At 71.3% G+C, this 56,658-nt stretch carries 55 protein-coding genes and 1 riboswitch (2 of these 56 running past the window's edge); of the genes, 37 read left to right on the forward strand and 18 right to left on the reverse strand.

The features are described 5' to 3' along the window. The 5 genes in view from ACN28F_RS25240 to era are tightly spaced (at most 15 nt apart) and all read left to right on the forward strand, a layout consistent with a single transcriptional unit that may run on beyond the window. Nucleotides 1-910: the 3' portion of a PhoH family protein gene (locus ACN28F_RS25240; protein ID WP_289210342.1), read on the forward strand. Its footprint begins 149 nt before the window's first position; only the last 910 of its 1,059 coding nucleotides appear in the window; its start codon lies off the left edge, out of view; it ends in the stop codon at nucleotides 908-910. Between the two features lie 15 nt (nucleotides 911-925). Beyond that, entirely contained in the window at nucleotides 926-1,393 is a 468-nt protein-coding gene (gene ybeY / locus ACN28F_RS25245; protein WP_289210343.1) for an rRNA maturation RNase YbeY, read from the forward strand. Next, entirely contained in the window at nucleotides 1,390-2,823 is a 1,434-nt protein-coding gene (locus ACN28F_RS25250) for a hemolysin family protein (RefSeq protein WP_421359992.1), read from the forward strand. Before ybeY ends, ACN28F_RS25250 begins: the two co-directional genes overlap by 4 nt. Further along, nucleotides 2,816-3,193 carry a cytidine deaminase gene (locus tag ACN28F_RS25255; RefSeq protein WP_289210884.1) on the forward strand — a complete coding sequence of 126 codons (378 nt, stop codon included), beginning with the start codon at nucleotides 2,816-2,818 and terminating at the stop codon, nucleotides 3,191-3,193. Before ACN28F_RS25250 ends, ACN28F_RS25255 begins: the two co-directional genes overlap by 8 nt. After that, entirely contained in the window at nucleotides 3,190-4,104 is a 915-nt protein-coding gene (gene era / locus ACN28F_RS25260) for a GTPase Era (protein WP_289210344.1), read from the forward strand. Before ACN28F_RS25255 ends, era begins: the two co-directional genes overlap by 4 nt. Before the next feature lie 5 nt (nucleotides 4,105-4,109). On the opposite strand, the gene ACN28F_RS25265 is transcribed toward era, so the two are convergent. After that, on the reverse strand, nucleotides 4,110-4,904 hold the full coding sequence (locus ACN28F_RS25265; RefSeq protein WP_289210345.1) for a DUF4097 family beta strand repeat-containing protein: 795 nt from the start codon (nucleotides 4,902-4,904) through the stop codon (nucleotides 4,110-4,112). A 113-nt stretch (nucleotides 4,905-5,017) separates the two neighbouring features. Between ACN28F_RS25265 and recO the strand changes: the two genes are divergently transcribed. From recO to ACN28F_RS25300, 7 genes are all read left to right on the forward strand, one after another. Beyond that, nucleotides 5,018-5,788: a DNA repair protein RecO gene (recO, locus tag ACN28F_RS25270; protein WP_289210346.1), complete on the forward strand. Its 771-nt coding sequence runs from the start codon at nucleotides 5,018-5,020 to the stop codon at nucleotides 5,786-5,788. Nucleotides 5,789-5,790: 2 nt separating this feature from the next. Continuing rightward, on the forward strand, nucleotides 5,791-6,597 hold the full coding sequence (locus ACN28F_RS25275; protein ID WP_421359995.1) for an isoprenyl transferase: 807 nt from the start codon (nucleotides 5,791-5,793) through the stop codon (nucleotides 6,595-6,597). Nucleotides 6,598-6,889: 292 nt separating this feature from the next. Beyond that, entirely contained in the window at nucleotides 6,890-7,141 is a 252-nt protein-coding gene (locus ACN28F_RS25280) for a hypothetical protein (RefSeq protein WP_421359997.1), read from the forward strand. A gap of 223 nt (nucleotides 7,142-7,364) precedes the next feature. Continuing rightward, nucleotides 7,365-8,450, forward strand: coding sequence for a FecCD family ABC transporter permease (locus ACN28F_RS25285; RefSeq protein ID WP_289210349.1), 1,086 nt, complete (start codon nucleotides 7,365-7,367; stop codon nucleotides 8,448-8,450). Between the two features lie 30 nt (nucleotides 8,451-8,480). Beyond that, on the forward strand, nucleotides 8,481-9,479 hold the full coding sequence (locus tag ACN28F_RS25290) for an ABC transporter substrate-binding protein (RefSeq protein WP_289210350.1): 999 nt from the start codon (nucleotides 8,481-8,483) through the stop codon (nucleotides 9,477-9,479). Next, complete coding sequence (locus ACN28F_RS25295) at nucleotides 9,476-10,315, forward strand: ABC transporter ATP-binding protein (protein ID WP_289210351.1); 840 nt, start codon at nucleotides 9,476-9,478, stop codon at nucleotides 10,313-10,315. Before ACN28F_RS25290 ends, ACN28F_RS25295 begins: the two co-directional genes overlap by 4 nt. After that, nucleotides 10,312-11,010: a class I SAM-dependent methyltransferase gene (locus tag ACN28F_RS25300; RefSeq protein ID WP_289210352.1), complete on the forward strand. Its 699-nt coding sequence runs from the start codon at nucleotides 10,312-10,314 to the stop codon at nucleotides 11,008-11,010. The genes ACN28F_RS25295 and ACN28F_RS25300 overlap by 4 nt, the downstream gene beginning before the upstream one ends. Nucleotides 11,011-11,093: 83 nt before the next feature. Here ACN28F_RS25300 and ACN28F_RS25305 read toward each other — a convergent pair whose 3' ends face one another. The 5 genes from ACN28F_RS25305 to ACN28F_RS25325 all read right to left on the reverse strand — a co-directional run bounded on the left by ACN28F_RS25305 (nucleotide 11,094) and on the right by ACN28F_RS25325 (nucleotide 16,401). Next, nucleotides 11,094-11,606, reverse strand: coding sequence for a hypothetical protein (locus ACN28F_RS25305; protein WP_289210353.1), 513 nt, complete (start codon nucleotides 11,604-11,606; stop codon nucleotides 11,094-11,096). Nucleotides 11,607-11,623: 17 nt separating this feature from the next. Next, nucleotides 11,624-13,333, reverse strand: coding sequence for a PHP domain-containing protein (locus ACN28F_RS25310; protein ID WP_289210354.1), 1,710 nt, complete (start codon nucleotides 13,331-13,333; stop codon nucleotides 11,624-11,626). A 206-nt stretch (nucleotides 13,334-13,539) separates the two neighbouring features. Continuing rightward, nucleotides 13,540-14,313: an energy-coupling factor transporter transmembrane component T family protein gene (locus ACN28F_RS25315; RefSeq protein WP_421361501.1), complete on the reverse strand. Its 774-nt coding sequence runs from the start codon at nucleotides 14,311-14,313 to the stop codon at nucleotides 13,540-13,542. A gap of 29 nt (nucleotides 14,314-14,342) precedes the next feature. Further along, nucleotides 14,343-15,761, reverse strand: coding sequence for an ABC transporter ATP-binding protein (locus ACN28F_RS25320; RefSeq protein ID WP_421360001.1), 1,419 nt, complete (start codon nucleotides 15,759-15,761; stop codon nucleotides 14,343-14,345). A 40-nt stretch (nucleotides 15,762-15,801) separates the two neighbouring features. Beyond that, complete coding sequence (locus tag ACN28F_RS25325; RefSeq protein WP_289210356.1) at nucleotides 15,802-16,401, reverse strand: ECF transporter S component; 600 nt, start codon at nucleotides 16,399-16,401, stop codon at nucleotides 15,802-15,804. Next, nucleotides 16,397-16,501, reverse strand: a riboswitch (TPP riboswitch). (Overlaps the previous gene by 5 nt.) Before the next feature lie 215 nt (nucleotides 16,502-16,716). Between ACN28F_RS25325 and ACN28F_RS25330 the strand changes: the two genes are divergently transcribed. The 3 genes from ACN28F_RS25330 to ACN28F_RS25340 all read left to right on the forward strand — a co-directional run bounded on the left by ACN28F_RS25330 (nucleotide 16,717) and on the right by ACN28F_RS25340 (nucleotide 19,083). Further along, nucleotides 16,717-17,733: a permease gene (locus tag ACN28F_RS25330; RefSeq protein ID WP_421361503.1), complete on the forward strand. Its 1,017-nt coding sequence runs from the start codon at nucleotides 16,717-16,719 to the stop codon at nucleotides 17,731-17,733. Beyond that, nucleotides 17,730-18,473 (forward strand): TIGR03943 family putative permease subunit, encoded by a 744-nt coding sequence (locus ACN28F_RS25335; protein WP_289210357.1) that lies wholly within the window; start codon nucleotides 17,730-17,732, stop codon nucleotides 18,471-18,473. The genes ACN28F_RS25330 and ACN28F_RS25335 overlap by 4 nt, the downstream gene beginning before the upstream one ends. A gap of 79 nt (nucleotides 18,474-18,552) precedes the next feature. Then, a complete protein-coding gene (locus ACN28F_RS25340; RefSeq protein WP_421360004.1) occupies nucleotides 18,553-19,083 on the forward strand; it encodes a DUF6328 family protein in 531 nt (176 codons plus the stop codon). On the opposite strand, the gene ACN28F_RS25345 is transcribed toward ACN28F_RS25340, so the two are convergent. From ACN28F_RS25345 to ACN28F_RS25375, 7 genes are all read right to left on the reverse strand, one after another. Next, nucleotides 19,066-19,671, reverse strand: coding sequence for a hypothetical protein (locus tag ACN28F_RS25345; protein WP_289210359.1), 606 nt, complete (start codon nucleotides 19,669-19,671; stop codon nucleotides 19,066-19,068). The genes ACN28F_RS25340 and ACN28F_RS25345 overlap by 18 nt on opposite strands. Before the next feature lie 85 nt (nucleotides 19,672-19,756). Further along, entirely contained in the window at nucleotides 19,757-20,191 is a 435-nt protein-coding gene (locus ACN28F_RS25350; protein WP_421360006.1) for a Fur family transcriptional regulator, read from the reverse strand. 49 nt (nucleotides 20,192-20,240) lie between these two features. Further along, nucleotides 20,241-20,534: an ArsR/SmtB family transcription factor gene (locus ACN28F_RS25355; protein WP_421361505.1), complete on the reverse strand. Its 294-nt coding sequence runs from the start codon at nucleotides 20,532-20,534 to the stop codon at nucleotides 20,241-20,243. A 121-nt stretch (nucleotides 20,535-20,655) separates the two neighbouring features. Then, nucleotides 20,656-21,543 (reverse strand): metal ABC transporter permease, encoded by an 888-nt coding sequence (locus tag ACN28F_RS25360; RefSeq protein ID WP_289210361.1) that lies wholly within the window; start codon nucleotides 21,541-21,543, stop codon nucleotides 20,656-20,658. Next, a complete protein-coding gene (locus ACN28F_RS25365; protein ID WP_289210362.1) occupies nucleotides 21,540-22,301 on the reverse strand; it encodes a metal ABC transporter ATP-binding protein in 762 nt (253 codons plus the stop codon). The genes ACN28F_RS25360 and ACN28F_RS25365 overlap by 4 nt, the downstream gene beginning before the upstream one ends. Then, nucleotides 22,298-23,356 (reverse strand): metal ABC transporter substrate-binding protein, encoded by a 1,059-nt coding sequence (locus ACN28F_RS25370; protein WP_421360008.1) that lies wholly within the window; start codon nucleotides 23,354-23,356, stop codon nucleotides 22,298-22,300. The genes ACN28F_RS25365 and ACN28F_RS25370 overlap by 4 nt, the downstream gene beginning before the upstream one ends. Before the next feature lie 98 nt (nucleotides 23,357-23,454). Next, nucleotides 23,455-23,712, reverse strand: a complete 258-nt coding sequence (locus ACN28F_RS25375) for a DUF6703 family protein (protein WP_289210364.1) — start codon at nucleotides 23,710-23,712, stop codon at nucleotides 23,455-23,457. Nucleotides 23,713-23,764: 52 nt separating this feature from the next. Between ACN28F_RS25375 and ACN28F_RS25380 the strand changes: the two genes are divergently transcribed. From ACN28F_RS25380 to ppdK, 5 genes are all read left to right on the forward strand, one after another. Then, nucleotides 23,765-24,106, forward strand: coding sequence for an antibiotic biosynthesis monooxygenase family protein (locus tag ACN28F_RS25380; RefSeq protein WP_289210365.1), 342 nt, complete (start codon nucleotides 23,765-23,767; stop codon nucleotides 24,104-24,106). Nucleotides 24,107-24,131: 25 nt separating this feature from the next. Beyond that, nucleotides 24,132-24,839: a hypothetical protein gene (locus tag ACN28F_RS25385; protein ID WP_289210366.1), complete on the forward strand. Its 708-nt coding sequence runs from the start codon at nucleotides 24,132-24,134 to the stop codon at nucleotides 24,837-24,839. A gap of 71 nt (nucleotides 24,840-24,910) precedes the next feature. Then, on the forward strand, nucleotides 24,911-26,290 hold the full coding sequence (locus ACN28F_RS25390; protein ID WP_289210367.1) for a glycine--tRNA ligase: 1,380 nt from the start codon (nucleotides 24,911-24,913) through the stop codon (nucleotides 26,288-26,290). A 94-nt stretch (nucleotides 26,291-26,384) separates the two neighbouring features. Continuing rightward, nucleotides 26,385-27,557, forward strand: a complete 1,173-nt coding sequence (gene dusB / locus ACN28F_RS25395) for a tRNA dihydrouridine synthase DusB (RefSeq protein WP_289210887.1) — start codon at nucleotides 26,385-26,387, stop codon at nucleotides 27,555-27,557. A gap of 284 nt (nucleotides 27,558-27,841) precedes the next feature. Next, the gene (gene ppdK, locus ACN28F_RS25400; protein ID WP_289210368.1) at nucleotides 27,842-30,574 is read left to right on the forward strand and encodes a pyruvate, phosphate dikinase; all 2,733 of its coding nucleotides are present in this window, start codon (nucleotides 27,842-27,844) and stop codon (nucleotides 30,572-30,574) included. A gap of 110 nt (nucleotides 30,575-30,684) precedes the next feature. Here ppdK and ACN28F_RS25405 read toward each other — a convergent pair whose 3' ends face one another. Further along, entirely contained in the window at nucleotides 30,685-31,173 is a 489-nt protein-coding gene (locus ACN28F_RS25405) for a roadblock/LC7 domain-containing protein (RefSeq protein WP_421360011.1), read from the reverse strand. Nucleotides 31,174-31,628: 455 nt separating this feature from the next. On the opposite strand from ACN28F_RS25405, the gene ACN28F_RS25410 reads away from it, so the two are divergent. Further along, nucleotides 31,629-31,979 (forward strand): VOC family protein, encoded by a 351-nt coding sequence (locus ACN28F_RS25410; protein WP_289210370.1) that lies wholly within the window; start codon nucleotides 31,629-31,631, stop codon nucleotides 31,977-31,979. On the opposite strand, the gene ACN28F_RS25415 is transcribed toward ACN28F_RS25410, so the two are convergent. Continuing rightward, nucleotides 31,963-32,457, reverse strand: coding sequence for a hypothetical protein (locus tag ACN28F_RS25415; protein WP_421360013.1), 495 nt, complete (start codon nucleotides 32,455-32,457; stop codon nucleotides 31,963-31,965). The genes ACN28F_RS25410 and ACN28F_RS25415 overlap by 17 nt on opposite strands. 127 nt (nucleotides 32,458-32,584) lie before the next feature. On the opposite strand from ACN28F_RS25415, the gene ACN28F_RS25420 reads away from it, so the two are divergent. After that, entirely contained in the window at nucleotides 32,585-33,865 is a 1,281-nt protein-coding gene (locus tag ACN28F_RS25420) for a deoxyguanosinetriphosphate triphosphohydrolase (protein ID WP_421360015.1), read from the forward strand. Here the strand turns inward: ACN28F_RS25420 and ACN28F_RS25425 are convergent. Next, entirely contained in the window at nucleotides 33,840-34,607 is a 768-nt protein-coding gene (locus ACN28F_RS25425; RefSeq protein ID WP_421360017.1) for a hypothetical protein, read from the reverse strand. The two genes, ACN28F_RS25420 and ACN28F_RS25425, sit on opposite strands and share 26 nt — an antisense overlap. A gap of 96 nt (nucleotides 34,608-34,703) precedes the next feature. After that, nucleotides 34,704-35,000, reverse strand: coding sequence for a hypothetical protein (locus ACN28F_RS25430; protein ID WP_289210373.1), 297 nt, complete (start codon nucleotides 34,998-35,000; stop codon nucleotides 34,704-34,706). 314 nt (nucleotides 35,001-35,314) lie between these two features. On the opposite strand from ACN28F_RS25430, the gene dnaG reads away from it, so the two are divergent. Both dnaG and ACN28F_RS25440 read left to right on the forward strand, forming a co-directional pair. Continuing rightward, nucleotides 35,315-37,192, forward strand: a complete 1,878-nt coding sequence (gene dnaG / locus ACN28F_RS25435) for a DNA primase (protein ID WP_289210374.1) — start codon at nucleotides 35,315-35,317, stop codon at nucleotides 37,190-37,192. A gap of 11 nt (nucleotides 37,193-37,203) precedes the next feature. Beyond that, nucleotides 37,204-37,716, forward strand: a complete 513-nt coding sequence (locus tag ACN28F_RS25440; protein WP_289210375.1) for a hypothetical protein — start codon at nucleotides 37,204-37,206, stop codon at nucleotides 37,714-37,716. Between the two features lie 56 nt (nucleotides 37,717-37,772). Here ACN28F_RS25440 and ACN28F_RS25445 read toward each other — a convergent pair whose 3' ends face one another. Next, nucleotides 37,773-38,963, reverse strand: coding sequence for an ROK family transcriptional regulator (locus ACN28F_RS25445; protein WP_289210376.1), 1,191 nt, complete (start codon nucleotides 38,961-38,963; stop codon nucleotides 37,773-37,775). A gap of 268 nt (nucleotides 38,964-39,231) precedes the next feature. On the opposite strand from ACN28F_RS25445, the gene ACN28F_RS25450 reads away from it, so the two are divergent. The 13 genes from ACN28F_RS25450 to ACN28F_RS25510 all read left to right on the forward strand — a co-directional run. Next, a complete protein-coding gene (locus ACN28F_RS25450; protein WP_289210377.1) occupies nucleotides 39,232-40,170 on the forward strand; it encodes an ABC transporter ATP-binding protein in 939 nt (312 codons plus the stop codon). Nucleotides 40,171-40,182: 12 nt separating this feature from the next. Then, on the forward strand, nucleotides 40,183-40,824 hold the full coding sequence (locus ACN28F_RS25455) for a GNAT family N-acetyltransferase (protein ID WP_289210378.1): 642 nt from the start codon (nucleotides 40,183-40,185) through the stop codon (nucleotides 40,822-40,824). 341 nt (nucleotides 40,825-41,165) lie between these two features. Continuing rightward, complete coding sequence (locus ACN28F_RS25460; RefSeq protein ID WP_421360021.1) at nucleotides 41,166-41,975, forward strand: ABC transporter permease; 810 nt, start codon at nucleotides 41,166-41,168, stop codon at nucleotides 41,973-41,975. Between the two features lie 11 nt (nucleotides 41,976-41,986). Then, nucleotides 41,987-42,799, forward strand: a complete 813-nt coding sequence (locus ACN28F_RS25465; protein ID WP_289210380.1) for an ABC transporter permease — start codon at nucleotides 41,987-41,989, stop codon at nucleotides 42,797-42,799. Between the two features lie 413 nt (nucleotides 42,800-43,212). After that, nucleotides 43,213-44,328, forward strand: a complete 1,116-nt coding sequence (locus tag ACN28F_RS25470; RefSeq protein WP_421360024.1) for a sugar phosphate isomerase/epimerase family protein — start codon at nucleotides 43,213-43,215, stop codon at nucleotides 44,326-44,328. Between the two features lie 345 nt (nucleotides 44,329-44,673). Further along, entirely contained in the window at nucleotides 44,674-45,852 is a 1,179-nt protein-coding gene (locus tag ACN28F_RS25475) for an ROK family protein (RefSeq protein ID WP_289210382.1), read from the forward strand. Nucleotides 45,853-45,947: 95 nt separating this feature from the next. Continuing rightward, the gene (locus ACN28F_RS25480) at nucleotides 45,948-47,456 is read left to right on the forward strand and encodes a sugar ABC transporter ATP-binding protein (protein WP_421361507.1); all 1,509 of its coding nucleotides are present in this window, start codon (nucleotides 45,948-45,950) and stop codon (nucleotides 47,454-47,456) included. Nucleotides 47,457-47,511: 55 nt separating this feature from the next. Continuing rightward, nucleotides 47,512-48,591, forward strand: coding sequence for an ABC transporter permease (locus tag ACN28F_RS25485; protein ID WP_289210383.1), 1,080 nt, complete (start codon nucleotides 47,512-47,514; stop codon nucleotides 48,589-48,591). A 118-nt stretch (nucleotides 48,592-48,709) separates the two neighbouring features. After that, complete coding sequence (locus ACN28F_RS25490; RefSeq protein ID WP_289210384.1) at nucleotides 48,710-49,795, forward strand: substrate-binding domain-containing protein; 1,086 nt, start codon at nucleotides 48,710-48,712, stop codon at nucleotides 49,793-49,795. Between the two features lie 53 nt (nucleotides 49,796-49,848). After that, nucleotides 49,849-51,036: a Gfo/Idh/MocA family protein gene (locus ACN28F_RS25495; RefSeq protein WP_421361509.1), complete on the forward strand. Its 1,188-nt coding sequence runs from the start codon at nucleotides 49,849-49,851 to the stop codon at nucleotides 51,034-51,036. A 295-nt stretch (nucleotides 51,037-51,331) separates the two neighbouring features. Next, entirely contained in the window at nucleotides 51,332-54,586 is a 3,255-nt protein-coding gene (locus ACN28F_RS25500; protein ID WP_421360027.1) for a ThuA domain-containing protein, read from the forward strand. A gap of 370 nt (nucleotides 54,587-54,956) precedes the next feature. Beyond that, a complete protein-coding gene (locus ACN28F_RS25505; RefSeq protein WP_289210387.1) occupies nucleotides 54,957-56,120 on the forward strand; it encodes an inositol-3-phosphate synthase in 1,164 nt (387 codons plus the stop codon). Beyond that, nucleotides 56,120-56,658, forward strand: partial view of an SCO3242 family prenyltransferase gene (locus ACN28F_RS25510; RefSeq protein WP_421360029.1) — the 5' portion only. The gene runs 415 nt beyond the window's last position; 539 of the gene's 954 nt are visible here — the first part of the coding sequence; it begins with the start codon at nucleotides 56,120-56,122; the stop codon falls past the right edge of the window. Before ACN28F_RS25505 ends, ACN28F_RS25510 begins: the two co-directional genes overlap by 1 nt.

A 56,658-nucleotide genomic window follows, 5' to 3' on the forward strand; every position in this document is an offset into this window, starting at 1 on the left:
CAACGAGATCACCATCACGGGCGTACCGGCGGACAACGCCGTGGCCGAGCGGCTCTTCAGCGAACTGCTCGAGCTCATCGCCAAGGGCGAGACGTTGAGCACCGACGCGGTCCGCCGTACCGTCGGCATGCTCGCCCAGGGCGGCACCGAGCGCCCGGCGGACGTCCTCACCCTCAACATCCTGTCCCGTCGCGGCCGGACCATCCGGCCGAAGACGCTCGGCCAGAAACGGTACGTCGACGCGATCGACGCGCACACCATCGTCTTCGGCATCGGCCCCGCCGGCACCGGCAAGACCTACCTGGCGATGGCCAAGGCGGTGCAGGCACTGCAGGCCAAGCAGGTCAACCGGATCATCCTGACCCGGCCGGCGGTCGAAGCGGGGGAGCGGCTCGGGTTCCTGCCGGGCACGCTGTTCGAGAAAATCGACCCGTACCTGCGTCCGCTCTACGACGCGCTGCACGACATGCTCGACCCCGACTCCATCCCGAAGCTGATGGCGGCCGGCACCATCGAGGTCGCGCCGCTGGCGTACATGCGGGGGCGCACGCTCAACGACGCCTTCATCATTCTCGACGAGGCGCAGAACACCACCGCCGAGCAGATGAAGATGTTCCTGACCCGGCTCGGCTTCGGCTCCCGGATCGTGGTCACCGGTGACATCACCCAGGTCGACCTGCCCGGCGGCACGACCAGCGGGCTGCGGACGGTACGGGAGATCCTCACCGGCCTCGACGACGTGCACTTTGCCCAGCTGTCCAGCACCGACGTGGTACGCCACCGCCTGGTCAGCGACATCGTGGACGCCTACGCCCGCTGGGACGCCGACCGCGAGGCACAGCAGAATCAGGGCGTCCACGCGGTCCAGGGCCGGACCGCCCACGGCGGCCGGGCGAACCGGCGCCGATAGAGCTTCGGGAGAGACATGTCCATCGAGATCGCCAACGAGTCCGGGGTCGAGGTCGACACCGACGCGGTGCTCGCCGTGGCCCGCCACGCGCTGGACGAAATGGGCGTCAACCCGCTCGCGGAGCTGTCGTTGCTGCTCGTCGACCACGACTACATGGCCGAGCTCAACCACCGCTGGATGGGTGGCGACGGGCCGACCGACGTGTTGGCGTTCCCGATGGACGAGGGCAGCGTCGACCATGGGCCGGGCGAGTCCAGCCCGGGTGAGCCCGGCCTGCTCGGCGACATCGTGCTCTGCCCCGAGGTGGCCGCCAAGCAGGCTGCCGCCGCCGGCCACGCCGCCGCCGCCGAGCTGCACCTGCTCACCGTGCACGGCGTACTGCACCTGCTCGGCTACGACCATGCCGAGCCGGACGAGGAACGCGAGATGTTCGACCTGCAGGCCCGCCTGCTCTACAGCTGGAAGGAAGCCCGGGCCAAGTGAACCCAGGCCATCTGTCCGGCACCCCGCTGGCCGCCACGGCCGGCGCCGCGGGGCTGCCGGACCTGCAACTGCTGATCTTCGCTGCCGGCCTGGTGGTACTGGCCGGGATCATCGCGATGACCGAGGCGGCGCTGGTCGTCGTCTCGCCGGCCCGGGCGGCCGAGATGGCCCGGGACGGCAGCCGCAGCGCCCGCGCCCTGCAACTGGTCGCGGCCGACGCCGTCCGTCACGTCAACCTGCTGTTGCTGCTGCGGCTGCTCTGTGAGCTGACCGCCACCACCCTGGTCGCCCTCGTCGCCGTCGACACCTTCGGCGCCGGCTGGACGGCCGCACTGGTGACCGCGGGCGCGATGACCGTGGTCAGTTTCGTCGTCGTCGGGGTCGGCCCGCGTACGATCGGCCGCCAGCACGCGTTCGCGGTGGCCCGGGCCACCGCCCCGCTGGTGCGCGGGCTGGGGCGGGCGTTGAACCCGCTGGCGTCGCTGCTGATCCTGATCGGCAACGCGGTGACCCCGGGCAAGGGCTTCCGGGAGGGACCGTTCGCCACCCAGATCGAGCTGCGGGAGCTGGTCGACCTGGCCGAGCAGCGCGGCGTCGTCGAGCACGGCGAGCGGCAGATGATCCACTCCGTCTTCGCGCTCGGCGACACCATCGCCCGCGAGGTGATGGTGCCGCGGACCGAGATGGTGTGGATCGAGCGGCACAAGACGCTGCGGCAGGCGCTGGCGCTGTTCCTTCGCTCCGGCTTCTCCCGGATCCCGGTCATCGGTGACAACGTCGACGACGTACTCGGCATCATCTATCTCAAGGACGTCGTGCGTCGGGCCCAGTCCGGCGGCCCCGACGGCGACGAACTGCCGGTGGTCGAGCTGATGCGACCGGCGACCTTCGTCCCCGAGTCGAAACCCGTCGACGACCTGCTCTCCGAGATGCAGGCCGCGCGGACCCACATGGTCGTGGTGGTCGACGAGTACGGCGGCACCGGCGGGCTGGTGACCATCGAGGACATCCTGGAGGAGATCGTCGGTGAGATCACCGACGAGTACGACGACGAGCGGCCGCCGGTCGAGCGGCTCGACGACGGCCGGGTCCGGGTGACCGCCCGGCTGCCGGTCGAGGATCTCGGTGAGCTGTTCGACGCCGACGTCACCGACGACGAGGTGGAGACGGTCGGCGGGTTGATGGCCCACGTGCTCGGCCGGGTGCCGATCCCCGGTGCGCAGATCACCGTCGCCGGACTGCAGCTGATCGCCGAGGGCACCACCGGCCGCCGCAACCGGGTCGACACGGTCCTGGTGACCCGGGTCGCCAGCGCCGACGACGATCCGCCGGCCGGCCGGCGGGCCGGCGGCGAGCCGGCGGCCGGGCGCGACGACCACCGTACCGACGAATCGATCCGTACCGAGGAGAGGCAGCATGCCGATGCCTGAGTCGCCGAGCGCCCCGAACGGGTCGCAGGCCGCGCCGCCGATCAGCGACGAGGACGCCAAGCTCGTCGTCCTGGCCCGCAGTGCGCGGGCCCGGATCGGCGCCGCCGAAGGCGCGGCGGTACGCGACCAGGACGGTCGGACGTACGCCGGGGCGAACGTCGCGCTGCCGTCGTTGACCCTCACCGCGTTGCAGCTGGCGGTCGCCTCGGCGGTGGCGTCCGGCGCGACCCGGTTGGAGGCCGCCGCCGTGGTCACCGAGGCGTCGACGTTGGACGGTGCCGGGCACGCGGTCGTGCGTGACCTGGCCACCGACGCCCCTGTGCATGTCGCCGCACCGGACGGGTCGCTGCTCGGTACGGTGCTGCAGTGACCTCCCGTCGGTCGGCGTCCGCTGATCCGGCAGCGGCGTTCCGGGCCGGCTTCGCCTGTTTCGTCGGCCGGCCCAACGCCGGCAAATCGACACTGACCAACGCGATCGTCGGCCAGAAGATCGCGATCACGTCCAACAAGCCGCAGACCACCCGGCACGTGATCCGGGGTGTGCTGCACCAGCCGCAGTCCCAACTGGTCCTGGTGGACACGCCCGGCCTGCACCGGCCCCGCACGCTGCTCGGCGAGCGGCTCAACGACCTGGTCCGGCAGACCTGGAGCGAGGTCGACGTGATCGGCCTGTGCATTCCCGCCGACGAGGTGCCCGGTCGGGGCGACCGGTTCATCACCGCCGAGATCGCCGAGCTCAAGGCGACCGTGCTGGCCGTGGTGACCAAGACCGACCTGGTCGACCGGGGCCGGCTCGCCGAGCAACTGCTGGCCGTCAGCGAGCTGGGCGACTTCGCCGAGGTGGTGCCGGTCAGCGCCGCCACCGGCCACCAGGTGCAGACGTTGGTCGACGTGATGACCCGCTACCTGCCGCCGTCGCCCCGGCTCTACCCGGACGACATGCTCACCGACGAGCCCGAGCAGGTGCTGATCGGTGAGCTGATCCGGGAGGCGGCCCTGGAAGGGGTCCGCGACGAGCTGCCGCACTCGATCGCCGTCATCGTCGAGGAGATGATCCCCGAGGAGTCACTGATCCGGATCTTCGCCGACATCTACGTCGAACGACCGAGTCAGAAGGCCATCGTGATCGGTGCCGGAGGTAGCCGGCTACGTGACGTCGGCACCCGGTCACGGCGGGAGATCGAGCAGCTGCTCGACAGCCGGGTCTACCTCGACCTGCACGTACGGGTCGCCAAAGACTGGCAGCGCGACCCCCGGCAGCTGCGCAAGCTGGGATTCTGACCAGGTCACCGTTGGTCGATGGTGATGCTTCCGCTGCCGGTGCGGGCGTCGATCAGATGTTCGCCGTCGGCGGTGTCCGGGATCTCCACGTTGGCGGTGCCGGAGCCGGTCTCGGTGCGCACCCGGTAGCTGCCGGGCGGGACGGTGACGTGCACCGACCCACTGGCGGCCTCGGCCCGGACCGGTCCCGGGTCGGTCAGCGACAGGGTCACACTGCCTGATCCGGCTGTCGCCATCACCCCGCCGCCGCCGAGGTCACGGCCCTCGACGGAGCCGGAACCCGTGGTCACCGTCACCGGACCGGCGGCCCGGCTCACCGTGATGCCACCGGAGCCGCTCTGCGCGGTCACGTCACCGGTGGCTCCGTCGACCGTGACCGCACCGGAGCCCACCGACACCGACACCGACGCCACGTCGAAGAGCATCACCTGGCCGGAGCCGTTCTCGCCGCGCACCGACACGCCGGGTGGGGCGTCGATGTCGTACGAGACCCCGCACCGCCAGCCGCAGCCGGTGTCGAGCTCCAACACGGTGCCGTTGATCCGGTAGGTCGTCTCCGGCTCGGTGCGCTGGTAGCGCACCGTCCGACGAATCTCCACGGTGTCCCCGGGCCGGGTCCGCACGACCACGTCGCCGGCGCCGGCGGAGACGATGGCGATCTCGGCGATCTCGGCGGTTTCCGTGTGGCGGAAGTCCAGCCGCCGCTCGCCGACCGGGGCGCAGCCGGCCACGGCGACGATCAGCGTCGCCGCGAACACGGCGGCGGCGGTACGACTGCGGGCGTTACGAGGGCGAACCATGCGCCAGACGGTACGGCCGCCGTCGCGCCGAACACATCCGGCATGGTCACCGACCGGCCCCGGATCCCGACCCTGAGATCGGGTCAGGGTCGCCGGTCCGGGAGAATCGTCCGGTGCCCGGATACCGCCGCCAGCTCTACCGCGACGACGCGGTGGTGCTGCGAGTGCAGAAACTGGGCGAGTCCGACCGGATCATCACCCTGCTGACCCGCCGGCACGGCCGACTGCGGGCAGTGGCCCGGGGGGTACGCCGGACCACCTCCCGGTTCGGCGCCCGGCTGGAGCCGTTCGGTCACGTCGACCTGCAGATCGCCGGCAACCCGGACGGCGGCGGCAGTTCGCTGCACACGGTCAGCCAGGTCGAGGGACTGCACCTGTACGGCAAGCGGTTCCTCGGCGACTATCCGCGCTACACGGCGGCCAGCGCGATCGCCGAGACCGCCGAGCGGCTCACCCCGGTGGAACGCGAACCGTCCCTGCAACTGTTCCAGCTGACCCTCGGCGCGCTGCGGGCCCTCGCCGACGGCAGCCACGCCGGCACCCTGGTGCTCGACGCGTACCTGCTGCGCGGGATGGCGTTCGCCGGTTGGGCGCCGGCGCTGGTCGAGTGCGCCGTGTGCGGCAACCGGGGGCGGCACCGGGCGTTCTCCGTACCGGCCGGGGGGTGTGTCTGTCCGGACTGCCGGCCCCCCGGCGCGGCCCATCCGGCGCCGGCCACCATCGACCTGATGGCGGCCCTGGCCACCGGCGACTGGCAGGTGGCCGACGCCTCGGAGCCGGCCGCCCGCCGGGAGTGCAGCGGGCTGGTGGCGGCGCACCTGCAGTGGCATCTGGAGCGCGGGTTACGCTCGCTGCCGCTGGTCGACCGTTCCCCAGGAGACTGATCATGACCAAGGGCAGGGGCCTGCGCCCGCCGGTGGCACCCACTCCGCACCCGTCCGGTGCCCGGCCGCCGACGCTGCCGAAGCAGGCGCTGCCCGACCACGTGGCGATCGTCATGGACGGCAACGGCCGGTGGGCCAAGGACCGGGGTCTGCCCCGGACCAAGGGTCACGAGCAGGGCGAGTTCTCGCTGTTCGACACCGTCGAGGGCGCGATCGAGCTGGGGATCCCGTACCTGTCGGCGTACGCCTTCTCGACGGAGAACTGGCGGCGCTCGCCGGACGAGGTCCGTTTCCTGATGGGCTTCAACCGTGACGTCATCCGCCGTCGCCGCGACCAGTTGGTCGACCTGGGGGTACGGGTGGTGTGGTCGGGCCGGGCCGGCCGGTTGTGGAAGAGCGTGATCTCCGAGCTGCAGACCGCCGAGGAGATGTCCCGCCACAACAGCACGCTCACGCTGCAGTTCTGCGTGAACTACGGCGGGCAGGCCGAGATCGCCGACGCGGCGGCGGCGATCGCCCGGGACGTGGCGGCCGGCAAGGTCGACCCGGACCGGGTCAACGAGAAGATGCTGTCCCGCTACCTCTACCACCCTGAGGTGCCGGAGGTGGATCTGTTCCTGCGGCCGTCGGGGGAGCAGCGGACGTCGAACTTCATGCTCTGGCAGTCGGCCTACGCCGAGCTGGTCTTCCTGGACACGCTCTGGCCGGACTTCGACCGCCGGCACCTGTGGTACGCCTGCGAGCTGTACGCACAGCGGGACCGCCGGTTCGGCGGAGCGCTGCCCAACCCGGTCGCGCCCCAGGGCTGAGCGACCCTGCCGTCGGGGAAAACCGGGTGCGCCGGGGGAACACACCCGTTAGCGTGACGGTCATGCGCTTCTGACGCCCATTTTTCGCAGTGCCGCGACCGCTCGGCGGTCGCCGTCGATCCGTGCCGTGCGGGCTCCCGCCGCCGATCGGCACTGCGGGCGTCACGGTGTTCTCCGGCTGTCTGGTCCCGCCGTCGTGGACCTCGTCGGTGGCTGCGGCGCCCGTCCACCGCATCTCACCCGTCCCCGCCGCGGGTTCGCGTGGCGGTTCGCAGCCAGGAGGTCTTCTCATATGGCGCAACGACCAGAACGAGACACGACGACGCCCGGGTTCACCGTGCCCGAGGCCTCGGCGGGCGAACTCGCCCTGCCCGAGGTCGCCCTGCCTGAGGTCCCGCTGCCTGAGGTCGGCCTGCCCGTCGATGTTCGGCGGCCCGCCGCGCCGGGCTCCGGCCCGCAGGCCAGGGGTGCCCGCCCGGACCGGCTCTCCGGTCGGGGTCAGCGCTCCGGCAAGGGACGCAACTACCAGTTCCGGCGCAGCTGACCAGCTGGATCGGACCCTTCTGCCGACCAGCGGCGGAGGTGCTTCCCCGGCGGGTACGCCGCCCGCCGGGGAGTCCGCCGGGGAGGAGCCCCGGTGAACGGGTGTCGGCACCGGCCGACGTCGAGGTGAACAGTGGCTCACCGCCTTCCGATCGCTTGATCTTGCTGCTAGCTTTTTGCCAGATGTTTGCAACAGCAAGCTTGAGGCGCTTGGGGGTCCGACGGTGGCAGCCACCCTGCTGGCGACCCGGGCGGATCTGCTCGGCGTCGCCGCCCAGCGACGCCGGACCGGGCTCTGGCTGGCCGTCCTGACCGTCGGGCTGGTGGCCACCGCGCTGGTCGCGGTCGGCTCCGGTGCCATCGGGATCGCCCCGACGACCGTCGCCAGGATCATCGGACACCAGCTCGTCGGGCTGCCCGCCGAGGTGACCTGGAGCCTCCCGGAGCAGTCCATCGTCTGGCAGGTACGGCTGCCCCGGGTGCTGCTCGGCATGCTCGTCGGTGCCGGACTGGCGGTGTGCGGCGTGGCGTTGCAGGCGATGGTCCGCAACGTACTGGCCGACCCGTACCTGCTCGGCATCAACTCCGGCGCCTCCAGCGGCGCCGCCGCGGCGATCCTGTTCGGCGTGGGCGCCGGCTTCGGCCAGTACGCCCTCTCCGGCAGCGCTTTCCTGGGCGCGCTCGCCGCGTCGTTGCTGGTGTTCCTGATCGCCCGCAGCGGCGGCCGGGTGACCTCGCTGCGGCTGCTGCTGTCCGGCGTCGCCGTCGGCTACGCGCTCTACGCCACCACCAGCTTCCTGATCTTCGCCTCCGGCTCGGCCGAAGGCGCCCGGTCGGTGATGTTCTGGCTGCTCGGCTCGCTGGGCCTGGCCCGCTGGGACGCCCTGCTGGCGGTGGCCGCGGTGGTGCTGATCGGCACGACCGGCTACCTGACGATCGTCGGGCGGCGGCTCGACGTACTGGCCATCGGCGACGAGACCGCGCAGACCCTCGGGGTATCGCCGGACCGGTTCCGGCTGCGCCTGCTGGTCCTCGTCTCGCTCAGTGTCGGCGTGCTGGTCTCCGCCGCCGGCAGCATCGGCTTCGTCGGGCTCGTCGTACCGCACCTGGCCCGCCGGATCGTCGGCGCACCGCATGTCCGCGTCGTCCCGGTCGCCGCGCTGCTCGGCGCGATCCTGCTGGTCTGGGCCGACGTCCTCGCCCGGGTCCTGCTCGCCCCGCAGGAGATCCCGATCGGGATCATCACCGCCCTGCTCGGTGCGCCGTTCCTGCTCGTACTCATCCGCCGTCTGCACGCCACCGCCGCCTGACCACCTGCACGAACGTTCGAGGAGAAGCCCGTGAAGACGACCCGTACCGCCGCCCTCGCGGTGGTGTCCGCGACAGCGCTGCTCGTCGCCGGCTGCGGCGGTGCTGGCGCAGCCGGCGACAACGCCACCACGGCCGCCGGCGAGGGCTACCCGGTGACCGTCACCAACTGCGGCGTCGACGTCACCTTCGACGCCGCGCCGACCCGGGTCGTGCTGCTCAAGAGCGCGGCCGTGCCGTACCTGCACGCGCTCGGGGTGCTCGACCGGGTGACCGCCCGCGCCGGCCAGTACCCGGCCGAGTACTACGACGCGGCGACCCTGGCCGAGCTCGACGCCATCCCGTTGCTGACCGACAAGACCGACACCAGCGGCCACCTGCAGATCTCCAAGGAGGTGGTGATCAGCCAGCAGCCGGACCTGGTGCTCGGTGAGGTCGACAACCTCTCCCGCGACACCTTGTCGGCGGTGGACATCCCACTGTTGGAGGAGCCGGCGATGTGCCCCGACAGCACGGCGGTGCCGAGCTTCGACGACATCTACGCCCAGATGCGGACGTACGGCGAGGTGTTCGACCGCCAGCCGCAGGCGCAGGAGGCGGTCACCGCGTTGCAGGAGCGGATGGCCCAGGTCCAGCAGCAGGCCGGCGTGGCGTCCGGGCGGACGGCGGCGGTGCTCTATCCGACCGTCGGCGGTGGGGTGACCTACGCCTACGGCACGGCCAGCATGGCGCACCCGCAGCTGGAGGCGGCCGGCTTCCGTAACGTCTTCGACGACGTACCGGAGCGGGTCTTCGAGGTCACCGTGGAGGAGCTGCTCGGACGCGACCCCGACGTACTGATCCTGCTCTACTCCGACGGTGACCCGGCGGCGGTGGAGCAGGGCCTGACCGGGCTGCCCGGCGCCGAGAACCTGACGGCGGTCCGCACCGGCGAGGTGATGACCCAGCTGTTCAACTTCACCGAGCCGCCGAGCCCGCTGTCGATCGACGGGTTGGAGCGCATCGTGCAGCGCTTCGGGGACGGCACATGATCACCGCGACCGGGGTCTCCTGGCGTTACGGAGCCCATCCGGTCATCGACGGGGTGAGCGTGACCGCCGGGCCGGGCCGGGTGCTGGGCCTGATCGGCCCGAACGGCAGCGGCAAGACCACGCTGCTGCGGTTGCTCTACGGTGCGCTGCGCAGCGGTGGCGGCTTACGTACCGTCGGTGGCGGGCGCGGCGCCAGCGGCGACTCGGGGCAGGTCCTGGTCGACGGCGACGAACTGTCCGCCCTGCCGGCCCGGGAGGTCGCCCGTCGGCTGGCGGTGGTGGTGCAGGAGGCCGGTGGCAGCGAGATCGCCCTGACCGTCGCCGAACTGGTGCTGCTGGGCCGGGGGCCGCACCTGTCGACGTTCCAGCGCACGAGTCGCGCCGACCACGAGATCGCGGCGGCGTGTCTGGCCCGGGTCGGTGCCGCGCACCTGGCGGCCCGCGCCGTCGCCGGCCTGTCCGGCGGTGAACGCCAGCGGGTGCTGATCGCCCGCGCGTTGGCCCAACAGGCCACCCACCTGCTGCTCGACGAGCCGACCAACCATCTGGACATCCGCTACCAGCACGAGATCCTGCAACTGGTCCGCAATCTCGGCACCTGTTCGATCGTCGTGCTGCACGACCTCAACCTGGCCGCCCGCTACTGCGACGACCTGGTGCTGCTCGGCCAGGGCGGGGTGGCGGCCGCCGGCACCACCGACGAGGTGCTCGACCCGGCCGTGCTCGAACCGGTCTACGGCATCGGCATCCAGCGTCTGGACATCGACGGTGCCATCCACCTGCTGTTCCAGCCGTTCGACCAGACCACCGCCACCGAGGAGAGGATCGCGGCATGACGGCCGTACAGGATCGCATCAATGAGTACTGGACCGGCCGGGCACCCGGCTACGACGCGTACGTGCAGCGCCCGGAGCGGTTCGCCGCCGACCAGCAGGCCTGGTCGCAGGTCTGGGCGGCGGCGCTGCCGCCGGCCCCGCTGGACGTGCTCGACGTCGGCACCGGCACCGGGCAGGCGGCCATCGTGCTGGCCGGGCTCGGCCACCGGGTCACCGGCATCGACCTGTCCGAGGGGATGTTGGAGCAGGCCCGCCGGCACGCGGCCGCGATGACCGACGGACCCGTCATCGCGTACGGCGACGCCGTCGCCCCGGACTTCCCGGCCGCCAGCTTCGACGCGGTGACCAGCCGCTACCTGATGTGGACCCTGCGCGAGCCGCAGGTCGCCGTGGCCAACTGGGTGCGCCTGCTGCGCCCCGGCGGCACGGTCGCCGTGGTCGACAGCACCTGGTTCCCCGACGGACTCGACAACGCCTCGGAGAACTTCGCCGACCACTACGACGACGCGGTGCGCGCCGCGCTGCCGCTGGCCACCGCGAAAACCATTGACCAGACCGTGGCGGTGCTGGAACAGGCCGGCCTACGCGATGTCACGGCCGCACCGCTGAACTCGGTCTACGAACTGGACCGACAGTTCGGCGTGGCACCCGACCACGAGCTCAAACTGCAGTACATCGTCACCGGCCGTCGCTGACCGGGAACTGCCCGCCAACGGGTGCCTCCGGTGCCGGCCACTGGATGTGACCAGCACCGGAGGCTGGACAGGCAGGTGCGCGGTCAGTGCTTGTCGGCGCAGCACGGGGTCGGATCGGGCAACTCGAACGGGGCGATCCGACCGGCCCCGACCGGCGCGGCGATCAACGTCAGTACGCCGTTGATCCACACCGGTCGGACGAAGTCCCGGGTCACCAGCCGGGTGTCGCCGTCCGGTTGCGCGCCGCCGAGCAGGGTGACCTGCTCGATCGCGCTGCGCTCCAGCACCTCGGCGACACTCAGCTCGCCGACCAGCGACTCGACGCCGGGGTAGAGGACCGCCCGGCCCGAACGACGCTCCCGGTGCTCGGCCGCCGCCACCTCCGCCGCCGAGTCGAACCCGGCGACGGAAGCGGGCAGACCGTCCGGCAGTCCGTCCGGGGCGGCCAGGCTGACCGCCACGTGCGGGCGCGGCGTACGGACCAGATGGGTGCAGGCGACGAGCCCGGGTACGCCGGCCGGGCCGACCACCTCGTGCAGCCAGTGTTCGGCGGCGCGGTCGTCGGCGTGCCCGAGGCTCACTCCAGTGACGATCATGGCGGTGGCGGTGGCGGTCAGGACGGCAGGACCCAGATCGGGTTGCCGTAGAACCACAGGTCCAGCCACGGGTCGGCGTCTCCCATCACGTCCATCGCCGGGCCGTGCGGGTCGACCGCCGCCCCCATCAGACCGGGCGCGCCGCGGTTGCCGTCGGTACCCCGTACCCGGATGTACATCGGCCGGTCCACCCGTCCCAGCGGGTAGCTGAACGACACCCGCTTACGGCCGGGCTGCACCTCGAACGAGGCGGCCACCCGGGCGGTCGGCGCGGTGAAGGTGTCCGCGTCGGTCACCGGGCCGGTCACGTCGCCGACGATCAGGTCCACCCGGGCCAGTTGCGGCAGGAACTGCGCCCAGTTCGGTGTGGTGGCCAGGTCGATGTCGAGCGTCACCGTGACCGAGGTACCGCTCTTGACCTTCAACGTTCCGCCCAGCGTGGCACCGGCGCCCGGCCGCTGGTCGTTGGTGCGGCGGACCCGCATGTCCAGGCCCCGGATCAGACCACCGTGGTCGACCCAGACCCGGCCGGCCCGGATGGCGTCCATCACCGCCCGGTAGCCGAACGCCTTGGCGCCGACGTGGGTACGGCTGTACTGGCCCGGCCAGAAGTCGCCGGCGGTGGTGATCAGCGGTCCGTACACCGGGTCGTCGTACCTGCCGTTGGCGTTGAAGTCGCTGTTCGGCCCGCGCATCGACGTACCCAGGTAGTTGACGTGCGAGTCGGAGTTGGCGCTGATCCACCACGGCTTGCCCTCGGCGAGCAGGCTGTCCCAGAGCCCGCCCACGGTGGCGGTCATCCAGTCGAACCCGCCCCAGGTGCGGTAGCTCTCCAGCGGGTAACCGGGGAACGACGCCGCCGACGGGCTGCCCTCGTAGTAGCCGCGACCGCGACCCGGTCCGGCGGGCGCGGGCAGGCTGGACGCCTGGTGTCCGGGCGCGCCCTCCATGCCGACGGCCACCGTCGGGTCGGCGTCGCGCCAGGCGCGGATCTCGTGCGGCGAGTCCACGCCGCGCCGCGACGGGTGGTTGGCCAGGAACAGGGCGCCACCGATCCGGCGGTTACGGACCTCGTCGCCGAGGAACTTGATGCCGGCGATGGCGAGCGCCTCGTTGGCCGGGCTCGGGCCGCTGGTGCCGGTCACCGAGCCGTCGTAGTCGGTCTCGAACTGCTTGAGTACGGCGACCTCGTTCGGCCCGGGCTGGACGAACACCGTGCCGTGCTCGGCGGACGGGATGTTCCACTCCAGGCCCTGGTAGACCAGCAGGTCCTTGATCTCCTGCCGGGTGGCGACGATGTCCGGGTTCACCTTCTCCACCCCGATGCGGGCGTGGGTCGCGCCGCCGTGGTCGGTGATGACGATCCAGTCCAGACCGTACGCGCGGGCGTGCTTGGCCTGGTCGACCACCCGGTACATGGCGTCGGAGCTGTACTGGGTGTGGATGTGGTGGTCGCCGGCCAGCCAGACGAACTCGCCGTCGCCGGTCGACGCGCCGCCGGCCGAGGTCTCGTCGTCGGCGGCCGGGGCGGCGTGCGCGGCGTGCCCACCGGCGAGCACCGACGCGGCGGCACCGGCGCCGAGCAGGCCGGCGTTGCGCAGGAAACTGCGCCGGGACGCCTCGGGTCCGGAGAGCTCGGCGTCCGGCACCGACAGGTCGAGAGCGGCCGGTACGTCGGCACCGGTCGCGGCGTGATCGTGGCTGTGATCGTGGTGGTGGTGTCCCATTCCTGCTCCGCCTCGTCGATCAACGTTGTCGCGGTCAATCTCATGCAGGTGGGGAAACAGCAGGCGACACGTTGTCGACCCGGCGGCACACGGGGCGTGAAAGCGTTGCCATGTGTGCATCAGTTCGACCGGTAGTGACCTGCGGATCCACCGAACGGACCCGGCCGTGCGGTCCGGCCGTCACGGACATCGGCCGGGCAGCCCGGTCAGCCGGCCGCTGCGGCCAACCCGGTCGCCAACGACAACGCGGCCACAGCGGCCGCGCCGACGACCAGGCCGACGTCGGCCACGCCGAACCGCTGCCGACGGGCGCTCGTGCGCGCGACCTCGGAGTCGAAACCCCGCGCGTCCATCGCGGTGGCCAGCCGCGTTCCCCGGCGGATCGCCAGCACCAGCAGGCCGAAGCCGGTGGCGGCGAACAGCCGCAACCGGCGCAGCGGGTTGCGGCCCGGGTCCACCCCACGTGCCCGCCGGGCCATCGTCAGCAGCTGCCACTCGGCGCTGAGCATCGGCACCATCCGGAAGGCGGCGAGCGCACCGATGGCGAACCGGGGCGGTGCCTTGGCATTCTGGATCAGCGCGTCGGCCAGATCGGTGGGGTCGGTGGTGGCGAAGACCAGCACCCCGGGCAGCGCGACGGCGAGCAGCCGCAATGCCAGGCCGAGCGCGGTGATCAGGACTCCGGTGGTCAGCAGTAGCGGCCCGGCGGCCAGCAGTACGGTCCCGGACCGCTCGGCGGCGAACAGCAGCAGGGTCACCAGCAGACCGGCCGCGCTGATCAGCACCGGCAGCATCCGCCGAGCCACGGTGCGGTAGCGCAGGCCGAACAGCGGGATCACCGCGACCTCGACGGCGAGCGCGATCGCCGGGGTGAGCGGGTCCAGGGTGGCCAGCAGCGCCACCGAGAAGATCAACGCCGCGACGAGCTTCGCCATCGGGTTGCGCCGGGCCAGCACCGCCGGCCGCGCCGCGCCGGTCACCGCGCCCGCCGCCACGTCCACGGTGCCGGTCACAGGGCCAGCCGCCGGTCGGCCAGCGCGTCGACGAAGTCCGCGTCATGGGTGACCGCGACGACGGCGTGTCCCTCGTCGCGCAACCCGGCCAGCAGCTCCACCAGCTCGATCCAGGTCCGGCGGTCCTGGCCGAAGGTCGGTTCGTCGAGCACCAGCAGCTGCGGCGCGGTGGCCAGAGCGGTCGCCACACTCAGCCGCCGCGCCTCACCACCGGACAACGTGTACGGGTTCGCCCGCGCCAGCCGGTCCAGCCGCAACCGGGTGAGCAGCTCGTCGACGACCCGACCGACCGCCGGCTCCGGCAGACCGCAGCGGCGCGGGCCGAGCGCCAACTCGTCGGCCACGGTCGTGGTGACGAACTGGTGCTCCGGGTTCTGGAACACCGAACCGATCCGGCGGACCAGCTCCGGCGCCCGCCAGCGGTGCGGCACCGCCCCGACCTGCCCACCGGTCAGCGCTGCGGTCGCCCGTACCGCGCCGGCACCGGGGGCGACCAGCCCGCCGAGCAGCAACGCCAGGGTGGTCTTGCCGGCCCCGTTGGGCCCGAGTACGGCCAGCGCCTCCCCGGCGTGCACCGGCACCTCGTCGGCGCGCACGGCCAGCCGGGGCGGCAACCCGACCCGGTCGGCGTGCAGCAGCGGCGCACCGGCGGGTCGACCGGACCGCCGTACCGGAAGTGGCTGGTCGGGCACCCACACACCGTCGGCGGCCAGTTGTCCGCCGTACCGGTCGAAGACCTCCGTCGGCGGGCCGTCGGCCCGCACCCCGCCACCGGGTTCCAGCACCACCACCCGGTCGACCAGCGGCAGCGCCTGCGCCACCCGGTGCTCGACGATCACCAGGGTGGTGTCGTCATCGTCGGCCAGCGCGCCGGCGATCGCGTCGCGGACCAGGTCGGCGCCGGCCGGATCCAGGTTCGCGGTCGGCTCGTCGAGCAGCAGCAGGTCCGGGCGCAGCGCGAGCGCCCCGGCCAGGGCGAGTCGCTGCTGCTCGCCACCGGACAACGCGGCGGTCGGCCGGTCCCGGCCGTACCGGAAACCGACCCGGGCCAGCGCGGCGTCGACCCGTGGCCAGATCTCCGCAGCCGGTACGCCCCGGTTCTCCAGCCCGAACGCCACGTCGTCACCACTGCGCGCCATCACCAGCTGGGTCTGCGGATCCTGGAAGACGATGCCGACCCGGTCGCGGGCCTTGCGCGGGTCGAGCCCGTCGACGCCCACCGTGCCGGCCTGTTCGCCCGAGTCGGCCGGCAGCAGCCCGGCCATCGCCGCCAGCAGGGTGCTCTTGCCCGCGCCGGACGGCCCGAGCAGCAGGACCCGTTCGCCGGCGCCGATCCGCAGGTCGACGTCGCGCACCGCCCAGGCCCGGCGGCCGGCGTGCCGCCAGCCGAAGCCCCGCAGCTCCAGCCGGCTCACCGCGCGGCCCGGCTCAGCCGACGGCCCGGCTCGGCCCGGCTCACACCATGGTGCGGTCGCGGCCGGCCGGGAACCGGTCGAGCACCCCGGTCCGGGCCAGTGCCCGGGTCAGCGCGACGCTGCCGGCACCGGCCAGCACGATCGCGCTGACCACGGTCACGACGAAGATCGGGATCCGGAAGGTGACCAGATCGTACGGCGCGTAGTACCGGACCTGGTCGAAGATCGCCGCGCCGAGCCCGGCGGCCGCCCCGGCGGCCAGCACCACCGGGAGCCGGAACGAGCGGTACGCCACCGCGAGGAACACCAGCTCGGCGCCGACGCCCTGGGCCAGGCCCTGGAGCACCACCACGGCGCCCCACTGGCTGCCCAGCGCCGCCGACACCAACGCGGCGACCAGTTCGCAGAAGAGCGCGGCCCCCGGCTTGCGGATCACCAGGGCACCGAGCACAGCCGGCACCAGCCACACCCCGTACAGCACCGCCTGGGCGGGCGGGAAGAAGGTGAACGCGGCCTCGGTGGCTGCCCAGACCAGCCCCCACGCCCAGAAGATCACCCCGAAGGCGACCGCGATCACCGAGGCGACCACGATGTCGACGGTCCGCCAACGGCGGTCGACGGAGGTACTGCGTAGCGTCATCGTCGCTCCAACTCCCTGCGCTGGCATTACCCAGATCAGGTTCGAGGGTCTGCGGGCTCCCCGCACTCTCAGCGCTGTCTGCGCTCCCCTGTCGGACATGAGGTTGTTCCGTCGACGCTAGCACCGGGCGACCGGTGCGAACAGAGGCGACGTCCGGGTGTGGCGGCGGGCACCCCCGGACGCGTTATCGTGGGGTGCCCGCATCGACCCGTCCAGCGAGGGGACCGACCTTCCGTGACCGCTGCCGATCGCACCGCGACGCGTCGGGCGCGCCCCGGTGACGAGGTCGACTGGGGTACGTCGGACGCCGACGACCTGTCGGCCTCGGGCGCTTCCGGCGGGTCGCCCGGTGCCCCGCGGCCGCCCCGGCGGCGACTGTTCGGCGACCGGGTCGGCTCGGTCGAGGTGCTCGCCTTCCTGCTGATCGGGTTGGTGATCTTCCGCGAGCCGTTGGCCGGCCTGATCTCCGACCCCCGGCTGCAGACCTGGACCACGGTCTTCGTCTCGGTGATGGTCCAGGCCATGCCGTTCCTCGTCTTCGGCGTGGTGCTCTCCGCGGTCATCGCGGTCTTCGTGCCCCGGTCGTTCTGGGCGAAGGCGTTGCCGAAGCATCCGGCGCTGGCGGTGCCGGTGGCCAGCGCGGCCGGCGTGGTGCTGCCCGGCTGCGAGTGCGGCTCGGTGCCGATCGCCGGGTCGTTGATCCGTCGGGGCGTGGCACCGGCCGCCGCCCTGGCGTTCCTGCTGGCCGCGCCGGCGATCAACCCGATCGTGCTGGTCGCGACGGCCGTCGCCTTCCCGAACAACCCGGAGATGGTGCTCGGTCGAGGTGTCGCCAGCCTGATCGTCGCGATGGTGATGGGCTGGCTGTGGCTGCGGCTGGGCCGCACCGACTGGATCCGGTTGCCGCACCGGCCGGATCTGGACGACCTGTCCCGCGCGCGGGCATTCTGGGCGGCCGTCCGGCACGACATCATGCACGCCGGCGGCTTCCTGGTGATCGGTGCGATGGCCGCCGCCAGCATCAACGTGCTGGTGCCGGAGCGCTGGCTGCAGACCCTCGCCGACAACCCGGTGCTGTCCATCCTGGCCCTGGCGGTGCTCGCCGTACTGCTGTCGATCTGCTCCGAGGCCGACGCGTTCGTCGCCGCGTCGCTGTCGCAGTTCTCGCTCACCTCGCGACTGGTGTTCCTGGTCGTCGGCCCGATGGTCGACCTGAAGCTGATCTCGATGCAAGCCGGTACGTTCGGGCGCCGGTTCGCGTACCGGTTCGCTCCGGCGACCTTTCTGATCGCCATCGTGGTGGCGGTCGCGGTGGGGACGGTGCTGTTGTGAACAAACAGGCTCAAGGTGTGGTGCTGCTGCTGCTCGGCGGCGCGGTCGTCAAGGCCAGCGTCACCGAGATGTACCTGCGCTACGTCAAGGAGGTGCTGCAGCCGTTCCTGATCGTCGCGGGCCTGCTGCTGGTCGCCGCCGGCATCATGACGCTCTGGCACGATCTGCGGCGGCGCAACGCACCCGCCCCGGCCGACGACGGCCACGACCACCACGACGACGGTCACGGCCACGCCCACCACGAGCCGCGGGTCGGCTGGCTGCTGATCCTGCCGGTGCTCGGCCTGCTGCTGGTCGCCCCGCCCGCGCTGGGTTCGTACGCCGCCGCGCAGGCCGGTACCGCGCTCAGCGCCGAGCAGGCATCCTCGGACTATCCACCGCTGCCCGACGGCGACCCGGCCCAGATCAGCGTCCTCGACTACGCCTCCCGGGCGATCTTCGACGAGGGTCGGTCACTGGACGGTCGGACCGTACGGCTCACCGGCTTCGTCGCCGAAGGGCCGGACGGCGAGCCGATGCTGGCCCGTATCGTGCTGTCCTGCTGCGCCGCCGACGGCCGACCGATCAAGGTCGGGATGGACGGCAGCGCCCCCACCGGGCTGCCGGTGGACACCTGGATCGCGGTGGTCGGCCGGTACAGCGACCGGATCGGCACCGACCCGGTGAACGGGGCGAGCATCCCGTACCTCGGGGTCGAATCCTGGCAGGAGATCGAGCCGCCGGCGCAGCAGTACGAGTAGAGGTTTCACTTCTGCCGGTCCGGGGCATCTTCCCGTCCGCCGTTTCAACGTGACGGACGTGGCGGGAGGGACCAGACGGATGAGCCGGGAGACCGAGCGGGAACGGTGGCAACGGAATTTCGCCGACCTGTTGCAGGAGCTTCGAGTTGCCCAGACCGGCGTCCAGATTCTCTTCGCGTTCCTGCTGACGCTGCCGTTCAGCAGCGGCTTCCCGGACACGACCGCGTTCCAGCGCGACATCTACGTGGTCGCGCTGCTCGCGGCGGCGGCCGCCGCCGCGATGATCATTTCGCCGGTGGCGTTCCACCGGGTGCTGTTCCGCCAGGGCCGTAAGCCCGAACTGGTCCGGTTCGCCCACCGGATGGCCAGCGGCGGCCTCGGCTTCATGCTGGTGGCGATGGTCAGCTCGGTTCTGCTGGTCACCGACTTCATCCTGCCGCGCACGGTCGGGTTCGTCCTCAGCGGCATCACCGGGCTCTGGTTCCTGACCTTCTGGGCCGGTCTGCCGTTCGTGCACCGCGGCTGGCTGCGCGACGACGACGAGGACGACGACGAGGGGACGGCCAGCGGCGATGCCGCCGGTCACCAGACGTCAGCGCGGCACCCGTAGCCCGAGGGATCGCAGCTCCAGCGCGGCGAGCGCGGCGGTGACCTGCGGATCACCGTCGCGCCAGCGGGCCGCCACGTCCGGGTCGATCGCGGTGATCGCGGCCAGCGGACGACCGGCCAGCGCCCGCAGCGCCAGCAGGTCCTGACCGGCCGGCAGGTCACGCAGGGCCACGGCGGCGCTGGCCCGCCGGATCCACCGGATGCGTAGCGGCAGCCAACCGAACAGCACCAGCCCCACCGGGAAGATCAGCATGGTGACGGCGAGCGCCACGGCCAGGTCGGCGACCAGGTCCTGCTGCTCACGTCCGGCCTGCGCGACCGATCTGGCGGCACCGGCGGCCTGGGTGAACGGGGCGGTCAACTCGTCACCGACGAGCGGTACCCGACCGACCCGGCCGCCGACGTCGGCGAGGTTGTCGGCCAGCCCGGCACCGGCGTCCTGCAGGGTACGGCCGGGGCCGGCGAGCCGAGCGACCTGCTCGTGCAGCCAGAGCGCGGCACGGATCCACAGGTAGACCCAGGCGACGACGATCAGATCGGTGGCGAACTGCCGGGCGGCGGCGGGGAAACGGTCGGCGTAGATCTGCATGCGCACAGCGTGCCGTACCCGTGTCGACCACGCCGTCCTGGCCGGTGCCGGCCGCGACCGACCGGCATGGTCTGGGGTGATCCCGCTAGGACTTCTTGCCGGTCTTGCGGCTGGCGCACTGCGGGCAGGTGCCGAAGATCTCCATCGTGTGGCTCACCCCGACGTACCCGTGCTGGGCCGCGACCCGTTCCGCCCACGCCTCGACCGCCGGCCCCTCGACCTCGACGGTGCTGCCGCAGGATCGGCAGACGAGATGGTGGTGGTGGCCCTGGCTGCACCGCCGGTACAGATGCTCGCCGCCGGGCGGACGCATCACGTCGACCTCGCCCGAGTCGGCGAGCCCCTGCAACGTCCGGTAGACGGTGGTCAGGCCGACCCGGTCGCCGCGTTCCCGCAACATGGCGTGCAGTTCCTGGGCGCTGTGGAACCCCGCCAACTCGTCGAGGATGGCGCTCACCGCGCTGCGTTGCCGGGTGTTGCGGACCGCCGCCTGCTCGGTGGTGGTGTCTCCAGTCTTCATCTGGGGCCTCCGGGGCAAAGTACTGCTGCCGAATCCTGCCGGTGGCGGGTCACCGTACCTCCCGGGCATGGCTGACCGCGTCGGCGACGATGTGCGCGACGTGTTCGTCGACCAGCGCGTACGCGATCTCCCGGCCCCGCCGGGAGCCGTGCACCACGCCGGCCCCACGCAGCACACGAAGGTGCTGCGACACCAGCGGCTGCGGTGCGCCGAGCTTCTCCACGAGCTCGTGGACACAGCGTTCGCCCTGGGCGAGCTCGGTCACGATGGCGACCCGGATCGGAGCGGACAGGGCGCGCAGCAGTTCGCCCGCGCTCTCGTACCCCTCGTAGCCGTTGGCCATCGTCACCCCGCAACGGTAACCAATAGCGGGGCCGGACCGGCAGGCAGGCGGCCACCGGCGGAGGAACCGGCGGCATCTGGAAAGCCGCCGGACCGCCGGACCGGGAGGGTGGGGGACCGGATCAGGACTCCAGGACGACCTCCGGTGGCTCCACCTCGCGGGCCGGCCGCTGCGGTACGCGCAGGCGGGCACCCCGTCGGCGCAGCAGGCGCCAGAGGCCGGCACCGATCGCGGTGGCGGCGAACGCGCCGATCGCCAGGATGACGATCGTCGCGCCGAGCGCGGTGTTGACGGTGCCGGCCAGCCACACGCCGCCGCCGGCCGAGACCAGGCCGATCGCCATCGCCGCCGCCATGGTGGTGCGGAACCCCCGGGTGAGCTGCTGCGCGGTCGCCACCGGCACCACCATCAGTGCGCTGACCAGCAGCAGGCCGACCGCCCGCATGGCGATGGTGACGGTCACCGCGGTGGTGACCGCGATCAGCAGGTTGAGCGTGCGCACCGGCAGGCCGGAGACCTTGGCGTACTCCTCGTCGTGGCAGATGGCGAACAGTGCCGGGCGCAGCAGCAGCATCGCGGCGAGCACGACCGCGGCGAGCACCACGATCACCCGCAGGTCCTCCGGGCGGGTGGTGCTCAGCGACCCGAACAGGTAGGACATCAGGTTGGCGTTGCTGCGGTCGCCGGCCAGCCCGACCAGCATCACCCCGCCGGCGATACCGCCGTAGAACAGCAGCGCGAGCGCCATGTCGCCGGAGGTGCGGCCGCGTTCGCGCAACAGTTCGATGGCGATCGCGCCGATCGCGGCGACGATCACCGCGGTGAGCACGGGGGAGCGGTCCAGCAGCAGGCCGACGCCGACCCCGGTGAGGGCCACGTGGCCCACCCCGTCGCCGATCAACGACATCCGCCGCTGCACCAGGTAGATGCCCAGGGCCGGGGCGGCCAGCCCGATGACCAGGGCGCCGATCAGCGCCCGGATCATGAATTCGTACTGGAAGATGCTCATGCGTTCAATATCCGGGACGGTTCGACCGGCGCGTGCGGGTGGACGTGGTCGTGACCGGGGTCGGCGTGGTGCCCGGCCGGTGGTGGCACCGCGCCGTCGTGGACCACCTCGCCGTGGTGCAGCACCACCGCGCGGTCGATCAGCGGCTGCAACGGCCCGAGCTCGTGGGCGACCAGCAGCACCGTACCGCCGCCGGTGACGAACGTGCCGAGCGCCGTGGCGAACGCCTCCTGGCTGGCGGCGTCGACCCCGGCGGTGGGCTCGTCGAGGACCAGCAGTTCCGGTTCGCCGGCCAGCGCGCGGGCGATCAGCGTCCGCTGCTGCTGGCCACCGGAGAGGGCGGCGACCGGGTCGCGTACCCGGTCGGCGAGGCCGACGGCGGCCAGCGCCGCCGCGACGGCGGCCCGGTCGGCGGCCCCGGCCGGGCGCAGTACGCCGCGACGGGCGAGCCGGCCGGAGGCGACGACCTCCCCGACGGTGGCCGGTACGCCGCTGCCGGCCCCGAGCCGTTGCGGTACGTAGCCGACCCGGTGCCATTGGCGGAACCGCCCCAACGGCACGTCGAAGAGCCGGACGGTACCGCCGCGCAGCGGCACCAGACCGAGCGCGGTGCGGATCAGGGTGGACTTGCCGGAGCCGTTCGCGCCGAGCAACGCGACGACCTCACCGCTGTTCACGGTGAGGTCGATGGCGCGGAGCACGGGGCGGCCGTCGTAGCCGGCCACCCCGTGCTCCACCTGGACGACAGGTGTGCTCACGAACAACCCAGGGCGGTGGTGAGGGAATCGAGGTTGTCGCGCATCACCGAAAAATAGTCGCCGTCGGCGTCCGGCTGCAGCCCCTCGATCGGATCCAGCACCGCGGTCTGGGCACCGACCTCGCTGGCGATGGTCTCGGCGACGGCCGGGCTGACCAGGGTCTCGAAGAAGATCGTGGTGGCCTGGTGCTCCCGGGCCTCCTCGATCACCTCGGCGAGGCGCTGCGGCGCCGGCTCGTCCTCGGGGCTCAGCCCGGTGATGCCGATCTGCTCCAGCTCGTAGCGCACTGCCAGGTAGCCGAAGGCGGCGTGGCTGGTGATGATCTCCCGACGTTCACAGGTGGCCAGCCCTTCGGCGTACTCGGTGTCGAGGGCTTCCAGCTCGGTGCGCAGGGCGGCGGCGCGGGCGGTGAAGTCGTCCGCCCGGTCCGGGTCGGCCTTGCCGAGACGGGCGGCGAGCTCGTCGGCGACCGTGGCGAACCGGGTCGGGTCCAGCCACAGGTGCGGGTCCTTGGCCGTGTCCTCGTCGGCGTGCTCGTCGACGGCTTCGCCGCCCGGCGTGGGCTCGTCGTCGTGACCCGGCTCCTCCTCTTCGTGACCGTGCTCGTCCTCAGCGTGCTCGTCCTCGGCGTGCTCTTCCTCGCCGTGCTCGTGGCTGTGCCCGCCGTCGGTGGCGTCGAGCAGCGGTTCGACCGTGACCACGTCGAACGCGGCGTCGCCGGCCTCCTGCTCGACGGCGGCGTCGACGGCCGGTTGGAAACCGCTCAGGTAGACGACGAGGTCGGCGTCGCTGATCTGGCCGACCTGCTGCGGGTTGAGCTCCAGGTCGTGCGGTTCGGCACCGGGCGGGGCCAGGCCGGTGACCGTCACGGCGTCCCCGCCGATGCGTTCGGCCAGGAACTGCAGCGGATAGAAGGCGGCGACCACGCCGACCGTGTCGCCGGTCGTGGTGGCAGAGGTATCGGCATCGTCCTGCGCGCAGGCCACCGTGCCGCCCAGAGCGAGCAACGCACCGGCGGACAGCGCGAGGGTACGGCGCAAGGGGTGGTTGTGCATCAGGCAACTCTCCGCGAGGGTGACAATGATTGTCAAAAACGCATGGTTGCATGGGTTGCCCCTGCTCGGCGGCCTGAGCGACGTACTCCAGCGATCGGCTAGAAGATCTTGGCCAGGGCGACCGCGACCAGCAGCGTCACGGTCAGCAGCCGCAGCAGCCGCCCCGCCGGTGGCACCGCCGCCCAGGTCGACCGCAGCAGCCAGGCCAGCCCGCCGGCCAGCACCAGCAGCGCCGCCCCGCCGATCACCCCAGGTGCGAACAGACCCACCAGGACGAGTCCGAGCGCGACCAGGAACGCCCCGGTCGGGTTGATCCGCCCGAGCCGGGCCGAACCCGACGACTGCGTAGGCTGCATCCGACAAACTGTAGTCAGTTCCCGACAGACTCGAGCCAGTGAGGAGACCCGCGTGCTGGTGGTCAACCGGTTCACCGTGCCGCAGACCGACGCGACGAGTTTCGTCGATCGCGCACAGGTGGCGCTGCGGGCGTTGGCGGCCTGCACCGGCTACCAGCGCGGCGCGTTGACCTGCGCGCTGGAGGATCCACAGAGCTGGTGCCTGATGACCGAATGGGAGTCGGTCGGCGCCTACCGACGTGCCCTGGGCAGCTTCACGGTGAAGGTCGACGCCACGCCGTTGCTGGCCGAATCGCTCGACGAGCCGTCGGCGTTCGAGGTGCTGGTCGACGCGGCGCCGGGCGGGGAACCCGTGGCGTACGCCAGCGATCGGGCCATGGAGCCCGGTCGGTGATTGGCCGGGCAACTACCCTGTCGGCATGACCGATCCCGGACCGGAGCGCCCCCTCCCGCCGTCCGCCGTACCCGCTGGGTCGCCGTGGGCGGCACCCTCACCGTGGGAGCCGCCGGACCGCCAGTCGCCGGTGTCCCCGGCCCCGGCCGCCAGCGCCGATCCGACCGTCAGCGTCGATCCGGCCCCGGTGCAGGCCCCGGTGGCGGCCGCCACCGACCCGCCGGCCCCGACCCCGCCGGCTGACCCGGGTGCCCCGTACCAGGTGCCCGCCGGTCCTGGAGCGGCCCCGCCGTTCGCGGCACCGCCGGTGGAGGGCCGCAGCGCCCGACTCTGGATCGGCCTCAGCGTTGCGGCGCTCGCCGTACTGATCTGCTGCGGTGGTGGCACGATCGCCCTGGTCGGACTGATCATTACCGGCGGGGAGGCGATCAACGAGCAGGCCCAGGTCGCGGTGGACGACTACTTCGACGCGGTCAGCCAACAGCAGTTCGGTGCCGCGTACGGGATGCTCTGTGCCGAGGCGCAACGCCGGGAGAGCCTCGACGAGTTCACCGACCGGCTCGCCGCCGAGCCCGAGATCGCCGCCTACGAGGTCGGCCAGGTCTCGGTCACCAGCCGGATCGTCGTACCGGTGGAGGTGACCTACCGCCAGGGCGGAGCGGACACCCTGCGGGTGTCGTTGAACCAGGACACCGGCACCGGTGAGCTAGAGGTCTGCGGCATCGAGGAGTAGCCTGCCGAACATCTGCCGTGACCGTCCACCCGCACGTCCCCGCTGGCAGCCAGCCGGCGTAGGAGCAGCGCATGTCAGCCGACCGTTTCGACGCCGTGGTGAGTCTCGCCCACCGGCGGGGCTTCGTCTTCCCGTCCGGCGAGATCTACGGTGGTGAACCGTTCGCCTGGGACTACGGGCCACTCGGCGTCGAGCTCAAGGAGCATCTGCGTCGGCAGTGGTGGCGGACCATGGTCCAGCACCGCGACGACGTCGTCGGGCTCGACTCGGCGGTGTTGCAGGCCCGTGCGGTGATCGCCGCGTCCGGAATGCTCGACGCCCACACCCGCACCAGTGCGCGGTGCCGGTCCTGTGACTCGGCGCAGCCGCTCGACGGCATGGTCGGGGCGTACACCCGGCAGGCGGGCCGACCGCCAGCGGCGTTGACCGAACTCACCTGTCCGAACTGTGCCAGCCGGGGCAGCTTCACCGACCCGGATCAGGTCAGCGGGCTGCTCGGTGCCTCGAACGCGCGTCGGACCGCCGCCGAGTACCCGTACTACCTGCGGCCGGAGGCCGCCACCGGGACTTTCGTCAACTTCGCCAACGTGATGATCGCCGCGCGCAAGAAGCCGCCGTTCGGCATCGCCCAGGCCGGCCGCTCCTTCCGCCACTTCGCCGGGCCGGGGGAGTTCCTGCTGGCCAGCCGCGAGCTGGAACGGATGGAGCTGGAGTACTTCGTCGAGCCGGGTGCCGACGACGAATGGCTCGAGTACTGGGTCCAGCAGCGCTGGGACTGGTACGTCGATCTGGGTCTCGCGCCGGACCGGTTGCGCCGCCGCGAACCCTCGACGAGTGCCCTGCCGCAGCATGCCAAGCGCCTCGTGGAGATCGAGTACCGGTTCGGCGGTGCCGGACCGGAGTTCGTCGCGCTGGAAGGCGTGACCAACCGCGCCGATCACGACCTCACCGTCCACGCCAAGCACTCCGGGGCGGATCTGTCCTACTTCGATCAGGACCGTGGTGAGCGGTGGGTGCCGTACGCGATCGAACCGGCGGCCAACCTGACGGTAGCCGTCTTCGCGTTCCTACTGGCGGCCTACGACGAGGACGAGGCACCGAACACGAAGGGTGGCGTCGACAAGCGGACCGTGTTGCGCTTCGATCCCCGGCTCGCCCCGGTGAAGGTGGCGGTGCTGCCGTTGTCACGCAACTCCGACCTGTCGCCGAAGGCCCGTGATCTGAGCGTCGCGCTGCGCCGCCGTTGGGTGGTGGAGTTCGACGACTCGCAGGCGATCGGCCGCCGGTACCGCCGGCAGGACGAGATCGGTACGCCGTACTGCGTCACCGTCGATTTCGGCACGCTCGCCGACGACGCGGTGACCGTCCGGGACCGGGACACCATGGCCCAGCAACGGGTCGCGTTGGACCAGGTCGAGCGCTACCTGCTGGAGCGGCTGCCCACCGGCTGACCGGTGGGCGGGTCGGTCCACCGGCGTGCCGACCGGCCGGGTGCCGGCGTGCTGCCCCGGCCCGCGTGGAATCCTGGACGGCGTGTCCGTCACCCTGCCGCAGGCCGCCGCCCCCGTCCGAGCGCCGTTGCCGCTCGGCCCGTACCAGGTGTGGCCGCCGGTGGTGCTGGCCCCGATGGCCGGCATCACCAACGTCGCGTTCCGGCGGCTGTGCCGCGAGCAGGGCGGCGGGCTGTACGTCTGCGAGATGATCACCACGCAGGCGCTGGTGGAGCGCAACCCCAAGACCCTGCGCATGATCGCGTTCGCGCCGTCGGAGCGTCCCCGCAGCATCCAGCTGTACGGGGTCGACCCGCAGGTGACGGCGGCCGCCGTACGGATCGTCGTGGAGCGTGACCTGGCCGATCACATCGACCTGAACTTCGGCTGCCCGGTGCCGAAGGTGACCCGCCGCGGCGGCGGGGCGGCGCTGCCCTGGCGGCACCGGCTGTTCAGCCGGATCGTCACCGGCGCGGTGCGGGCGGCGGCCCCGGCCGGGGTGCCGGTGACGGTCAAGATGCGCAAGGGCATCGACGACGACCACCTGACGTACGTCGAGGCGGGGCTGGCCGCTCAGGAGGCCGGGGTGGCGGCGGTGGCGCTGCACGGGCGGACCGCCGCACAGCGCTACTCGGGCACCGCCGACTGGGACGCGATCGGCCGGCTCAAGCAGGAGCTGCAGGTGCCGGTGCTGGGCAACGGCGACATCTGGGAGGCCGACGATGCCCTGCGGATGGTGGCGCACACCGGTGCCGACGGGGTCGTGGTCGGTCGCGGCTGCCTGGGCCGGCCCTGGCTGTTCGCTGACCTGTCGGCCGCGTTCGACGGCCGGAACGACCGGGTGCTGCCGACCCTCGGTACGGTGGCCGTCACCATGCGTCGGCATGCCGAGCTGCTGGTCGACTGGTTCGCCACCGGGCGGACCGACCGTGCGGTCGCCGAGCGCGACGGCTGCACCGATTTCCGCAAGCACGTCGCCTGGTATCTGAAGGGTTTCCCGGTCGGCGGTGAGCTGCGTCGCGCCCTGGCGATGGTGTCGGGCCTGGCGGAGTTGGACGACCTGCTCGGCGAACTCGACCCGGCGGAGCCGTTTCCGACCCATGCCCTCGGGCAACCGAGGGGGCGGACGAACTCCCCGGGAAAGGTCTTTCTGCCGGCGGGCTGGCTGGCCAGCCGCGACGACGACACCGTGCCGGCCGGCGCGGAGCTGGCTGACTCCGGCGGCTGAGCCGCCCTTCCCGCACAGCCGTTCCCGCGCCGCCCGTTTCGGCTGAGTTCGGGGGGCTTGCCAGGTGTGGTCCGGAGCACACCCGTGGTGGCCCGGGACACCACGTCGTGCGCAGTGTTGCGCATGGAAACGTTCCCAGGCAGGGCCGCGCGCAGCACCGTTGGCGGGTGCTGTGCGGCTGGTCACCGACTACTGTCGGCCAACCGATCTGGTCGCTTAACCTTCGCCCACCAATGGCCATTGGTGAACCATCGTTCAGTGTCGAACGGCTCATGGAGGCCAGGATGGCGGCAGCAGAGGAAACGGGTGGCGCGCGCCCAGGCGCACCCGCACAGCCCAGGTACGTCTACGACTTCACCGAGGGCGACCGGCAACAGCGGGACCTCCTCGGCGGAAAGGGGGCGAACCTGGCCGAGATGACCCGGCTCGGCCTACCGGTCCCGCCCGGGTTCACCATCACCACCGAGGCGTGCCGGGCCTACCTCGATCGCGGTGCCGTCCCGGCGGACCTGCCGGGGCAGGTCTCGGCCGCGCTGCTCCGGCTGGAGCAGCGCCGTGGCAAGCGCCTCGGTGACCCGGCCGATCCGCTGCTGGTGTCGGTGCGTTCGGGCGCGAAGTTCTCCATGCCGGGGATGATGGAGACGGTGCTCAACGTCGGGCTCAACGACGCGTGCGTGGCCGGGCTCGCCGCCCAGGCCGGCGACGAGCGGTTCGCCTGGGACTCCTACCGGCGGCTGATCCAGATGTTCGGCCGTACGGTCTGCCACGTGCCGGCCGAGGAGTTCGACCAGGCGCTGTCGGCGGCGAAGCGGGCCGTCGGCACCGACGACGACCTCGGCCTGACCGCCGAGGACCTACGCGGGCTGGTCCGCGAGTACCAGAAGATCTTCTTCGCGCACACCGGCCGTGACTTCCCGCAGGACCCGCGCGAGCAGCTCGACCTGGCGGTCCAAGCGGTCTTCGACTCCTGGCACGCCGAGCGGGCGGTCGTCTACCGGCGGCAGGAGCGGATCCCCGCCGATCTGGGCACCGCCGTCAACGTGGTGGCGATGGTCTTCGGCAACCTCGGCCCGGACTCGGGCACCGGCGTGGCCTTCACCCGGGACCCGGCCACCGGCAGCCAGGGCGTCTACGGCGACTACCTGGCCAACGCCCAGGGCGAGGACGTGGTCGCCGGCATCCGCAACACCCTGCCGCTGCAGGAGCTGGCCCGGCTCGATCCCCGGTCGTACGACGAACTGCTCGCCATCATGGCCCAGCTGGAGAACCACTACCGGGACCTGTGCGACATCGAGTTCACCATCGAACGCGGCACCCTGTGGATGCTGCAGACCCGGGTCGGCAAACGGACCGCGGCGGCCGCGTTCGTCATCGCCAGCCAGCTCGTCGACGAAGGGATCATCGACCTGGACGAGGCGCTGCACCGGGTCAACGGCGCGCAGCTGGCGCAGCTGATGTTCCCCTGCTTCGACCTGTCCGGCGCGCCGGAGCCGATCGCCACCGGGGTCGGCGCCTCCCCGGGCGCCGCCGTCGGCACCGTCGTCTTCGACTCCGCCCGCGCGGTCGAGCTGGCCGGGCAGGGTGCGCAGGTGATCCTGGTGCGGCGGGAGACCAACCCGGACGACCTGCCCGGCATGATCGCCGCCCAGGGCATTCTGACCAGCCGGGGCGGCAAGACCAGCCACGCCGCCGTGGTGGCCCGGGGGATGGGCAAGACCTGTCTGTGTGGTGCCGACACCCTCGACGTGGACCAGGCCGCCCGACGGTTCACCGTCGGTGACCACACCGTGGTCGAAGGTGACCTGGTGTCGATCGACGGCACCAGCGGCTGCCTCTACCTCGGTGCGGTGCCGGTACGCCCCTCCGAAGTGGTGCAGTACTTCGAAGGGACCGTCGACCCGGCGACCACCGACGATCCGTTGGTGCTCGCCGTACACCGGATCCTGTCGCATGCCGACACCCGACGGCGGCTGGCGGTCCGCACGAACGCCGACACCGGTGCCGACGCGGCCCGCGCCCGGCGGTTCGGCGCCGAGGGGATCGGGCTGTGCCGCACCGAACACATGTTCCTCGGCGACCGGCGCGAACTCGTGGAACGGCTGATCCTGGCCCGGGACGAGGCGGCCCGGTCGGCGGCCCTGGCCGAGCTGCTGCCCCGGCAGCGGGCCGACTTCGCGGAGATCTTCCGCCAGATGGACGGTCTGCCGGTGACCGTCCGGCTGATCGATCCGCCGCTGCACGAGTTCCTGCCGTCGCTGGAGGACCTCGCGGTATCGGTGGCGGTGGCGCACGCGCGGGGTCAGGACGCCGGCCGCGACGAGGCGTTGCTGACGGCGGTCCGGCGGATGCACGAGCAGAACCCGATGCTCGGTCTGCGTGGCGTACGCCTCGGCCTGGTCATCCCGGGCCTGTTCGCGATGCAGGTCCGCGCGATCGCCGAGGCCGCGGCCCAATTGGCCGCCGCCGGGCACGATCCCCGTCCGGAGATCATGGTGCCGCTGGTCGGTGCGGTGCAGGAGCTGGAGACGGTACGGGCGGAGGCCGACCGGATCATCGCCGAGGTACTGGGGGAGCGGTCGGTCGAGATCCTGATCGGGACGATGATCGAGGTGCCCCGGGCGGCGTTGACCGCCGGGCAGCTCGCTGGCGCCGCACAGTTCTTCTCCTTCGGCACCAACGACCTGACCCAGATGGCATGGGGCTTCTCCCGCGACGACGTCGAGGGTGCCTTCTTCTGGCGCTACCTGGAGCTGGGCATCTTCGGTATCTCCCCGTTCGAGTCGATCGACCGCGACGGGGTGGGGCGGCTGGTACGGATCGCCGTCGAGGAGGGTCGGGCGGCCCGGCCCGGACTGAAGATCGGGGTGTGCGGCGAGCACGGCGGGGATCCCGACTCGGTGCACTTCTTCCACGCGGCCGGCCTGGACTACGTCTCCTGCTCACCGTTCCGGGTGCCGGTCGCCCGGCTGGAGGCCGGTCGGGCGACAGTGGAGTCGACCGGTTCGGACAGCCGCTGACCGACGACGGTGGCCGGGTGGTCGTCGCCGATCCGCAGGGAGCACCCGGCCGTCGCGTTGGCGCTCTGCGCCGGCCTGCGCCTCCGTCGTCGTCGGGCGAGCGAGGCGGGTCAGAACCGGCGGCGCGGCAACGCGGGGTTGTACGGCAGGGTCGCCATCGGGGTGCGCACCGCCAAGGGGGCCCGGTTGTCCAGGAAGTGGGGGGCCGGGTCCGGGACGTTGGTCACCGGGCGGGCGCGCAGCAGCTCGCCGACCTGGTCGGCGACCTGGCGGGCGTGCCGGTGCAGCAGGTCCCGTTCGACCTGGGCGGCGGCGAGCACCGCGAGCAGTGCCCGGGTGCCGACGGCGTACAGCCCGACCTGGCCGTGACTACCCTGGATGAGGGTTTCCTGCAGGTCGCCGTGTCCGGCGGTGTCGGCGAACCGGCGGCCGAGCCCGAGAGTCGCCGCGGCGAGCGCCGCGATGCTGTCGGCGTCGGCACCGTTGAGGTCACGGGTGATCAGCAGGCCGTCCGCGCCGGCCAGTACGGAGCCGGTGACCTGCGGCAACCGGCGGCGCAGTCCGCGTAGCTCGGCGAGAATGGCGGTGTCGGTATCCACCGGCGTCTCCTTCACTCGATCGTCCGGGTGGCTGGTCGCTGACCGGAGTGGGACCGGGCCGGCGGATGCGCGGCGGGTCGGGCGGACAGCGACCGCGGTCGGCACGGCAGTCGGCGTCGATCGCGTGCCTCGCGACGGCGGGCGCGGGGTCGCGCCACGTTCGTCAGCGGGATGCCGGTGCACCTCGGTCGGTCGAACATCGACACTCGTTCGTGATCCCATCGTCCGGTCGAGGTGGCGGTGACGTTGTGCTCCTGGCACGCTACCGCACGCGATGTGACTGCGCAGGCCCGTAACCATCGGCAATCGGACAGCAACTGATACCTGATCGGCCATTGCGAACGATCTTCGGCTCGCTCCTGGTGTTTGTGCCGTCACCGCGTGCGGCCGCGTCACTCGCCGTACCGTAACGGCGTGAGCTGCGGCGCGACGCCCGAGATCAGGAGGTGGCCGAGGTGGTCAGTCAGTGGGAGAACCTGGTGGTCGATGCCGACGACCCGCCCCGGCTCGCCCGGTGGTGGGCGCAGGCACTCGGCTACCAGATCGTGCACGAGGCAGCGGACGAGGTGGAGATTCGACAGTCGCCCGACCAGTTGCCCGGTGTGGTGTTCGTCCCGGTGCCGGAGCGCAAGCAACTGAAGAACCGGTTGCACATCGACCTGCGCGCGGCCGATCAGGCGGCCGAAGTGGAGCGGCTGGTGGACATGGGGGCCCGACGGGTCGACATCGACCAGGGTGACGTCTCCTGGATCGTGCTGACCGATCCGGAGGGCAACGAGTTCTGCGTACTCAACGGACGCGGCTGAACCGGCCGGTCCGGTGTGCGCTTCGCCCGCAGGCTCCCGCCGGAACCTGCCCGCTGGCCCGCTCCACCGCCGTGCGCAGCAGCAGCAGGAACGTCCGGCCGTCCGGGCCGTCGCCGAAGCCGAGCCAGCACGACTCGGCACGGCCATGGGCCTGCCAGCGGGCGGTGATCAGCACTCCGTACGGCGTCGGCGCGGCGAGCGTCACCGCGGTGAGGCGCGCCGACCGGGCGTACCCCCGGTGCGGGCCGTCGCCGGCGCTGAGCAGATGCCGACCGAGCAGGATGTCGAGGCGGTGCCGTACCGTGCCGGTGGACCCGCCGGGCTCGGTGATGGCGGTCAGGCAGCAGGCACTCGCGCCGGCCAGCTCGCCCATGAGCTGACCGGCGCAGTGCTCCTCGACGGCGTACCGCATCGGCGTCGGGACCTCGGTGATGTGCACGAGCCGGCTGGTACGGGCCGTCCACCCCTGGTCGACCACTCTGCGATTGTGAACCGACCGGGCAGGTGCCGAGGGGCCGACGTCAACATTGCGACACAAATACGTAATCATCCGGAAATCTTTACCTGCCCGTTCCGGTCGGTACCGGGCCGATAGGCTCCGGAAGGTGACCCCCTCACCCGTCCGTCCGGCACCCGGCGGCCTCGACGACACCGACCGCTGGGTGCCCGAGCCGGTGAAGGACACCGGGTACGGGCGCAGCCCGTACGAACGGGACCGGGCCCGGGTGCTGCACAGCGCGGGATTTCGTCGGCTGGCCGCCCGGACCCAGGTGCACACCGCCGAGACCGGCGGTGCCGACGACGTCCCGCGGACCCGGCTCACCCACTCCCTGGAGGTCGCGCAGATCGCCCGCGAGATGGGTGCGCGGCTCGGTTGCGAGCCCGACGTGGTCGACGTCGCCGGCCTCGCCCACGACCTCGGCCACCCGCCGTTCGGGCACAACGGGGAATGGGCACTGCACGACCTGGCCGTCGACATCGGCGGATTCGAGGGCAACGCGCAGACGTTGCGGGTGCTGACCCGCCTGGAGGCCAAGGTGCTGGGGCCGGACGGCTCCTCGGCCGGGCTGAACCTCACCCGCGCCTCGCTCGACGCGACCTGCAAGTACCCTTGGCCGCGTCAGGCCGATCAGCGCAAGTTCGGACTGTACGCCGACGACGAGCCGGTCTTCGCCTGGCTGCGCGCCGGTGCCCCGGAGCCGACGCGGCGCTGCCTGGAGGCCCAGGTGATGGACTGGGCCGACGACGTCGCCTACTCGGTGCACGACCTGGAGGACGGCATCCACGGCGGCTACATCGACCTCGGCCTGCTCATCGCCGACCGCGACGAACAGCACGCTCTCGCCGCCGACGTGGCTGCGGTCTACTCCACCGAATCCGTCGACGACCTGGCCGGGATCCTCGCCGAGCTGCTGGCCCATCCGGCGCTGCGGCCGATCGCGGGCTACGACGGCAGCCATCCGGCGCAGGCGGCGTTGAAGGGGATGACCAGCATTCTCACCGGAGCGTTCGTCGCGGCGGCGGTGTCGGCGACCCGGCAGCAGGCCGGCGGCCTGCCGGTGCGGCGGTACGCGGCGGACCTGGTGGTGCCCCGGGTGGTGCGAGCCCGGTGCGCCCTGCTCAAAGGACTGGCGCTGCGGTACGTGATGCGCCGGCCCGGCGCCGAGGCGGGGTACCGCCGGCAGCGGGAGATCCTGGCCGAACTCGTCGAGGCGTTGACCGACCGGGCACCGGCCGGGCTGGACCCGGTGTTCGCGCCGCTGTGGGTCGCCGCGCCGGACGACCGGGCCCGGGCCCGGGTGATCATCGACCAGGTGGCGTCGTTGACCGACCCGGCGGCGGTCTCCTGGCACCGGCGGCTCACCGGCCGGCCGGCTCTGGACTGACCGGAGCGGGCGTGACGACCGGACTGACCGGATCGGGCGTGGCGACCGGATCGGGCGTGGCGACCGGGTCGACCGGAGCGGGCCGGGCGGCCAGCGCCGGCCGCCGGTCGATGACCTGACCCACCTCGCGGGCCGAGCGCGCCAACCGGCGGCGGAACACCGCCACGTGCGCGGCGAGGCAGCTGACGAGGACCAGCGCACCGAGCGTCGCGGCGGCCCACGCCGGGACCGCCCGGGCGACCAGCAGTCCGACGGTGGCCGCGAGCAGCGCGCTGTTGAGCAGCCCGACCGTGCCCGCGAGGCTGACCAGGTCACGTGGCCAGCCCCGGCGGTACGGTTGCGCGGCGAACGGACCCGAGTCGTCAAGGGTGGGCATCATGACGTACGGGGCCAGGTCGGGAGCCTGCCGGACGAGATAGGTGCGGATCGCGGTGGCGGCGACCGCGTACCGCCGGGCCCGGTCGTTGAACTCCAACTGCCGGGCGAAGACCGCCAGCCCGAGCAGCAGGACGAGGCCGCCGAGTGCGCCTGCGGCGGCGGCCCGCCCGGTGGTCACCGTCGCGCCGCCGGCGGAGACCAGACCTGCGGAGACCGCGGTGGCGGCCGAGGCGACGCCGAGGAAGAACGTGAAGCGGGCGTTGGATTCCGTGTGCACCGCCCGTCTGGCCTCCTGCAACTGCGTGTACTCGGCCAGGGCGATGGTCAGCGCGGTCTCCGGTGGACGGGTCTGCTCGTCGGCCATGCGGATCGCCTCCTCGGCCAAGGAGGGTAGCGCTGCGACGCACCCGGGCCGGTCGGCCCGTCGGCCCGGCCGGCTGCCGGTCCGTGGCCGGCCTGCTCAGCTGCCGGTCGGCGGCCGGACCGCGACGAGGTCGGCGGCCAACAGTGCCGACCACCAGTTCTCGACGTTGGACAGCGATCCGGAGATGATCCGTGGCTGTTCGCCCTCGGTCAGCAGGGTCAGCGCGGAGCCGTCCGGCCAGGCGAGCACCCACCCGGCGATGTGCGGCAGCTCCTCCTCGGGGGCCAGATCGGCGTCCCGGCTGCGGTAGAGGGCGCACAGGCGGGGCGCGTCGTCGAGGGCGATCACGTCCAGGTGGTCGAGCGCGTTCGTCTCGGGCAGCAGCTGGGGCATGGGGGTGCCTCCTCCTTCGGGCTGGGAACCGGCAATGTAGACAAGACACAGTGAACCGTGAAGAAAGAGAAACAAGCCAGCGAACGGCCCACTAGGTACGACACAGACAGTATTGCTGTGGTCACAGGGAAGGACAAGGTCTGTTCTGCGGCGAGGCGTGGAAAATGCGTATTGACAGAAGCCTGCCTGGTCAGGGTGGGGTTCGTCGGCGTACGGCGGGTCCGGGCATGGGCGTCGTGCCTCCTCGGGCACCCGCACGGCCCGTGATCGGCGGGGCAGGGCAGGATGTACCGGGAAGGGGGTGGCGCGGCGGCATGGCTGGTCGGATCCGGGACGAGGACATCACGCTCGTACGCGAGCGGACGTCGATCGCCGACATCATCTCGGAAAGCGTCACGCTCAAGTCGGCCGGCGGCGGCAACCTCAAAGGGCTCTGCCCCTTCCACGACGAGAAGACCCCGTCGTTCACCGTCGCACCGGCCCGTAACGTGTACTTCTGCCACGGGTGCGGCAAGGGCGGCGACGCGATCACCTTCCTGATGGAGGCCGAACACCTCAGCTTCGTCGAATCGGTGGAGCGCCTGGCGGCCCGCGCCGGCATCCAGCTGCGCTACATCGAGGCCGGGCCCGCGCCGGTCCGCCAGCAGTCCGGCCAGCGGCAGCGGCTGATCGCGGCGCACGCCGCCGCCGCCGAGTTCTACGCCGGTCAGTTGGCCGGCCCGGGGGCCCGAGCGGCCCGGGAGTTTCTCGCCCACCGCGGCTTCGACCGGGCCGCCGCGCAACGGTACGGCTGCGGCTTCGCCCCGGACGCCTGGGACGAGCTGACCCGTCACCTGCGCCAGCAGGGCTACACCGCCCAGGAGCTGATCACCGCCGGGCTGGCCCGCCAGGCCCGGTCCGGGTCACTGATCGACCGGTTCCGTCGCCGGCTGCTCTGGCCCATCCGCGACCTCGCCGGCGACGTCATCGGCTTCGGTGCCCGCAAGTTGTTCGACGACGACGACGGCCCCAAGTACCTGAACACCCCGGAAACCCCGATCTACAAGAAGTCCCACGTCCTCTACGGCATCGACCAGGCGAAACGGGAGATCGCCCGGCAGGGTCGGGCGGTCATCGTCGAGGGCTACACCGACGTGATGGCGTGTCACCTGGCCGGGGTGCCGACGGCGGTGGCGACCTGTGGCACCGCGTTCGGCGCCGATCACATCGGGGTGCTGCGTCGGCTGCTGATGGACACCGACGCCGTCGCCGGCGAGATCATCTTCACCTTCGACGGGGACGCGGCCGGGCAGAAGGCCGCGTTGCGTGCATTCGAGGAGGACCAGCGGTTCGTCGGGCGGACCTTCATCGCGGTCAGCCCCGACAACATGGATCCGTGTGACCTGCGGCTGGCAAAGGGCGACCTCGCCGTACGGGACCTGGTCGCCCGCCGGGAGCCGTTGGTCGACTTCGCGCTGCGCCAGGTGCTGCGCCGTTTCGACCTGGACACCGTCGACGGCCGGGTGGAGGCGATGCGCCGGGCGGCGCCGCTGGTGGCCAAGCTGAAGGACCGGGACAAACGTCCGGAGTACGTCCGCAAGCTCGCTGGCGATCTCGGCATGGAGATCGAGCCGGTGCAGCGGGCTGTGCTCGCCGCCGGCGCGGTACCGCCCCCCCGTACGGCCGGCAACCGGTCGGCGTCGGCAGCGTCGACGCCGTCCCGGCCGGCCACCGAACCCGACGACCCGCAGGTGCTGGTCGAGCGGGAGGCCCTGAAACTCGGCCTGCAGGTGCCGGTGTTGGCCGGGCCGATGTTCGACACCCTCGGCCCGGAGGTGTACCTGCATCCCGTCCACGCCGGGGTCCGCGCGGCGATGGCCACGGCCGGGGGCGCGGCCGTCGCGGTGACCGGCGCGGTCTGGATCGAACAGGTCCGTGACGCCTGCCCGGACCTGGCCGCCCGGGCACTGGTCGGCGAACTCGCCGTCGAGCCGCCGCACGTCGACCGGGAGCCGGACCCGCACTACGTCTCGGTGACCCTCGCCCGGCTGCAGTGGGGCGCGGTCACCGCCCGGATCCGGGAGCTGAAGTCGAAGGTGCAGCGGATCAACCCGGTGGCGAACAAGGACGAGTACCTGAGCCTCGCCGGGGAACTGTTCTCCCTGGAGCAGCAGGCGCGGGCGCTGCGCGAACGAGCGGTGGGGGGACTGTAGTGGGCTGGGGCATGTTCCGCCGGTCGGCGCGGCTGCCGGCCGCGCTGCGTCCGACGATGGCCCGCGACGAGCGGATCGTCGCCTGGGCGGCCACCGCCGACGACGGGGCGCTGGTGGTCACCAACCTGGGGATGTGGCTGCCGGGTCGGGACCATCGGCTCGGTTGGCATCAGGTGCACAAGGCGGCCTGGTCGGGGCGGACCCTGGCCGTCACCCCGGCCGAGGTCACCGGCGAGCGGGACGGGTACGAGATCGTCGCCGACCAGCCGACCGTCACCGTCGACCTGCCCGACCCCGGGGAGGTGCCGAACCAGGTGCGCGCCCGGGTGACCCGCTCGGTCGGCTACACCGCGCACCAGCGGCTCGACGGTGGCGGGCTGCGGGTGGTGGCCCGGCGGGTGCCTGGTGTCGACGGTTTGACCTGGACCGTCCGGTACGACCCCGGCGCCGACCCCGACGCCCTGTCCGCCGAGACCGCCGATCTGGTGGCCGCGGCCAGGGCGTCGGTCGAGCAGCAGCCGTGACCACCTGCCGCGGTGCGGCCGTCCGGTAGCGGATGCGCCCGGGCCGGTACGTCGGCTCAGCCGGCGGTGAAGACGTGGTCGCTGATCATCCTGGTGGCGCCGATCAGACCGGCCTGGTCGCCCAGCTCGGACAGGACGATCGGCATGTCGCCGGTGGCCAGCGGCAGTGAGCTGCGGTAGACGACGCTGCGGATCTCGGCCAGCAACGCGTGGCCCATCCCGGCGAGTCCGCCGCCGATCACCACCATCCCCGGGTTGAAGAAGCTCACCAGCCGGGCCAGCACCTGGCCGACGCGTCGTCCACCGTCGCGGACCATGCCGACCGCGACCGGGTCGCCGGCGGCGGCCGCCCGGGTGACGTCCAGCGCGGTGAGCGTGCCGATCCGGGCGAGTTGCTCGGCGAGCTGGTCGGAACGCCCGGCTCGGGCGGCGGCGACCGCGTCGCGGGTCAGCGCCGCACCACCGAAGTACGCCTCCAGGCAGCCGACGTTGCCGCAGAGGCACTGCGGCCCGTTCTCGTCGACAGCGGTGTGGCCGATGTCGCCGGCGCAACCGTTCGCTCCCCGGTAGACGTCTCCGTCGACCACTATCCCGGCGCCGATCCCGGCGCCGATCTTGACGAACAGGAAGTCCTCGAACGAACGGGCGATGCCGGCGTGTTTCTCACCGAGCGCCATGATGTTGACGTCGTTGTCGACCAGCACCGGGCAGCCGAGTTCGGTGCTGAACATCTCCCGTACCGGGAAGCGGTGCCAACCCGGCATGAACGGTGGCGAGACCGGCACGCCTTCGTGGACACTGACCGGACCGGGCACCCCGATGCCGGCGCCGGTGAACCGCGTGGTTCCCGAGTCGGCGGCCAGTTTGGTGACCAGTTCGAGAGCCTGCGCGATCACCGTCGTCGGCCCCTGGTGCAGCTCGGTGCGCTCGGTCATCCGGGTCACGACCTGCAGCTCTCCGTCGGTGAGCGCCACGTCCAGGGTGCTCGCGCCGATGTCGATGCTGAGGAAGCGGGTGGCGGCGGCGATCCGGACGATCGACGACGGACGACCGCCCCGGGACGCGGCCGGACCGGCGGTCTCCACCAGACCCCGGTCGATCATCCGGTCGAGCTCGGTGGCCACCTTCGACCTGGACAGGCCGACCGCGTCGCCAAGTTCGGCGCGCGAGCACGGGCCGTCGCGGAGCAGGCGCAGGATCTGCGCCTGGTGCGTGTTCTCCGGCCACACTCCCAGCACGTTGGTCATTGTCCTTTACCTGGGTCCGGCACGTGGCGTCGTCCGCGTGGAGGGCCGGTGGACACGCGGGCGAAGCGGACCGGCGTGGGCAGGGACCGGGCAAGGTGACGAACTCGCCCGCTGACCCGGGAGTAGCGAGTCAGGATGGCAAACTTAGTGCATTGAAGCGCAATCTTCAAGACGTTCGTACTATACTTTGTCCTCAATCTGACGAAAGGCGCCTTGCTCGCGAAACTCGCTGGCGTCCCTGTCGGGGCCGCGCGGTAGCGTCGTGGCCGTGACTGAACGGGGTAACGGGCCACTCATCCACGCACGCGGTCTGGTCAAGCGGTTCGGGACGTTCACCGCAGTCGCCGGCATTGACGTCGACGTCGCGCCCGGCGAGGCGTTCGGCTTTCTGGGGCCGAACGGCGCCGGCAAGAGCTCCACCATGCGGATGGTGGGCTGCGTCTCCCCGCCCAGCGGCGGCATTTTGCGAATCCTCGGGATGGATCCGCAGCAGGACGGCCTGGCGATCCGGGCCCGGCTCGGCGTCTGCCCGCAGCTGGACAACCTCGACCAGGAACTGACGGTACGGGAGAACCTGGTCAGTTACGCCCGCTACTTCCAGATCCCGCGACCGGTCGCCCGGCGCCGCGCCGACGAACTGCTCGACTTCGTGCAGTTGCGCGACCGGTCGGGTAGCAAGGTCGAGCCGCTGTCCGGCGGCATGAAACGCCGACTCACCATCGCCCGTGCCCTGGTCAACGAGCCGGACATCGTGCTGCTCGACGAGCCGACCACCGGGCTGGACCCACAGGCCCGGCACCTGGTGTGGGAGCGACTGTTCCAGCTCAAGCAACGGGGCGTCACGCTGGTGCTGACCACGCACTACATGGACGAGGCCGAGCAGCTCTGCGACCGACTGGTGGTGATGGACGGCGGTCGGATTGTCGCCGAGGGCTCGCCGCGGGACCTGATCACCCGCTACTCCAACCGTGAGGTGGTCGAACTCCGGTTCCCGACCGACGACCAGGACAGCTTCGCCGGCAAACTGGGCGGAATCGCCGAACGGACCGAGGTGCTGCCGGACCGGATCCTGACCTACACCGGCGACGGCGACGGGGCGCTCAACGAGGTGTACCGCCGTGGGCTGGCACCGAACAGCGCGTTGATCCGGCGCAGTAGTCTGGAGGACGTCTTCCTGCATCTCACCGGCCGGACCCTGATCGACTAGAATCGGCCGGGCATGATCGCGCAGACCGACCGGCTGTCACTACGCCGCTTCACCATCGACGACCTGCCACTGCTCGTCGAGCTGGACAGTGACCCCGAGGTGATGCGGTACCTTACCGGAGGCAGACCGACCCCGGCCGAAACCGTACGCCGCGAGGTCCTGCCCGCGATCCTGCGTGACTATCTGCGCTTTCCGGGCTTCGGCAAGTGGGCCGCCATCGAGCGCTCCAGCGGTGCCTTCATCGGCTGGTTCGCGCTGAAGCCGGCCGTCGCCGGTCCGGCTGTCACCGGTCCCGCCGACGGTGTGGTCAACGGCCGCAGTGGTCGGCTGGCGATCACCGAGGTGGAGCTCGGGTACCGACTGCGACGCGCCTCCTGGGGCCGGGGGTACGCCTCGGAGGGTGCCCGAGCACTGCTGCGGATGGCGTTCGATCACCCGACCGTCGACCGGGTATTCGCCGAGACGATGGCGGTCAACGTCGCCTCGCGGCGGGTGATGGAAGCGGCCGGATTGCGCCTGGCCCGCTGCTTCCACCTGCAGTGGGACGATCCGATCGAGGGCGTCGAGCACGGCGAGGTCGAATACGAGGTGCGCCGGATCGACTGGGCGGAGCGCGCCGCGGCGCCGGCGATCGAGCGTAACCGCCTACACTGACGGCGGGAGTCCCGGTCGGCGATCGGTCCGTGTGACGCCCTGGAAGCCCTGCCGATCCGTGACTTCGGCCTGGCGGCGCCGCGTCTGACCCGGTCCACCGCACGCTTCGAGCCGTACCCCGCCATTCTCGTGCCTTCCACCACGGGCGACACCGAGCGGTAGTGGTTGGCCGCTGGGCAGGCGCTGCAACGGGTGCTGTTGCTGACCACCGTCGAGAACCTGGCGACCATCCCGGGCGGCGGACCCGGGAGACGGAATACCGGTGAGGATGTCCCGCCGTCGCCGTAGAGTACGCCGGGCCGGTAGGTCTCGGGCGGTCGTTCCGGGGCGTCGTTTCCACGATGTCGTACCCGGGCGGTACAACATCGGCCGGGGCGCGGGCCCGGAGCTTGTTCGGGCCGGCGTCGAGCGTCCTGGAAGCCAACCTGACCGCCTACCGGCGGACCTGGCGGTCGTCGGTCTTCTCGTCGTTCCTGCTGCCGCTGTTGACGGTGCTCAGCTTCGGTGTGGGGGTGGGAGTCTACGTCGACCAGGGGGTCGGCGGGTTCAGCTATCTCGACTGGATCGTCCCCGGTCTGATCGCTTCCACCGCGTTGCAGGTGGCCATCGGGGAGTCCTCCTGGCCGGTGCTGGGCGGGTTCACCTGGCAACGGACCTACTACTCGCAGATAGCCGCTCCGCTACGGATCGCCGACATCGTCGGTGGGTTGCTCGCCTTCGTCCTGCTGCGGGTGCTGGCGAGTGCCGTGGCCTTCGTCGCGGTGGCCGCCGCGTTCGGTGCGCTGCACTCGGGTTGGGCGGTGCTGACCCTGCCGGTGGCCATGCTGCTCGCGGCGGCCGTCGCCCTGCCGGTGGCCGCCTTCGCGGCCACCATCCGCAGCGACAGCTACATGGTCATCGTGTTCCGGTTCGCGGTCATTCCGATGACCCTGTTCGCCGGGGTGTTCTTCCCGGTGGAGTCGCTGCCGGTGACAGTGCGCTGGCTGGCGTACCTGTCGCCGCTCTGGCACGGGGTCGACCTGTGCCGGGCGGCCTCGCTCGGCATCACGCCCGCCTGGTCCGTCCCCGGGCATCTCGGCTACCTGAGCCTCTGGGCGGCGGCCAGGTGGTGGCTGGCAGTCACCCGGTTCCGCAAGCGTCTGATCCACTAGAGGAGGCAACAGTGGTGACCCTCGTCCTGCCGCAGATGCTCGGGGTCGGCGCGGCCGTGCGGCGGGCCGGGTCGGTGATGGAGCGCAACGCGGCCGCCCTGAAGTCCACGTACTGGGTGGTGATGATCTTCGGGGTGGTCGAGCCGTTGCTCTACCTGTTCTCGATCGGTGTCGGCGTGGGCCGGCTGATCGGGGACATCACCCGGCCGGGCAGCGGGGCCGTCATCGGGTACGCAGCGTTCGTCGCCCCAGCGATGCTCGCCGCCTCGGCGATGACCGGCACGTTGTCGGAGACGACGTTCAACTTCTTTGCCAAGATGAAGTTCGTCAAGCTCTACGACGGGATCCTGGCCACCCCGGTCCGCCCGACCGAGCTGGCCTTCGGTGAGCTCGGCTGGGCGATGGCGCGGGGCAGTATCTATTCGGCAACCTTCCTGCTGGTGATGGTCGTGATGGGGCTGACGACGGTCCCCCGGGCGCTGCTGGCGTTCCCGGCCGCGATCCTGGTCGGGTTCGCCTTCGGCGGGCTCGGCATGGCGCTGTCCACCTACATGCGCAGCTGGCAGGACTTCGACCTGATGGGCTCGGCCCAGTTCGCGGTCTTCCTGTTCTCCGGGACGTTCGTGCCGGCCGAGGCGTACCCGTCGGTACTGCGCTGGCTGGTCGAGCTGACCCCGCTGTACCGGTCGGTCCACCTGATCCGGGCGATCGCCGTGGACACTGTCGGGTGGATGCAGTTGGTCGATGTCGGCTATCTCGTCGCGGTGACGGTGCTCGGGCTGACCGTCGCCGGGCGTCGGGTAGGTCGGCTGCTCTGCAACTGACGTCCTGGAGGCACCCTTCTGCGACAATCATCGATCTAACTAGGTCCTGTCGTACAGACTTCTGGCTGGTAGAAGACAAAGCCATCGGTAGTTCACCTGAAAGTTTGGCTCGTCGGGGTCTTTCTTTCCTCTGGTCTCTGGAGTTAATGTCTGCTCCAGACGTAACACCAGCGACACAGCGTCGTCAACGCCGGTCGCGACCAGGGCCACCAGGCCCGAGCTGTCACCCGCCAGGGGCGTGGCGGTGACAGCTGCGGTTCGGGTCGGTGCCGCGACTGCGGCACCGACCCGAACCCACCCATCCGAACCCCCGCCCCGGGGTCGTGCGTTTCGGCGGCGTGCGGCTCCGTACACCCCGACCCTCCTCACTCGTCATCGGCGGCTCTGTGAGCCGCTGCAGAAAGGTGGACAGAATGGACGAGGTGCTACGCCGCAACGGGCAACTCTCGCCACCCAATCCGGCGCTCACCCGCCGCAACATCCTCGCCGCATCGGCCGGCGCCGCCGCCGTGCTCGGTGCAGCCGGGCTGCCGGTGCTGCAGACCAGCCGTCCGGCCCGGGCCGGCGGCGGCTGGTCCGTGGACCCGCTGATCCCCGAGCAGAACCGGGGCATCATCCTCTACTCGGTCCGGGACCGCATCCGGGCCGCCCCGGACGACAGCGGCGTGCCGTACGGCTTCGAGCGGGTCCTGGCCCGCCTGGCGGAACTCGGTTACAAGGAGATCGAGTTCGCTGGTTACACCCAGAGCGAGGAGATCCTCGGCCGGCAGATCACGCCGACCGAGATCCGCAAGATCCTGGACGACAACGGGTTGGTCGCCAACGGCTGCCACGTGTCGATCCGGGCGGACACCTTCCAGGAGCAGCTGGACATCGCCGAGGAACTCGGCATGAAGAACATCGGCACCGGCAGCGACCCGACCCGCAGCGACTACCAGTCGGACTGGGACGAGGCCGCTGACCTGTGGAACGAGCTCGGCCGGCAGGCCCGGGAACGCAAGATGCGGCTCTACACCCACAACCATGACGCTGCGTACAACTTCCTGCTCGACTCCGGCCCGCTGGACGAGCAGGGACGGCCGACCCGTTCGTCCGGTGTCCGCAAGCTCGAGTACTTCATGGCCAAGACCGACGCGAAGTACGTCTACTTCGAGATGGACATCTACTGGGGCTACGTCGCCCGGCACAAGCACCACACGTTCATCAACTCGGCTGGTCGGGAGCGGACCCGGGTGTTCGACCCGATCCTGACGGTGGCCCGTCGGCCCCGGCGGTTCCCGCTGTTCCACGCCAAGGACGGTGCCAGGAGCCCGGAGCAGAGCAACGGCTACGAGATGACGCCGATGGGCGACGGCGACATCAACTTCCAGCAGTTCTTCCAGACCATCGGGCACTACGACTTCCACCACGCCAACTGGGAGCAGGACACCGCTCCCGGCGGATCGGAGAACCCGGGTCAGTCGCTGGAGTTCGCCGAGCGCAGCTACCAGCACATGTCGGAACTGACCGTCTACAGCCAGGGCGAGTGATCCACCGGTCGCCCGCCACCCGGCACGGCGGCCACTGATCCAACCGCGTGAACCGGCCGGGGTGCCGACCGCCGCAGCGGCGGCGGTCGGCACCCCGGTTCCGCGTGTCCGGGTTCCGCACTCGTTGAGCGGGGGCCGATCCGTCGATCCCTCGTGCCCTGAACCAGATACATCGGACCAGGTCAACCCCTGTTCGAGCATGCTTCACCAACTTCTGTCACGATCAGAAAAAGTTTTGCTTCAGCGGACCGAAACTCTGGACACAAGACTGAGAAGACTCTTAGTGTTTCGGTCACGACACGCCGAGGTCGCCTCGGTGTTAACTCACTGTCGGAGGTGGACCCCATGCGTACGGCGGATCCTCTGCACCTCCAGCTGCTGCGACTGCTGCGGGACAACGGACCGGTCTCCCGGGCCGAGCTCGCCGACCAGCTGGAGATTCCCCGCCCTCGCCTGCTGTCCGAGTTGGAGCGGCTGGTCGCCTCCGGCTTCGTGACCGAGGCAGGGATGGCCGCCTCACGGGGCGGGCGCCGTTCGACCCTGGTCGAGCTCAACCCGGACCTGCGGTTCGCCGCGATCGACCTGGGCGCCAGCTCGGTCGACGTGGAGATCACCAACGGCCGGCTGGAGCCGGTGGCCGCGTACACCGAGCCGGCCGACATCCGGCAGGGGCCGAAGGTCATCCTGCACCGGATCAACGAGCTGCTCGCCAAGGCCCGGGTCGAAGGGGTGCACGAGCGCCTCGATGCCATCGGCATCGGGGTGCCCGGACCGGTCAGCTACCGCGACGGGGTGCCGGTGTCCCCGCCGATCATGCCGGGTTGGGACCGCTTCCCGGTCCGCGAGCTGCTCACCCGGGAGCACGGCTGCCCGGCGGTGGTCGACAACGACGTCAACATCATGGCGATCGGGGAGCGGCACGGTGGTGTCGCCCACTCGGTCGACGACTTCCTCTTCGTCAAGCTGGGCACCGGGGTCGGGTGCGGCATCTACCTCTCCGGCGAGGTCTACCGGGGCATCGACGGCTGCGCCGGGGACATCGGCCACATCCAGGTCGACCCGCAGGGGCCGATGTGCACCTGCGGCAACGTCGGCTGTCTGGAGGCGCTGTTCAGCGGTGCCGCGCTGGGCAAGGAGGCGGCGGTCGCCGCCCGCGCCGGCACCTCGCCGGCGCTGGCCGAACGGCTCACCCAGCGGTCCGAACTCACCGCCCGCGACGTAGCGGAGTGCGCCATGGAGGGCGACGTGACCTGCATCCGTCTGATCCGCGACGGAGGACGACGTCTCGGCGGCGTCCTCGCCGGCCTGGTCAGCTTCGCCAACCCGTCGATGATCGTGATCGGTGGCGGGCTGGCCCACCTCGGGCACATTCTGCTCGCCGAGATCCGTAGCGTCGTCTACCGGCGGTCGCTGCCGCTGGCCACCGGCAACCTGCCGGTGGTCCTGTCCGAACTGGGTGCGCGCGCCGGGGTCACCGGCGCCGCCGTACTCGCCAGCGACGTCGCCTTCGAGCAGGCGTCGTGAGCGCCGTCGAGCCCGTCGACGGGCAGCCGACCGACGTCGCACCGGACACCTCGGACGCCGCCACCGCCACCCCGACGGTCCAGGCGGGCGGCGACGTGGTCCTGCGGCTGACCGACGTCGTGAAGACCTTCCCCGGCGTACGGGCCCTCGACGGCGTCCAGCTGGAGGTCCGGGCCGGCGAGGTGCACTGCCTGCTCGGGCAGAACGGTGCCGGCAAGTCCACTCTGATCAAGGTGCTGGCCGGGGTGCACCGCCCCGATTCCGGCCGGGTCGAGTGGCAGGGGCAGCCGGTCCGCTTCGCCAACCCGCAGGCGGCGATGCGGGCCGGGATCGCCACCATCTACCAGGAACTCGACCTGGTCGACGACCTGTCGGTGGCGGAGAACGTCTTCCTCGGTCACGAGCCGCGGACCGCCGGGTTCGTCCGCCGTGGTCAGATGGTCCGACGTACCCGGGAGATCCTCGACCGGCTGGGGCACGGCGAGATCCCGCCCCGGCGCATGGTCCGGTCGCTGCCGGCTGCCGGCAAGCAGGTGGTCAGCATGGCGCGTGCGCTGTCGTACGAGGCGAAGCTGATCATCATGGACGAGCCGAGCGCGGTGCTGGCCCACGACGAGGTCGACAACCTGTTCCGGATCATCCGGGAACTCACCGCCCAGGGGATCGCCGTCATCTACATCTCGCACCGGTTGGAGGAGATTCGCGAGATCGGTGACCGGGTCACCGTCCTCAAGGACGGCCGCACCACGGCGCAGAACCTGCCGGCGCAGAACACCCCGACCCGTGAGCTGGTCAGCCGGATGACCGGCCGGTCCATCGAGTACGTCTTCCCGCAGCGCGAGCCCAACTCACACGGTGAGCAGCTGCTGGAGGTCGCCGGCCTGAGCCGCGCGGGGGAGTTCCAGGACGTGTCGCTGACCGTCCGGCGCGGCGAGATCGTCGGTATCGCGGGGCTGGTCGGTTCCGGCCGGTCCGAGCTGCTCGAAACGATCTTCGGAGCGCGTACCGCACAGTCCGGGACCGTCCGGATGGCCGGCCGGGCAGTCCGGCCCGGCAGCGTCGGCGCGGCCGTGCGGGCCGGCATGGGCATGGCTCCGGAGGAGCGCAAGAGCCAGGCGTTGCTGCTCGGCGAACCGATCTTCCGCAACATGACCCTTGCAACGTTCGCGCAGCTGTCCCGGGTCGGCTTCACCGACTCCGGGCGGGAGGTCGCCGAGGCCGAGCGGGTCGCCGCGTCGCTTGAACTGCGGCCGCCGGGGGTGTACCGGCCGGTGCGGCAACTCTCCGGCGGCAACCAGCAGAAGGTGGTGGTCGGCCGGTGGTTGCTCGGCGACACCCGGCTGCTGCTGCTCGACGAGCCGACCCGGGGGGTCGATGTCGGTGCCCGCGCCGAGCTGTACCAGGTGATCCACGACCTGGCCGCGCAGGGCGTCGGGGTCCTGCTGGTCTCCAGCGAGGTCCCCGAGGTGCTCGGTCTGGCCGATCGGGTCCTGGTGATGCGGGAAGGTCGCGTCATCCGGGAGGCACCGGCGGGCGAGATCGATGAGGAGACCGTGCTCGACCTCGTCATGGCGGGGTCGTTGATGGAAGGCGCCGCGGCGTGACCGGGCGACCCGACCAGTTGGCCAGCGGCCAGCCGGTGAGCGAAGGAGTAGGACTGTGACCGCGGACGAGGCCACGGCAACCGTACCCGGTAAGGAGAAGCCGGCAGCGTCGCCGGCGCACGGCACGGACGCACCACCCCGGCAGAGCTGGTGGCGCTCGGACGCCAGTGAGTACGCCCGACGCAACCTGTGGCTGGTCGGAGTCCTCGTCGTGCTGGTCGTCATCGGTGCCGCCACCCGACCCGACCTCTACAGCGACCCGACCTGGGTCCGCAACAACATCTTCACCATCCTGCAGCAGGCCTCCGCGATCGGCGTGGTCACCGTCGGGATGACCTTCGTGATCATCGCCGGCGGCATCGACCTGTCGGTCGGCGCGATCATGGCGTTGGCCGGCGTCTGGGCGACCACTGTGGCCACGCAGAGCTACGGTGCCGGCGGAATGATATTCACCGCGGTGGTCGTCGGGCTCTGCGTCGGCCTGGTCAACGGGATCCTGATCTCGTACGGCCGGCTGGTGGCCTTCATCGCCACCCTGGCCATGATGGTGGCCGCCCGTGGCCTGGCCGCACTCATCTCCGGCAAGCAGACGCAGGTCTCCACCTCGTCGACGATCAACGGCATGGCCACGGAGCGGATCTTCGGTATCCCGCTGCTGGTGATCATCCTTGGCGGGGTGGTCGCCGCCGGCTGGGTGCTGCTCAACCGCACCACCTTCGGCCGTCGGACGGTCGCCATCGGCGGCAACCCGGAGGCCGCCCGGCTCGCCGGGATCAACGTCCGGCTGCACACCCTTATGATCTACGGACTCTCCGGACTGTGCTGCGGCATCGGGGCGATCATGCTGACCGCCCAGGCGAACTCGGCCCAGGCCGCCATGGCCAACATGTACGAACTCGACGCGATCGCCGCAGCGATCATCGGTGGCACGCTGCTCACCGGCGGCCGCGGCACCATCATCGGCGCCCTCTTCGGGGTGCTGGTCTTCTCCACCATCACCAATCTGTTCGCCATCAACGGCCTCTCCACCGAATCCCAGAACATGATCAAGGGCGGGATCATCGTGGCGGCCGTGCTCATCCAGCAGTTCCGGTTCAACTCGCTCAGTCAGCTGTTGACCCGAAAACCGGCCTGACCCGGCCCGGGTAACGCCGCTTCCGATCCACCACCGAACACGGTGACCGTCGCTCGCGACGGCCGCCGGGATCCGCACACCCCGATAACCCCTCCACCTTCCGATCCAGGAGGTCGTCATGACCGCACTGTCCCGCCGGGCTCTGTTCGGCGCCCGCGGCGCCGCCGACTCGTCCCGTCGCCGGCTGCTCATCGGCGGTGCCGCCGTCGGTGCCGGCGTGCTGCTGTCCGCGTGCACCAGCAACGAGGCCGCGCCGACCAACACCCAGACCCAGGCCGCCAACCAGGGCAACCCCAACTCCGAACCCGGTGAGACGGTCACCATCGGCTTCTCCGCACCGGCGGCCGACCACGGCTGGCTCGCGGCGATCACCAACAACGCCCGGGCCCAGGCCGAGGCGTACTCCGACGTGGAGTTCCTCACGGTCGAAGCCGGCGCCGACGCCGCCGCTCAACGGGCCGCGCTGGACACGCTGATCTCGCAGAGCCCGGACGTCATCGTGATGCTGCCGCACGACGGAGCCGAGCTGACCGCGAGTGGCCTGCAGGCCATGGAGGCCGGCATCCCGGTGGTCAACCTGGACCGGGCGTTCACCCAGGCGCTCGCCTACCGCACCCAGATCAAGGGCGACAACTACGGCATGGGCGTGTCGGCGGGCAACTACATCGCCGCCCAGATGCAGGAGAAGGGCATCGCCAACCCGGTGATCGCCGAGATCGCCGGGATCGACGCGCTGGAGCTGACCCAGGAGCGGTCCGCCGGTTTCAAGGACGCCCTCGAGGTGCACGGCTTCACCGTCGCCAACCGGCGGGCGGCCGAGTTCACCGCCGACTCCGGCCAGCGCGAGGCGGCCAACCTGCTGCAGGCCCTGCCAGAAATCGACGCCATCTGGAACCACGACGACGACCAGGGCATCGGGGTACTGGCTGCGATCAGCCAGGCCAACCGGTCGGAGTTCATCATGGTCGGCGGTGCCGGTTCGCGGGCGGCGATGGAGGCGATCCAGGCCGACGACAGCGTGCTGAAGGCGACCGTCACCTACAGCCCGTCGATGGCCTCCTCGGCGATCTCGCTCGCCCGCCTGATCGCACAGGGCCGGGGCATGTCCGACCTGGTCGAGCTGCAGGTGCCCAAGGAGATCATCCTGGCCTCGGAGACCATCACCAAGGAGAACGCGAGCGAGTACCTGCCGCTCGGGTTCTGACCTTTTCGGGGAGGCTTACCTTGTCCGCTGAACACAACGAGCTGCGGGTCGGCATGGTCGGCTACGCGTTCATGGGCGCCGCGCACTCGCAGGCCTGGCGTACCGTGAACCGGGTCTACGACCTGCCGGCGCGGGTCCGGATGACCGCGGTGTGCGGCCGGGACGAGTCCAAGGTGGCCGAGGCCGCCGACCGGCTCGGCTGGGAGTCGCACACCACCGACTGGCGGGCGCTGATCGCTCGGGATGACATCGACGTGGTCGACATCTGTACGCCGGGTGACAGCCACGCCGAGATCGCCATCGCGGCGCTCGCCGCCGGCAAGCACGTGCTGTGCGAAAAGCCACTGGCCAACACGGTGGCCGAGGCACAGCAGATGGCCGACGCGGCCCGGGCCGCCCGGGCCGGCGGCGTCCGGTCGATGTGCGGATTCAACTACCGGCGGGTGCCGGCGGTGACGTTGATGCGTCAACTCGTCGCCGACGGCCGGATCGGAACGATCCGGCACGTGCGGGCGGTGTACCTGCAGGACTGGATCCTCGATCCGGACTTTCCGTTGGTCTGGCGGTTGCAGAAGGACAAGGCGGGTTCCGGGGCGCTGGGTGACATCGGTGCGCACATCATCGACGCCACCCAGTTCGTCACGGGCCAACGGATCGCCCGGGTGAGCGGGCTGACCGAGACGTTCGTCAAGCGGCGGCCGCTGCCAGCCGGTTCCAGCGGGCTTTCCGCTTCGGCCGGCGGCGGGTCCGCAGACGACGCCGAACCGGCCACCGGCGAGGTCACCGTCGACGACGCCGCGCTGTTCATGGCCCGGCTCGACGGCGGGGCGGTGGCCAGCTACGAGGCGACCCGCTTCGCCGCCGGACGCAAGAACGGGTTGCGGATCGAGATCAACGGCTCGCTCGGGTCGGTCGCGTTCGACTTCGAGCGGATGAACGAGCTGGAGTTCTTCGACGCCACCCGACCTGCGGCCGAGCAGGGCTTCACCCGCATCATCGTGACCGAACCGGAGCACCCGTACCTGTCCGCCTGGTGGCCGCCCGGCCACGGCATCGGGTACGAGCACTCCTTCACCCACCAGGCCCGTGACTTCGTCGCGGCGCTGGCGGCCGGAGACGACCCGACACCGTCCTTCGACGACGCCCTCCAGGTCCAGCAGGCGCTGGCCGCGGTGGAGGAGTCGGCCGGGCTCGGCGAATGGGTCACCGTGGACTCGGCGAAGACCACGGCACCGGCCTGAGCGACTCGACCTCGTCGAGACGCCTGGAACCGAGACTCCTCGTCCCGTGGGCGAGGGTCACCCGGCGCGGTTGCGCCCCGCGCCGGGTGATCCGCGGGTACGAGGACGGCTCGTCCGGCGTGACCGGATCGGGATTCCCCGGTCACGCCGGACGGCCAGCAGGGCGTACCAGATAGAGACTCTGGCGGACGTGGCACCGCGCCAGGGGTGAGGCACCAACCGTAACTGTCCGTCCACAACGGAATCAGTGCCCACGGTGAGGCGTGAGCCTCCCGAACCCCCGGAGGAACGACTGATGAGTAGATCCGCCCGGCGATGGCTTGCCGTCGCCGCGGGTGCGGCACTCGCCGCACCCATGATCACCACCGCGCCAGCGGTCGCCCACGACGGCCACGAGCACCACGACGACTACCAGGTGCTGGTCTACACCCACAGCGAGGAGGCGGCCCAGCCGTCGACCGCCAAGGGTGTCAACGCCATCCGTACACTCGGCAAGAACAACGGGTTCACGATCGACGTGTCCCGCAACGGGACCAGCTTCACCAGTGCGAACCTGGCCAACTACGCGGCCGTGGTGTTCATCAACAACACTGGTGACGTGCTCGACGACGCGCAGCAGGAAGCGTTCGAGGACTACATCAAGGCCGGTGGCGGGTACCTCGGCGTGCACCTCGCGGTGGACGCCGAGCCGGACTGGGCCTTCTACCGTGGTCTGGTCGGTACCACCTCGACCGGCACCACCGCCAACGGTGCTGGCGTCATCGACGTCGCTGACCGCTACCACCCGTCCACGGCGACGATGCCCCGCGAGGTGATCGTCGAGGACGAGTACCTCAACTACACCGGCAACGTCCGCGGTGTGCAGCACGTGCTGGTCAGCGTCGACCCGACGTCGCTGGACGGTAGCAGCATGGGCGCCGACCACCCGGTCTCCTGGTGCCAGGACTACCAGGGCGGCCGCTCCTGGTACACGGGTCTCGGCGCCTCGGCGGACACCTTCACCATCGGGGCGGTCCGCAAGCACCTGCTCGGTGGCATCGAATGGGCTGCGGGCATCGCCGAGGGTGACTGCGGCGCGACCGTCGAGTCCAACTACGAGCGCGTCGTGCTCAACGACCAGCCCGGTGAGCCGATGACCCTCGCGGTGCTGCCCGACGGCCGGGTGCTGCACAACACCCGCGCCGGTGAAATCCGTCTGTACGACCCGTCGTCGGGGGCCAGCCCGGTCATCAACAACCTGGACGTCTACCAGCACGACGAAGACGGCCTGCAGTCGGTGACCCTCGACCCCAACTTCGCCGAGAACAAGTGGGTCTATCTCTACTACGCGCCACCACTGGACACTCCGGTGGACGACCCGGCCACCCCGGGCGTCAACGAGGGTGACGCGCCGGCCAACAGCGACGACCCGAGCGTCTGGGAGCCGTTCAAGGGCTACAACCTGCTCTCCCGGGTCAAGTTCGTCGAGGAGCCGACCCCGCACCTGGACATGTCGACCGAGCAGGAGATCATCAAGGTTGACGTCGACCGCGGGGCGTGCTGCCACGTGGCCGGCGAGGTCAAGTTCGACGGTCGGGGCCTGCTCTACCTCGTCACCGGCGACGACACCAACGCCAGTGGCTCGGACGGCTACACCCCGATCAACCGGTCGGCCACTCGGGGTCCGGCCTATGATGCCGCGCGCTCCTCGGCCAACACCAACGATCTGCGGGGCAAGGTGCTGCGGATCCGCGTCAAGGACGACGGTAGCTACAGCATCCCGGCCGGCAACCTGTTCCGGGAGTCGCAGGACGTCGATGACAAGACCCGTCCGGAGATCTTCCTGATGGGCCTGCGCAACCCCTTCCGGTTCGACGTCGACGACCGTGGCTTCGTCTACATCGGTGACTACTCGCCGGACTCGCGCAACCCGGACCCGCAGCGGGGCCCGGAGGGCACCGGCCGGTGGTTCGCGACCAAGACCGCAGGTAACTACGGCTGGCCGTACTGCTACTCGCCGACCCTGCCGTACGTCGACTACGACTTCGAGACGGGAACCTCGGGCGAGCCGTTCAACTGCGCCGCGCCGATCAACGACTCGCCGCGCAACACCGGTCTGAGTGTGCTGCCGCCGGTGGAGCAGCCGCAGTTCTGGTACACGTTCAACGCCACCACCACCTGCCGGGACAGCTACCTGGTCGACCCGGTCGGCAGCTGTGACTTCCAGTGGCCGGTGATCGGCACCGGCGGTGTCGGTCCGATGGGTGGCCCGATCTACAAGTACGACGAATCGCTGGAGTCGGAGTACAAGCTGCCGGCGTACTACCACGACACGGTGTTCTTCGGCGAGTTCAGCCGGGACCGGATGTTCAACATGCGGACCAACGGCAGTGGCAAGTTCTTCGGTGTCGAGGCGTTCCTACCCGGCTTCACCTTCGACAACCCGATGGACATGGAGATCGGCCCGGACGGCACCCTGTACGTGCTGGACTACGGTGACGGCTTCTTCCGGGCCAACCCGGATGCCTCGCTGTACCAGATCCGGTACGTCAAGGGCACCCGCGGTCCGGTCGCCGAGCTCGACGCGAGCCCGACGTCCGGGCAGGCCCCGTTGACCGTGCAGTTCTCCAGCGAGGGTTCGTTCAGCCCCGAGGTGGGCGAGACGATCAGCATCGCCTGGGACTTCGACGGGGACGGCACCACCGACTCCACCGAGGCCAACCCGTCGTACACCTACACCAGCAACGGCGTGTACTACGCCCAGCTGACGGTGAGCGACTCGACGGGTAAGCAGGCGACGCTCAGCCGCACCATCACGGTCGGCAACACCGCTCCGACGGTGGAGGTCACCCTCCCGGTGTCCGGTTCCTTCTTCAACTGGGGCGACACGGTGCCGTACGCGGTGACCGTCACCGACCCCGAGGACGGCAGCATCGACTGTGACCGGGTGGAGGTCACCTTCGTGCTCGGCCACGACGAGCACGGCCACCCGCAGACCAGCACCACCGGCTGCACCGGTACCCTGCCGACCCCGGCCGACGGTGCCGACCACGCTGGTAGCTACCTGTTCGGCGGCATCAGCGCCCGCTACACCGACCTGGGCGGCGGCGGCCAGCCGGCACTGACCACAGTCGGCCAGGCCACTATCCAGGTCTACCAGCAGCAGGCCGAGTACGCCCAGATCAAGCAGGGCGTCGAAACCTCCAACACCACCGACACCGGCGGCGGCCTGCACGTGTCCAGCATTGACGGCGACGACTACATCGCCTTCGATCCGATCAACCTTGACGGGATCGAGTCGCTGACCCTGCGGCACAGCCGAGGCTCCTCGTCGACCGTGGGTGACCCTCAGGCGGTCGTCGAGGTGCGGGTCGACGCGCCGGACGGACCGTTGGTGGCCAGCACCACGCTGAACGCCACCTCCGGCTCGCGTGACTGGACCAGTCACGACGTCGCGATCGACCACCCGGCCGGGACGCACCAGCTCTACCTGGTGTTCCGGACGGTGGACGGTGGTCCCGACAGCAACCTGGTCTACCTCAACTGGGTGCAGTTCAACCCGGCGAGCTGACCCCGGCCCGCGCCGCCGGGACCCGAACGGATCCCGGCGGCGCGGGTGACAACCCGGTAACTGCCGGGGGCGGGCGCACCAGCCGCCCCCGGCCAGGGACCACCAGCACGACCGCGGACCGACGTACCTGCCGGCCCGCACGCACGGCCAACGCGGGGGAGACAGGGCCGAACGCCGAACGTCCCTGTCTGCCACTGCCCCGTCCGTCCGGTCGACCGGGCCCGGCGACGGCGTCGTTGACGCCGACTTCGGTGCCGTCGACGGTGGTGCCACCCTGGCGCGCCCGGACGGACGGGGCCTCATCTGAATCGGCGGGGTCAGCTGACCCATCGCAGGACGAACCGCCGGCGGCGGGGGTTTGGAGGCAGGAATGCGAACCGGAGTCTGGCTGATCGGAGCCCGCGGCTCGGTCGCGGTCACCAGCATCGTCGGCGCGTTGGCACTGCGCGCCGGGCTGGCGGACGCCACCGGATGTGTCACGGAGCTGCCGCCGCTGCGCGGCCCGGCCCTGCCGGGCTTCGCCGACCTGGTCTTCGGCGGCCACGACATCGCCGCGACGCCACTGGTCAAGAAGGCCGACGCGCTGGCCAGCGCCGGAGTCGTACCGGTCCGGCTGGTCACCGCGCTGCACACCGAGCTGGCCGGGATCGAACCGCAGATCCGACCGCTGCCGGCCCTGGCCACCCAGGCCGAGACGGCGGCGGCCATCACCGCCGACCTGACCGGCTTCCGGGACCGGCACCAACTCGACCAGGTCGTCGTCGTCAACGTCTCCACCACCGAGCCGGCGCCGCCACCGCACCCGGCACATCAGCGCCTCGACGCGCTGGTCGAGGCGCTGGCCGGGCCGGAGCCGGTGCTGCCACCGAGCGCGCTCGCCGCGTACGCGGCACTGCAGGCCGGCTGCGGCTACGTCGACTTCACCCCGTCGACCGGCGCCCGGCTGCCCGCCCTCGCCGAACTGGCCCGGCAACGCTCGGCGCCGTACGCCGGGCACGACGGCAAGACCGGCGAGACACTGGTCAAGGCGGTGCTCGCGCCGATGTTCGCGCTACGCAACCTGCAGGTACGCAGCTGGTCCGGCAGCAACCTGCTCGGCGGCGGCGACGGCGCCAACCTGGCCGAGCCGGCGGCCAACGCCGCCAAATCGGCCAGCAAGCAGCGGGTGCTCGCCGAGATCCTCGGCTACCAGCCGCAGGGCCACACCCGCATCGAGTACGTCGACGACATCGGTGACTTCAAGACCGCCTGGGACCTGATCACCTTCTCCGGCTTCCTCGGCACCGCCATGCGGATGGAGTTCACCTGGCACGGCTGTGACTCGGCGCTGGCCGCCCCGTTGGTGCTGGACCTGGCCCGGCTGACCGCCGCGGCGCAGCACGCCGGACGCAGCGGACCCCTGCCCGAGCTGGGCTTCTTCTTCAAGGATCCGATCGGCGACGGCCCGCACGCCCTGGGCGATCAGTGGCGGGTGCTCGTCGAGTTCGTCGCCGACCTGCAGGACCGGGCGGCCGACGCCGGCGGGGCACGCTGATGTCGGTACGGTGGCGCGACCTCGCCGAGCTGGTCCGGGCGCCGGCGGCGTTGTCCGTACCGGGTGACGTGGTGGCCGGCGCGGCCGCCGCCGGTGGGCTCGGACCGCGTACCGCCGGCCTGGCCGGCGCGTCGGTCTGCCTCTACTGGGCCGGCATGGCCGCCAACGACTGGGCCGACCGGGAGCTCGACGCGGTCGAACGGCCGACCCGGCCGATCCCGTCCGGCCGGGTCGCGCCGGGCACCGCGCTCGCCGTCGCGGCCGGGCTCACCACCGCCAGCCTCGCGGTGACCGCCGCCGTCGGTGGCCGTCGGGCTCTCGCCGTCGGGGTGCCGTTGACCGCCGCCGTCTGGGCGTACGACCTGTGGGCCAAGAACACCGCCGCCGGGCCGGCGGTGATGGCGACCTGCCGGGGCCTGGACGTGCTGCTGGGGGCCGCCGGGTCCGGCCGGCTGCGGCCGGCGCTGCCCGCCGCGCTGGCGGTCGCCGCGCACACCTACACCGTCACCGAGCTGTCCCGCAGTGAAGTCAGTGGGGC

The organism is Solwaraspora sp. WMMA2101 (genome assembly GCF_049179175.1).
Classification (GTDB): Bacteria; Actinomycetota; Actinomycetes; order Mycobacteriales; family Micromonosporaceae; genus Micromonospora_E.

Excerpts from the sequence above, each read along its gene's own strand:
- ybeY (WP_289210343.1), top strand. The coding sequence starts at position 926 with ATGTCCATCGAGATCGCCAACGAGTCCGGGGTCGAGGTCGACACCGAC.
- ACN28F_RS25255 (WP_289210884.1), top strand. The coding sequence starts at position 2,816 with ATGCCTGAGTCGCCGAGCGCCCCGAACGGGTCGCAGGCCGCGCCGCCG.
- ACN28F_RS25265 (WP_289210345.1), bottom strand. The coding sequence starts at position 4,904 with ATGGTTCGCCCTCGTAACGCCCGCAGTCGTACCGCCGCCGCCGTGTTC.
- ACN28F_RS25275 (WP_421359995.1), top strand. The coding sequence starts at position 5,791 with ATGACCAAGGGCAGGGGCCTGCGCCCGCCGGTGGCACCCACTCCGCAC.
- ACN28F_RS25280 (WP_421359997.1), top strand. The coding sequence starts at position 6,890 with ATGGCGCAACGACCAGAACGAGACACGACGACGCCCGGGTTCACCGTG.
- ACN28F_RS25295 (WP_289210351.1), top strand. The coding sequence starts at position 9,476 with ATGATCACCGCGACCGGGGTCTCCTGGCGTTACGGAGCCCATCCGGTC.
- ACN28F_RS25300 (WP_289210352.1), top strand. The coding sequence starts at position 10,312 with ATGACGGCCGTACAGGATCGCATCAATGAGTACTGGACCGGCCGGGCA.
- ACN28F_RS25305 (WP_289210353.1), bottom strand. The coding sequence starts at position 11,606 with ATGATCGTCACTGGAGTGAGCCTCGGGCACGCCGACGACCGCGCCGCC.
- ACN28F_RS25310 (WP_289210354.1), bottom strand. The coding sequence starts at position 13,333 with ATGGGACACCACCACCACGATCACAGCCACGATCACGCCGCGACCGGT.
- ACN28F_RS25325 (WP_289210356.1), bottom strand. The coding sequence starts at position 16,401 with ATGACGCTACGCAGTACCTCCGTCGACCGCCGTTGGCGGACCGTCGAC.
- ACN28F_RS25340 (WP_421360004.1), top strand. The coding sequence starts at position 18,553 with ATGAGCCGGGAGACCGAGCGGGAACGGTGGCAACGGAATTTCGCCGAC.
- ACN28F_RS25345 (WP_289210359.1), bottom strand. The coding sequence starts at position 19,671 with ATGCAGATCTACGCCGACCGTTTCCCCGCCGCCGCCCGGCAGTTCGCC.
- ACN28F_RS25350 (WP_421360006.1), bottom strand. The coding sequence starts at position 20,191 with ATGAAGACTGGAGACACCACCACCGAGCAGGCGGCGGTCCGCAACACC.
- ACN28F_RS25355 (WP_421361505.1), bottom strand. The coding sequence starts at position 20,534 with ATGGCCAACGGCTACGAGGGGTACGAGAGCGCGGGCGAACTGCTGCGC.
- ACN28F_RS25360 (WP_289210361.1), bottom strand. The coding sequence starts at position 21,543 with ATGAGCATCTTCCAGTACGAATTCATGATCCGGGCGCTGATCGGCGCC.
- ACN28F_RS25370 (WP_421360008.1), bottom strand. The coding sequence starts at position 23,356 with ATGCACAACCACCCCTTGCGCCGTACCCTCGCGCTGTCCGCCGGTGCG.
- ACN28F_RS25375 (WP_289210364.1), bottom strand. The coding sequence starts at position 23,712 with ATGCAGCCTACGCAGTCGTCGGGTTCGGCCCGGCTCGGGCGGATCAAC.
- ACN28F_RS25385 (WP_289210366.1), top strand. The coding sequence starts at position 24,132 with ATGACCGATCCCGGACCGGAGCGCCCCCTCCCGCCGTCCGCCGTACCC.
- ACN28F_RS25390 (WP_289210367.1), top strand. The coding sequence starts at position 24,911 with ATGTCAGCCGACCGTTTCGACGCCGTGGTGAGTCTCGCCCACCGGCGG.
- ppdK (WP_289210368.1), top strand. The coding sequence starts at position 27,842 with ATGGCGGCAGCAGAGGAAACGGGTGGCGCGCGCCCAGGCGCACCCGCA.
- ACN28F_RS25425 (WP_421360017.1), bottom strand. The coding sequence starts at position 34,607 with ATGGCCGACGAGCAGACCCGTCCACCGGAGACCGCGCTGACCATCGCC.
- ACN28F_RS25430 (WP_289210373.1), bottom strand. The coding sequence starts at position 35,000 with ATGCCCCAGCTGCTGCCCGAGACGAACGCGCTCGACCACCTGGACGTG.
- dnaG (WP_289210374.1), top strand. The coding sequence starts at position 35,315 with ATGGCTGGTCGGATCCGGGACGAGGACATCACGCTCGTACGCGAGCGG.
- ACN28F_RS25440 (WP_289210375.1), top strand. The coding sequence starts at position 37,204 with ATGTTCCGCCGGTCGGCGCGGCTGCCGGCCGCGCTGCGTCCGACGATG.
- ACN28F_RS25445 (WP_289210376.1), bottom strand. The coding sequence starts at position 38,963 with ATGACCAACGTGCTGGGAGTGTGGCCGGAGAACACGCACCAGGCGCAG.
- ACN28F_RS25455 (WP_289210378.1), top strand. The coding sequence starts at position 40,183 with ATGATCGCGCAGACCGACCGGCTGTCACTACGCCGCTTCACCATCGAC.
- ACN28F_RS25460 (WP_421360021.1), top strand. The coding sequence starts at position 41,166 with ATGTCGTACCCGGGCGGTACAACATCGGCCGGGGCGCGGGCCCGGAGC.
- ACN28F_RS25470 (WP_421360024.1), top strand. The coding sequence starts at position 43,213 with ATGGACGAGGTGCTACGCCGCAACGGGCAACTCTCGCCACCCAATCCG.
- ACN28F_RS25475 (WP_289210382.1), top strand. The coding sequence starts at position 44,674 with ATGCGTACGGCGGATCCTCTGCACCTCCAGCTGCTGCGACTGCTGCGG.
- ACN28F_RS25490 (WP_289210384.1), top strand. The coding sequence starts at position 48,710 with ATGACCGCACTGTCCCGCCGGGCTCTGTTCGGCGCCCGCGGCGCCGCC.
- ACN28F_RS25495 (WP_421361509.1), top strand. The coding sequence starts at position 49,849 with ATGGTCGGCTACGCGTTCATGGGCGCCGCGCACTCGCAGGCCTGGCGT.
- ACN28F_RS25500 (WP_421360027.1), top strand. The coding sequence starts at position 51,332 with ATGAGTAGATCCGCCCGGCGATGGCTTGCCGTCGCCGCGGGTGCGGCA.
- ACN28F_RS25505 (WP_289210387.1), top strand. The coding sequence starts at position 54,957 with ATGCGAACCGGAGTCTGGCTGATCGGAGCCCGCGGCTCGGTCGCGGTC.